Annotated in this window: 54 protein-coding genes and 1 tRNA gene (1 of these 55 only partly in view); 19 read left to right on the top strand and 36 right to left on the bottom strand. The window is 34.0% G+C overall.

Going from position 1 to position 57,671, the window contains the following annotated elements:
* The 8 genes from K1X16_RS10365 to K1X16_RS10330 form a co-directional block, all read right to left on the bottom strand.
* A protein-coding gene (locus K1X16_RS10365) for an ABC transporter ATP-binding protein (RefSeq protein WP_225036078.1) crosses the window boundary here: on the bottom strand, window positions 1–511 show its 5' portion. The gene continues 404 nt to the left of window position 1, outside the view; only the first 511 of its 915 coding nucleotides appear in the window; it begins with the start codon at window positions 509–511; its stop codon lies beyond the left edge, outside the window.
* 135 nt (window positions 512–646) lie between these two features.
* Entirely contained in the window at window positions 647–3,121 is a 2,475-nt protein-coding gene (locus K1X16_RS10360) for an FG-GAP-like repeat-containing protein (protein ID WP_225036076.1), read from the bottom strand.
* A gap of 11 nt (window positions 3,122–3,132) precedes the next feature.
* Window positions 3,133–4,494 carry an Ig-like domain-containing protein gene (locus K1X16_RS10355; protein WP_225036075.1) on the bottom strand — a complete coding sequence of 454 codons (1,362 nt, stop codon included), beginning with the start codon at window positions 4,492–4,494 and terminating at the stop codon, window positions 3,133–3,135.
* 171 nt (window positions 4,495–4,665) lie between these two features.
* On the bottom strand, window positions 4,666–6,831 hold the full coding sequence (locus K1X16_RS10350) for a prolyl oligopeptidase family serine peptidase (protein ID WP_225036074.1): 2,166 nt from the start codon (window positions 6,829–6,831) through the stop codon (window positions 4,666–4,668).
* A 195-nt stretch (window positions 6,832–7,026) separates the two neighbouring features.
* Window positions 7,027–8,016 (bottom strand): aspartate-semialdehyde dehydrogenase, encoded by a 990-nt coding sequence (locus K1X16_RS10345; protein ID WP_195870453.1) that lies wholly within the window; start codon window positions 8,014–8,016, stop codon window positions 7,027–7,029.
* A 182-nt stretch (window positions 8,017–8,198) separates the two neighbouring features.
* Window positions 8,199–8,600: a large conductance mechanosensitive channel protein MscL gene (gene mscL / locus K1X16_RS10340; RefSeq protein WP_195870452.1), complete on the bottom strand. Its 402-nt coding sequence runs from the start codon at window positions 8,598–8,600 to the stop codon at window positions 8,199–8,201.
* Between the two features lie 78 nt (window positions 8,601–8,678).
* Window positions 8,679–9,785 carry an alanine racemase gene (gene alr / locus K1X16_RS10335; protein ID WP_225036072.1) on the bottom strand — a complete coding sequence of 369 codons (1,107 nt, stop codon included), beginning with the start codon at window positions 9,783–9,785 and terminating at the stop codon, window positions 8,679–8,681.
* Window positions 9,778–10,425 carry a thymidine kinase gene (locus K1X16_RS10330; RefSeq protein WP_195870450.1) on the bottom strand — a complete coding sequence of 216 codons (648 nt, stop codon included), beginning with the start codon at window positions 10,423–10,425 and terminating at the stop codon, window positions 9,778–9,780. Before K1X16_RS10330 ends, alr begins: the two co-directional genes overlap by 8 nt.
* A 188-nt stretch (window positions 10,426–10,613) precedes the next feature.
* Here K1X16_RS10330 and K1X16_RS10325 point away from each other — a divergent pair, with 188 nt between their 5' ends.
* The 6 genes from K1X16_RS10325 to K1X16_RS10300 are packed head-to-tail and all read left to right on the top strand — an operon-like array spanning window position 10,614 to window position 14,834.
* Window positions 10,614–11,387: a hypothetical protein gene (locus K1X16_RS10325; RefSeq protein WP_195870449.1), complete on the top strand. Its 774-nt coding sequence runs from the start codon at window positions 10,614–10,616 to the stop codon at window positions 11,385–11,387.
* Complete coding sequence (locus K1X16_RS10320) at window positions 11,387–11,743, top strand: DoxX family protein (RefSeq protein ID WP_195870448.1); 357 nt, start codon at window positions 11,387–11,389, stop codon at window positions 11,741–11,743. Before K1X16_RS10325 ends, K1X16_RS10320 begins: the two co-directional genes overlap by 1 nt.
* Before the next feature lie 43 nt (window positions 11,744–11,786).
* Complete coding sequence (rsmI, locus tag K1X16_RS10315) at window positions 11,787–12,461, top strand: 16S rRNA (cytidine(1402)-2'-O)-methyltransferase (RefSeq protein WP_225036070.1); 675 nt, start codon at window positions 11,787–11,789, stop codon at window positions 12,459–12,461.
* Window positions 12,462–12,465: 4 nt separating this feature from the next.
* Window positions 12,466–12,813, top strand: coding sequence for a HopJ type III effector protein (locus K1X16_RS10310; RefSeq protein WP_225036069.1), 348 nt, complete (start codon window positions 12,466–12,468; stop codon window positions 12,811–12,813).
* Between the two features lie 32 nt (window positions 12,814–12,845).
* On the top strand, window positions 12,846–14,261 hold the full coding sequence (locus K1X16_RS10305; protein ID WP_225036130.1) for a dihydrolipoyl dehydrogenase family protein: 1,416 nt from the start codon (window positions 12,846–12,848) through the stop codon (window positions 14,259–14,261).
* Window positions 14,262–14,264: 3 nt separating this feature from the next.
* On the top strand, window positions 14,265–14,834 hold the full coding sequence (locus K1X16_RS10300; RefSeq protein ID WP_225036068.1) for a uracil-DNA glycosylase family protein: 570 nt from the start codon (window positions 14,265–14,267) through the stop codon (window positions 14,832–14,834).
* Between the two features lie 27 nt (window positions 14,835–14,861).
* On the opposite strand, the gene K1X16_RS10295 is transcribed toward K1X16_RS10300, so the two are convergent.
* Together K1X16_RS10295 and K1X16_RS10290 are read right to left on the bottom strand one after the other, a co-directional pair.
* A complete protein-coding gene (locus tag K1X16_RS10295) occupies window positions 14,862–15,632 on the bottom strand; it encodes a toxin-antitoxin system YwqK family antitoxin (RefSeq protein ID WP_225036067.1) in 771 nt (256 codons plus the stop codon).
* A gap of 18 nt (window positions 15,633–15,650) precedes the next feature.
* Window positions 15,651–16,253, bottom strand: coding sequence for a carboxymuconolactone decarboxylase family protein (locus K1X16_RS10290; RefSeq protein WP_225036066.1), 603 nt, complete (start codon window positions 16,251–16,253; stop codon window positions 15,651–15,653).
* A gap of 62 nt (window positions 16,254–16,315) precedes the next feature.
* Here K1X16_RS10290 and K1X16_RS10285 point away from each other — a divergent pair, with 62 nt between their 5' ends.
* From K1X16_RS10285 to nrtS, 5 genes are all read left to right on the top strand, one after another.
* Complete coding sequence (locus K1X16_RS10285) at window positions 16,316–16,738, top strand: OsmC family protein (protein WP_195870441.1); 423 nt, start codon at window positions 16,316–16,318, stop codon at window positions 16,736–16,738.
* Between the two features lie 87 nt (window positions 16,739–16,825).
* Window positions 16,826–18,517 carry a single-stranded-DNA-specific exonuclease RecJ gene (recJ, locus tag K1X16_RS10280; protein WP_225036065.1) on the top strand — a complete coding sequence of 564 codons (1,692 nt, stop codon included), beginning with the start codon at window positions 16,826–16,828 and terminating at the stop codon, window positions 18,515–18,517.
* Between the two features lie 79 nt (window positions 18,518–18,596).
* Window positions 18,597–19,700, top strand: a complete 1,104-nt coding sequence (locus tag K1X16_RS10275; protein ID WP_225036064.1) for an OmpA family protein — start codon at window positions 18,597–18,599, stop codon at window positions 19,698–19,700.
* 189 nt (window positions 19,701–19,889) lie between these two features.
* Entirely contained in the window at window positions 19,890–21,161 is a 1,272-nt protein-coding gene (locus K1X16_RS10270; RefSeq protein WP_225036063.1) for an MFS transporter, read from the top strand.
* Between the two features lie 66 nt (window positions 21,162–21,227).
* Window positions 21,228–21,452 (top strand): nitrate/nitrite transporter NrtS, encoded by a 225-nt coding sequence (gene nrtS, locus K1X16_RS10265; RefSeq protein ID WP_195870437.1) that lies wholly within the window; start codon window positions 21,228–21,230, stop codon window positions 21,450–21,452.
* On the opposite strand, the gene K1X16_RS10260 is transcribed toward nrtS, so the two are convergent.
* Window positions 21,449–22,201 (bottom strand): UDP-2,3-diacylglucosamine diphosphatase, encoded by a 753-nt coding sequence (locus K1X16_RS10260; protein ID WP_195870531.1) that lies wholly within the window; start codon window positions 22,199–22,201, stop codon window positions 21,449–21,451. The two genes, nrtS and K1X16_RS10260, sit on opposite strands and share 4 nt — an antisense overlap.
* 10 nt (window positions 22,202–22,211) lie before the next feature.
* Window positions 22,212–22,664: a 6-pyruvoyl trahydropterin synthase family protein gene (locus K1X16_RS10255; RefSeq protein ID WP_195870436.1), complete on the bottom strand. Its 453-nt coding sequence runs from the start codon at window positions 22,662–22,664 to the stop codon at window positions 22,212–22,214.
* A gap of 125 nt (window positions 22,665–22,789) precedes the next feature.
* Between K1X16_RS10255 and K1X16_RS10250 the strand changes: the two genes are divergently transcribed.
* On the top strand, window positions 22,790–23,332 hold the full coding sequence (locus K1X16_RS10250) for a 2OG-Fe(II) oxygenase (RefSeq protein ID WP_225036061.1): 543 nt from the start codon (window positions 22,790–22,792) through the stop codon (window positions 23,330–23,332).
* Between the two features lie 84 nt (window positions 23,333–23,416).
* On the opposite strand, the gene K1X16_RS10245 is transcribed toward K1X16_RS10250, so the two are convergent.
* The 3 genes from K1X16_RS10245 to K1X16_RS10235 are packed head-to-tail and all read right to left on the bottom strand — an operon-like array spanning window position 23,417 to window position 25,452.
* Entirely contained in the window at window positions 23,417–23,593 is a 177-nt protein-coding gene (locus K1X16_RS10245; protein ID WP_225036059.1) for a hypothetical protein, read from the bottom strand.
* A gap of 27 nt (window positions 23,594–23,620) precedes the next feature.
* On the bottom strand, window positions 23,621–24,955 hold the full coding sequence (locus tag K1X16_RS10240; RefSeq protein WP_225036057.1) for an MATE family efflux transporter: 1,335 nt from the start codon (window positions 24,953–24,955) through the stop codon (window positions 23,621–23,623).
* Window positions 24,952–25,452: a GNAT family N-acetyltransferase gene (locus K1X16_RS10235; protein ID WP_225036056.1), complete on the bottom strand. Its 501-nt coding sequence runs from the start codon at window positions 25,450–25,452 to the stop codon at window positions 24,952–24,954. Before K1X16_RS10235 ends, K1X16_RS10240 begins: the two co-directional genes overlap by 4 nt.
* Window positions 25,453–25,515: 63 nt before the next feature.
* Here K1X16_RS10235 and K1X16_RS10230 point away from each other — a divergent pair.
* Window positions 25,516–25,589: transfer RNA gene (locus K1X16_RS10230), tRNA-Ala, on the top strand.
* A 27-nt stretch (window positions 25,590–25,616) separates the two neighbouring features.
* Here the strand turns inward: K1X16_RS10230 and K1X16_RS10225 are convergent.
* The 5 genes from K1X16_RS10225 to K1X16_RS10205 form a co-directional block, all read right to left on the bottom strand.
* Window positions 25,617–26,456 (bottom strand): alpha/beta hydrolase family protein, encoded by an 840-nt coding sequence (locus tag K1X16_RS10225; RefSeq protein ID WP_225036055.1) that lies wholly within the window; start codon window positions 26,454–26,456, stop codon window positions 25,617–25,619.
* Complete coding sequence (locus K1X16_RS10220) at window positions 26,453–29,215, bottom strand: PD-(D/E)XK nuclease family protein (protein ID WP_225036054.1); 2,763 nt, start codon at window positions 29,213–29,215, stop codon at window positions 26,453–26,455. Before K1X16_RS10220 ends, K1X16_RS10225 begins: the two co-directional genes overlap by 4 nt.
* A 61-nt stretch (window positions 29,216–29,276) precedes the next feature.
* Window positions 29,277–30,674 (bottom strand): OmpA family protein, encoded by a 1,398-nt coding sequence (locus tag K1X16_RS10215; RefSeq protein ID WP_225036053.1) that lies wholly within the window; start codon window positions 30,672–30,674, stop codon window positions 29,277–29,279.
* A gap of 133 nt (window positions 30,675–30,807) precedes the next feature.
* Entirely contained in the window at window positions 30,808–32,001 is a 1,194-nt protein-coding gene (gene kbl, locus K1X16_RS10210) for a glycine C-acetyltransferase (RefSeq protein ID WP_225036052.1), read from the bottom strand.
* Between the two features lie 268 nt (window positions 32,002–32,269).
* Window positions 32,270–35,401, bottom strand: a complete 3,132-nt coding sequence (locus K1X16_RS10205; RefSeq protein WP_225036051.1) for a UvrD-helicase domain-containing protein — start codon at window positions 35,399–35,401, stop codon at window positions 32,270–32,272.
* Window positions 35,402–35,516: 115 nt separating this feature from the next.
* Here K1X16_RS10205 and K1X16_RS10200 point away from each other — a divergent pair, with 115 nt between their 5' ends.
* Window positions 35,517–36,125: a superoxide dismutase gene (locus K1X16_RS10200; RefSeq protein WP_195870426.1), complete on the top strand. Its 609-nt coding sequence runs from the start codon at window positions 35,517–35,519 to the stop codon at window positions 36,123–36,125.
* Window positions 36,126–36,203: 78 nt separating this feature from the next.
* Here K1X16_RS10200 and K1X16_RS10195 read toward each other — a convergent pair whose 3' ends face one another.
* From K1X16_RS10195 to pdxA, 10 genes are all read right to left on the bottom strand, one after another.
* Window positions 36,204–36,653, bottom strand: coding sequence for a 3-oxoacyl-ACP synthase (locus tag K1X16_RS10195; protein WP_225036050.1), 450 nt, complete (start codon window positions 36,651–36,653; stop codon window positions 36,204–36,206).
* Window positions 36,650–37,333: a monofunctional biosynthetic peptidoglycan transglycosylase gene (gene mtgA / locus K1X16_RS10190; protein WP_225036049.1), complete on the bottom strand. Its 684-nt coding sequence runs from the start codon at window positions 37,331–37,333 to the stop codon at window positions 36,650–36,652. The genes K1X16_RS10195 and mtgA overlap by 4 nt, the downstream gene beginning before the upstream one ends.
* Window positions 37,334–37,336: 3 nt before the next feature.
* Complete coding sequence (locus K1X16_RS10185; protein ID WP_225036047.1) at window positions 37,337–38,452, bottom strand: NAD(P)/FAD-dependent oxidoreductase; 1,116 nt, start codon at window positions 38,450–38,452, stop codon at window positions 37,337–37,339.
* 50 nt (window positions 38,453–38,502) lie between these two features.
* A complete protein-coding gene (locus K1X16_RS10180) occupies window positions 38,503–41,208 on the bottom strand; it encodes a reprolysin-like metallopeptidase (RefSeq protein ID WP_225036045.1) in 2,706 nt (901 codons plus the stop codon).
* Between the two features lie 128 nt (window positions 41,209–41,336).
* Entirely contained in the window at window positions 41,337–42,689 is a 1,353-nt protein-coding gene (gene accC, locus K1X16_RS10175; protein ID WP_225036044.1) for an acetyl-CoA carboxylase biotin carboxylase subunit, read from the bottom strand.
* A 76-nt stretch (window positions 42,690–42,765) separates the two neighbouring features.
* Entirely contained in the window at window positions 42,766–43,251 is a 486-nt protein-coding gene (gene accB, locus K1X16_RS10170; RefSeq protein ID WP_195870420.1) for an acetyl-CoA carboxylase biotin carboxyl carrier protein, read from the bottom strand.
* Between the two features lie 34 nt (window positions 43,252–43,285).
* Window positions 43,286–44,281 (bottom strand): beta-ketoacyl-ACP synthase III, encoded by a 996-nt coding sequence (locus tag K1X16_RS10165; RefSeq protein WP_195870419.1) that lies wholly within the window; start codon window positions 44,279–44,281, stop codon window positions 43,286–43,288.
* A gap of 179 nt (window positions 44,282–44,460) precedes the next feature.
* Complete coding sequence (rpmF, locus tag K1X16_RS10160) at window positions 44,461–44,664, bottom strand: 50S ribosomal protein L32 (RefSeq protein WP_115815437.1); 204 nt, start codon at window positions 44,662–44,664, stop codon at window positions 44,461–44,463.
* An 8-nt stretch (window positions 44,665–44,672) separates the two neighbouring features.
* On the bottom strand, window positions 44,673–45,212 hold the full coding sequence (locus K1X16_RS10155) for a YceD family protein (RefSeq protein WP_195870418.1): 540 nt from the start codon (window positions 45,210–45,212) through the stop codon (window positions 44,673–44,675).
* A gap of 79 nt (window positions 45,213–45,291) precedes the next feature.
* The gene (pdxA, locus tag K1X16_RS10150; RefSeq protein ID WP_225036042.1) at window positions 45,292–46,332 is read right to left on the bottom strand and encodes a 4-hydroxythreonine-4-phosphate dehydrogenase PdxA; all 1,041 of its coding nucleotides are present in this window, start codon (window positions 46,330–46,332) and stop codon (window positions 45,292–45,294) included.
* 51 nt (window positions 46,333–46,383) lie between these two features.
* Between pdxA and K1X16_RS10145 the strand changes: the two genes are divergently transcribed.
* Window positions 46,384–46,974, top strand: coding sequence for a riboflavin synthase (locus tag K1X16_RS10145; RefSeq protein ID WP_225036041.1), 591 nt, complete (start codon window positions 46,384–46,386; stop codon window positions 46,972–46,974).
* On the opposite strand, the gene K1X16_RS10140 is transcribed toward K1X16_RS10145, so the two are convergent.
* From K1X16_RS10140 to K1X16_RS10125, 4 genes are all read right to left on the bottom strand, one after another.
* Window positions 46,971–47,177 carry a hypothetical protein gene (locus K1X16_RS10140; RefSeq protein ID WP_225036040.1) on the bottom strand — a complete coding sequence of 69 codons (207 nt, stop codon included), beginning with the start codon at window positions 47,175–47,177 and terminating at the stop codon, window positions 46,971–46,973. The two genes, K1X16_RS10145 and K1X16_RS10140, sit on opposite strands and share 4 nt — an antisense overlap.
* Window positions 47,178–47,409: 232 nt before the next feature.
* The gene (locus K1X16_RS10135) at window positions 47,410–49,911 is read right to left on the bottom strand and encodes a carboxypeptidase-like regulatory domain-containing protein (protein WP_225036039.1); all 2,502 of its coding nucleotides are present in this window, start codon (window positions 49,909–49,911) and stop codon (window positions 47,410–47,412) included.
* Window positions 49,898–50,803 carry a FecR family protein gene (locus K1X16_RS10130; protein WP_225036038.1) on the bottom strand — a complete coding sequence of 302 codons (906 nt, stop codon included), beginning with the start codon at window positions 50,801–50,803 and terminating at the stop codon, window positions 49,898–49,900. Before K1X16_RS10130 ends, K1X16_RS10135 begins: the two co-directional genes overlap by 14 nt.
* Window positions 50,804–50,858: 55 nt before the next feature.
* The gene (locus K1X16_RS10125) at window positions 50,859–51,341 is read right to left on the bottom strand and encodes a sigma-70 family RNA polymerase sigma factor (protein ID WP_317190617.1); all 483 of its coding nucleotides are present in this window, start codon (window positions 51,339–51,341) and stop codon (window positions 50,859–50,861) included.
* Window positions 51,342–51,568: 227 nt separating this feature from the next.
* On the opposite strand from K1X16_RS10125, the gene K1X16_RS10120 reads away from it, so the two are divergent.
* The 3 genes from K1X16_RS10120 (at window position 51,569) to K1X16_RS10110 (ending at window position 53,485) form a co-directional block, all read left to right on the top strand.
* Window positions 51,569–51,805: a hypothetical protein gene (locus K1X16_RS10120; protein ID WP_195870412.1), complete on the top strand. Its 237-nt coding sequence runs from the start codon at window positions 51,569–51,571 to the stop codon at window positions 51,803–51,805.
* A gap of 104 nt (window positions 51,806–51,909) precedes the next feature.
* A complete protein-coding gene (locus K1X16_RS10115; protein ID WP_225036037.1) occupies window positions 51,910–52,986 on the top strand; it encodes a hypothetical protein in 1,077 nt (358 codons plus the stop codon).
* 25 nt (window positions 52,987–53,011) lie between these two features.
* A complete protein-coding gene (locus K1X16_RS10110) occupies window positions 53,012–53,485 on the top strand; it encodes a hypothetical protein (RefSeq protein WP_225036035.1) in 474 nt (157 codons plus the stop codon).
* A 114-nt stretch (window positions 53,486–53,599) separates the two neighbouring features.
* Here K1X16_RS10110 and K1X16_RS10105 read toward each other — a convergent pair whose 3' ends face one another.
* A complete protein-coding gene (locus tag K1X16_RS10105; protein WP_225036034.1) occupies window positions 53,600–54,454 on the bottom strand; it encodes an EcsC family protein in 855 nt (284 codons plus the stop codon).
* Between the two features lie 364 nt (window positions 54,455–54,818).
* Between K1X16_RS10105 and K1X16_RS10100 the strand changes: the two genes are divergently transcribed.
* On the top strand, window positions 54,819–55,310 hold the full coding sequence (locus tag K1X16_RS10100; protein ID WP_225036033.1) for a hypothetical protein: 492 nt from the start codon (window positions 54,819–54,821) through the stop codon (window positions 55,308–55,310).
* Window positions 55,311–55,425: 115 nt separating this feature from the next.
* On the opposite strand, the gene K1X16_RS18055 is transcribed toward K1X16_RS10100, so the two are convergent.
* Window positions 55,426–57,396, bottom strand: a complete 1,971-nt coding sequence (locus K1X16_RS18055; RefSeq protein ID WP_225036032.1) for a histidine kinase — start codon at window positions 57,394–57,396, stop codon at window positions 55,426–55,428.
* Window positions 57,397–57,671 lie beyond the last annotated feature (275 nt).

The raw sequence follows: 57,671 nt of genomic DNA, 5'->3' as shown, positions 1-57,671 counted from the left end.
ATTGTTTTTTAAAATTATCTATGTGACTAAAAGGCTCGTCTAATAATAAGATCTCGGGTTGTTTAGCTAAGGCTCTCGCAATGGCAACGCGTTGTTTTTGGCCTCCGCTTAATAGTTTTACTTTAGTGTTAGCAAAGGCTTCAAGTTCTACAACTTTAATGAGTTCGTCTGTTCGTCTTTGCTTTTCCTCAGGATAAAAACGCGACAAATGTTTACCTATGTTTTCTTCAACTGTAGTCACTGGCATTAAATCGAATTCTTGGGTGACGTATTTCATAAAATCATACCCAACCACTAAGTTGTATTTGGGTCCTAGGATTTCTTCGTCCTTCCAAAATATTTGCCCTTGTTTTAAATCGTATTCGCCATAGATTAATTTCAACAAAGTACTTTTACCAGAGCCACTTTCTCCAATAATAGCAAGATTTTCTCCAGCTTTGACTGTAAAATCAATTGCTTTTAAAACCTTAGTTTTTGAATATCCAAAAGTGACATTTTTTACCTGAAGCATAATGCAAATATAAATGTTTCAAAAAATTAACTAGCATAAAAAAACCGCTTGATTTCTCAAACGGTTTATAAGTAAATGATTCATCTTTTAAGGTAGTTCCATTTAGTTCTCGACTGCGCTCGAACGGACAGTCTATTATTTCTTAATAAACTTTCGCTTTATAATTTTTCCTTCAGATTCTAATCTTAAAAAGTAAACTCCACTTGTTAAATTTGAAACATCAACGGTATTCGATTTCAACTTTTGATTTAAAACACGCTTTCCATTCACATCAAAAACCGTAGCGATTTTATTAATAACATCTGCAGACGTTTTTATAGTAAGGTCTGCCTCAACCGGATTAGGATAAATAGTAAGATCTACTAACGTTTCATCAATAACACTCAATGCAGAACCTTCTACAATAGTATGCGATGTGTTTATTGCCGGATTCGCTATAAAATCTACAGTACCAGATGGCCAATAAATAGTTATGCTATTAATACTTGTTAACGTACCAATCCCAAAATGGGTGTTAAGTGTACTCATAAATTCAAATCCTTCGCCACTTCTAACATCTCTTATTTGCGTTCCGTTGTCTGTTTGTATTTCTACTCTAGCACCAATTCCATTTATATTACTATCGGTTCCTACGGTATTAATTTTAATCCAATTGTTCGCATTTGTATTATTTAAATAAATATTTCCGTTGCGAAACACATCTAAAAAACCATCGTTGTTTGTATCACCAATAGCTCCACTTGGCGGCATATTTATTGTGTACTTTGTAAATGTAAAATCTCCATTGTTAAATAATATATCTCCATTACTTAAAATGTCTACATAACCATCATTATCAAAATCTGCAGGTGCGTTTTCCCGACCTAAAGACGCATCTAAAACGCCAGATCCAGCCGTTACATCGGTAAAAGTACCATCTCCATTATTTCGCATTAATTTAGAATCCCCATCTACTGTACTACTTGCGCCTACAAAAACATCCATATCTCCATCGTTATCAAAGTCTGCCCAAGCTGAAGACCATGTTTGCACTAAATCACCCAAATTTGAAGAATTATCGTGACCAACACCTGGATAATTGGTGTTATGCCAACCATTACTGTCTGCAACATTTACAAACACACCATTTCCATCATTTCTCCATAACTCATTAATACTAATTGAAGAACCACCTCTACATTTTGCAATGAATAAATCCATATCTCTATCATTATCAAAATCTATCCAAACTGTACCGTAATTACCTCCACCAGGCACTACTCCTATGCCATTAGGCAATGCTGTACTTGGCCCTTGATAAAACGTTAATTCACCTGTTCCATCATTTATATAATACACATTAGCTTGTACATCGTGACAAACAAAAGCATCTAAATGACCATCATTATTAATATCAACAAAATTTGAACGTTGAGAAAACACATAATCTGAGCCTGAAATTTCTGTATAACCTGTACCTGTACTATTAGCTTGCATAAACGTAACACCACCAAAACCTCCATAGAGCAGATCGTTATAACCATTACCATCAAAATCACCCGCAGCCAAGCTCCAATCTGGTGTATTTTCTGCAGTTGGAGTTGCTATATTACTCATACTAAACCCACCAGAAGCTAATTGGTAATGAATATTTAAATTATTAGCACTAACTGAAACCACGTCGTCTAAAAAATCACCATTTAAATCCACTAACGCTAAGTCGTTAGAACCCGTTGTATTTATTGGGTTTGTTGTAAACGACACAGGATAAGCAGACGTATCTACTCCAGTCGTAAAACTCTGGCTTACCCAATGGCTATAACCTCCTTCATTACAATTTGCTCTTATATAAATTACATAATCAGTCTCTGAAGACAATCCATTAAAACTATAAGTATTGGTTGCTGTGGTATTACCTGAAGATGGAATACCTTCTGAAGCTAATACAATAGCAACTTCCCAAGATGTTTCTGACGCACCTGCAGCCCAATTAACAGTGGCACTTTCTGCATTAATGTTGTTTACGGCTACTGACACTACATTAGGACATTCAGGAGGTTCTGCTGAGCTAATAGAAGGAGAGTCAACACAAAAACCCCAACCATACGTCGAATTGTCATTAAAGTAAATACGGTATTTAAATCCTGTTAATTGTGTACTTGTAAAAGAAGCAATATTTAGGGCTTCACTTGTGAAATTTGTTGGTGTGCCATCACAAAAGTCATTAAAACTTTCGGAATTATCTTGCAATTCATTTCCCCAATTTACCCATTCATTAGAACCAGCATTCCAATACTGAAGGCTTAGAGATTGACCATCTTGCCATGTATTAAAAACATATGGAAATACAACTGTCAATTCAGTTTCATTGGCATTGTAAGCTGCACTAAGATTAATTATAGGAGATTCTGCCGCAACCGTATTGTCTGAAGAGCCACCAGGAAGATTATCATCAAAAGAAAACGATCCGCTTTCAGATGATGTTGGGTCTTCAAACAGATAAGTAGCATCATAAGAACCCGTAACTGTCCATTGATTATTTGGCCAATTAGCATTTTGGTTTAGTTGTTGCGCATAACTATGAGCGCAAAACAACATTACAAGCAATGTAATGAGTAATAGTTTTTTCATATCGGTTGTTTTTAATTACAGTTTAAATCTAATGAGTTTATCCACTCCTCAATAAGTTGAACACCCTCTGTATGCACAACAGTACGTGCTAACAAAGGCATCCTAACTGAAGGTTCTACAGCACTTAGCCTAAAATGCATTACAGAATTTCTTGCATCACCTGGTTCTATAATGTGGCCTAGTCCAAAACCAAGATCAGTATCTGCATCAACACAAACCCCTAAATTTGTTAGGTCTTCAGTAGATAAATAATCTAATCGCATTGGTCTATATGAACAATGTGTATGTTCTGAATGGCAATGTGCACAGTTAATATCTACATACGCTCGCACTCTTTCTTCCAAGGCAATACTGCTATCGGTATAATCTGGAATCGTTGAAATGGTTCCTGGCAGTGCATTTTCTAAATAACCAAGACTTACTAATTTCTCTAATTGATTTTCGACACCATCAATATACTCAAAATTTAAATTTAAGTTTCTAGGCTTAGGGCCTATTGGTTTTGCTATTTCTGACACTTTATGACAGGTATGGCACTCAGCTCCTGACGGAATTCTATATTGTACAGATTTTGTGGTTCCTTCTTGTTGCCACTGCAGATCTACATAACTTCCGTCCAAATCTAAACTAGCTTGAGACTGCTCTTCATTCCAAACATAATTTGCAAAAACCCAACCGTCTGGTTTTCTAATTATTAATCGTGTTTCTAAAATTTGGGTTGTGTTATCTGGTAAAACATTATCGTAATAAAAGTTCTTTATTAAAATGGTTCCAACAGGAAAATCTAAAAGTTCGTGATCACTTACAAACGACGCCTTACTGTTATTTGGCATCCAAATGAAACGTTTTTTCTTAGCATAATCACTAAACAATGTGGCATTTAATGTGTATGGAATGACACCATTTGTAGGCTGTAGGTTTTTAAGATCACCTTCAAAAAATTGATAATCTGATAATGATGAAAACGGCATGTTTTCTAAATCATAAAGCACACTAGAGTTTGTTGAAATAGTAATAGAAACTAGTTCTGTTTTACAATCGCCTGAAGCACTACAAATTGTGTATTCAAAAGTATCTATACCAACTTCATTTGGGTTGGTTGTATATTTTATATGATCGTCGCTCGGGTTATTTGGGGTATTATTAGGGTCTATTATTACAACATTACCTTTTACAGGTTGGCTTACCGATAATTCTCCAATAGACGGAATATTTAAATCGTTAAGAAATATAAAAATCTCAATTTCCGAATCCTGAACTATAGTTAAACTATCTGGATTTGTCTCTATAACTAATGGTGTTAATCCATCGTCATTGCTACAAGAAAACAGAAACAAAATTGAAAGAAAAAATATGTTGTAATTTTTTTTCATTTACAATACTTACGCACTATTAATAAGACAGTTTAGAATTTAAAAGTCCTACAAAAGTTAACAAAAAAGAAACTAGTTATCTGAAAAAAGAATATTTATACTCTTTTTTTTTGCAATTTTTGATGTAAGTAAAGCGACAAATTCACTGATTTAAGTGTTATTTCACTAACATTAGTCTTTTACTTTTTCTTCGGTTTTTGATGGTAATACTTCAAATCCCATGTTATAAAGCGTGAAACCAAAAACATCTGCATACTGCTCAATGGTTTTACTTACAGGTGTACCAGCTCCATGGCCTGCATCGGTTTCAATTCTAATCAATGTTGGGTTAGTACCTGCTTGCTTACTTTGTAATTCGGCAGCGAACTTAAAGCTATGTGCTGGCACCACGCGATCATCATGATCTCCTGTAGTTACCATTGTTGCCGGATACTCTACACCAGACTTCACATTGTGAACCGGAGAATATCCTTTTAAGTAATTAAACATCTCTTTACTATCTTCTGCAGTTCCGTAATCGTATGCCCAACCAGCTCCAGCTGTAAATGTATGGTATCGTAACATATCTAAAACACCAACACCAGGTAAAGCGACTTTCATTAAATTAGGACGTTGCGTCATTGTCGCACCAACTAATAAACCTCCGTTAGAACGACCACTAATTGCTAAGTAATCTGATGATGTATATTTTTCTGAAATTAGATATTCTGCCGCTGCAATAAAGTCGTCAAATACATTCTGCTTTTTGAGTTGAGTTCCTGCATTGTGCCATGCTTTTCCGTATTCACCTCCACCTCTTAGGTTTGGTACAGCATAAATTCCTCCCTGCTCTAGCCAAATTGTATTTGCTATACTAAAACTTGGTGTTAAGCTAATATTAAAGCCTCCATAACCATACAGCATTGTCGGATTTTTACCATTGAGTTTTAAACCTTTTTTATGTGTAATTATCATTGGCACTTTAGTACCATCTTTAGACGTATAAAATACTTGTTTACTTTCGTAGTCTTCTGTATTAAAATCTATAGATGGTTTTTTGTAGAGCTCAGACGTTCCGTTTTCAATGTCGTATTTATATATGCTTCCAGGAGTAACATAATTAGTAAATGAATAATAAAGCTCTTTTTCTTCTTTCTTTGCGCCAAAACCTGTAGCTGTACCAATGCCTGGCAACGCAACTTCTCTAATTAATTTCCCGTCGTAATCATATTGCAATACTTTTGACACTGCATCTACCATGTAATTTGCAAAAAAGTAACCACCTCCTGTTGATGGAGACAATACGTTTTTGGTTTCCGGAATAAAATCTACCCAATGTTCTGGTGTTGGATTTGCCGCATCAACGGTTACAATCTTTTGGTTTGGAGCTTCCAAATTTGTCATAATGTAGAGCTTTGTCCCTACATTTTCAATGATATTAGAATCACTATTTGTATGATCTAAAATAGCAATAAGATTACTATTTGGTTTCGATAAATCTTTTATGAAAAGTTTATTTCCAGAGGTTGAAACACTTGCTGTTATAACAAGATAATTATCATCTTCTGTCACTCCTCCTCCAATATATCTGTGCTTTTCTTCTGGAGTACCACCAAAAATTAATTGATCTTCGGATTGTTTTGTACCTAATTTATGATAATACAGTTTATGCTGATCTGTTTTTGCAGACAACTCACTTCCTTCTGGCTTATCGTAACTAGAATAGTAGAAGCCCTCGTTTTTATACCAAGACATACCACTGAATTTTATATCAATCAGAGTATCTTCAACGATTTCATTCGTCTCGGTATTCATCACAAGAATTTTTCTCCAATCGCTTCCTCCTTCAGAAATAGCATATGCTAAGGTTTTACCATCTTTAGAAAAACTCATGCCACCTAATGAAATAGTACCATCTTCTTTAAAGGTATTTGGATTTAAGAATACCTCAGCGGTTTCAGGATCTTCTCCTGTTTTAAATCTATAAATTACGGATTGGTTTTGTAAACCATCGTTTTTATAAAAGTAAGTGTAATCACCTTCTACAAATGGCGCACCTACTTTCTCATAATTCCAAAGCTTTGTCAGTCGATCCTTTAATTCTTCGCGATATGGGATGTGATCTAAATAGCCAAATGTAACTTCGTTTTGAGCTTTTACCCACGCTTCAGTTTCTTTGCTTCTATCATCCTCTAACCAACGGTAAGGATCCGCAACAGATTCATCAAAATAAGTGTCTACAGTATCTACTTTATTAGTTTCTGGGTATTCTACGGTAATCGATTTCACAGTTTCGTTTTCATTTTTACATGATACAAAAAATGTTAGCATTAAAGTAAGAAGGAGTAATTTTTTCATAACTAAGGGTTTTCGAAATAAAACAATATTACTTCAAATATAAGGTTTTAGTTTTGAGATAATATCAACCCCTTAAAAACTTACAGTAAATTTGGACTTATATATAAACTGTATTTCAACTAACCATCTAATTAATTAGTTGAAATACATGAATATATCCCTATTATAAAAAAATACAAAAACGAATGGATAGCGTTACGCTAAACCGTTTTTAATAAGGTATTCTGCTATTTGAACCGTATTTGTTGCAGCTCCTTTTCTTAAGTTATCACTTACAACCCAAAGGTTTAATGTGTTTGGTTGTGACCCATCGCGTCTAATACGACCAACAAAAACATCGTCTTTACCATGCGCGTACATTGGCATTGGGTATACGTTAACATCTAAGTTGTCCTGCAAGGTAACTCCGTCTGTTTCGTTAAGTAATTGTCTTACTTCACTAGGATCAAAATCATTTTCAAACTCTACATTAATAGCTTCACTATGTCCACCAGCTGTAGGGATTCTTACTGCAGTTGCAGTTACCGCAATTGTACGATCGTTTAGAATCTTCTGGGTTTCATTTACCAATTTCATTTCTTCTTTGGTATAACCATTCTCTTCAAAAACATCGCAATGAGGAATTGCATTTTTATGAATTGGGTAAGGATATGCCATATCGCCTTTTACACCAGCGATTTCATTTTCCATTTGTTCAACAGCTTTAACACCTGTACCAGATACAGACTGATAGGTTGAAACAACAATACGTTTAATTTTATATTTTTTATGAAGTGGAGCTAATGCCATTACCATCTGAATCGTAGAACAGTTAGGATTAGCGATAATTTTATCTGTTTTTTCTAACTCGCTTGCATTAATTTCTGGAACCACTAATTTTTTTGACAAATCCATTCTCCATGCTGAAGAATTATCAATCACTGTAGTACCAACCTCTGCAAATTTTGGAGCCCATTCTAACGATGTGTTTCCACCTGCTGAAAACAATGCAATATCTGGACGTTTTTCAATAGCAGAAGGAATACTAATCACTTCGATATCTTTGCCGTTGAATTTTAACGTATTACCTACAGAACGTTCTGAAGCTACTAATAATAATTCGTCTAAAGGAAAATTACGTTCCTCTAAAACTTTAAGCATTACGCTGCCTACCATGCCTGTTGCACCAACAATTGCTACTTTCATAATATATTTAATTTAATCTTCAAAATTATGATATTTCTTTAAGTAAACTGTTCAATTTACCCTTAAAAATGTGATAAAAATATAGGGTTATAATTATTGATTTACTAATTAAAAAAGAAACCCAGACTTTATCAGTCTGGGTTGAGTTAAAATAATAGTGTAGCGATGACGCTATACGTGTTTTATTTTTTTAAAGAATCTCTAATTTCTTTTAAGATATCAAGCTCAGATGGCCCAGCAGGTTCTGCAGGCGCAGGCTCTTCTTTCTTTTTCATATTATTAACTCCTTTTACTACAAGGAACATTACAAATGCTACAATGATAAAGTCAATAACGTTAGTTAAGAATGTGCCGTATTCTAAGAAAACTGCTCCTACCGTTTCACCAGCATCATTTAGAGTTCCCTCTTTTAATTGGTATCTCAATGCTTTAAAGTCTGAATCGAAAATCATACCAATTAACGGAGATACGATACCTCCAGTAAATGCAGTGACCACTTCCTTAAAAGCAGCACCCATTACAAAACCAACAGCAATGTCTATAAGGTTACCCTTCATTGCAAATTCTTTGAATTCTTTTAACATAATCTAGTGTTTTTTAGTTAGGTTATTAAATTAGACACCAAGTTACTAAAAAAGTCACAAGATGTTAAAATATTTTTTTTAAGGTAAAAAGTTACGCTTTATTCGCTTAGATAATGCGGTTAGAATTTCATAAGAAATTGAACCTGCTGATTCCGCAATTTCACTGGCTGTATGTACCTTATCAAAGATGATTACCTCATCACCTTCTTTACATTTGATATCTGTAACATCGACCATAATCATATCCATACAAACATTTCCAATGATGTAGGCTTTTTCACCATTGATAAAAACAAAGCCTTTTTTATTGCCATAAACCCGACTTAAACCATCTGCATGCCCTATGGGTATTGTTGCGACCCTTTCATTACGGCCAGAGATGTGAGCTCTGTTATAACCAACAGATTTTCCTTTGTCAATCTCATGAATCTGAGAAACAACCGATTTTAAACTTGCGATAGGTTTAAAGTTTTTATCTTCTTCTTCAGAATTTCCAAACCCATATAAACCAATTCCGCTTCGCACCATATTGAAATGCGCTTCAGGATAATTAAGAATCCCAGAAGTATTACATAAATGCAACCAAGGCGCTGTTCCTGATTGTGTTTTAAAAGTTTCAGCTATAGATTTAAAAGTTTCAATCTGTTGTTCAGTAAAATCTTTTTCATTGAGATCTTCACTAGCTGCTAAATGAGAGAATATAGATTTTACTTTTACTGCTGTTGTTGATCCTAATTTAGAAACCATAGTCTCTCTATCTTTTTGATCAAAACCTAATCGATTTAAACCTGTATTAAATTTTATATGAACTGGGTAGTTCTTTTGAGATAGGTCTTCAGCCGTTTTTATGAATTCATCTAAGACGTGAGCACTATATAAACTAGGCTCTAAACAGCGCTCTATAAGAGTTTTAAAATTTATAGACTGCGGATGTAGCACTAAAATTGGCGTTGTTATCCCAGCGTCTCTTAACGCCACACCTTCACGCACATAAGCTACAGCAAAATAATCGATTCCTATTTTCTGAAGGTGTTTCGCAATTTCTACTGCATCACTACCATAAGCAAAAGCTTTAACTACAGCCAAAAATTTTGTTTGCGGTTGTAATTTCGATTTTAAATAATTGAAATTATGCGTCAAAGCATTAAAATCAATTTCGAGAACAGTTTCTTTAGCTTTAGACATTCGGATTTTCATCTTTAGAATTTATTTCTTCCGCATCATTCACGTTCAATTGTCTAACTTTATCTCTTTGCATACTTTTAAAATACGCTGCTCTACTCAAGGGTTCATATTCGTCAACTTCTCCTAATAAAACCAAATCATCACTCAATGCTTTTCTATAACTGTATTGGGCTAAATTTCCGGTTTTTGTACAAACAGCATGTACTTTAGTAACGTATTCTGCTGTGGCCATAAGATATGGCATTGGCCCAAAGGGATTACCTTTAAAATCCATATCTAAACCAGCAACAATAACACGAATGCCTTTATTGGCCAAATCATTACAAACACGTACAATTTCATCATCAAAAAATTGAGCTTCATCAATACCAACCACATCACAACCATCTGCTAAAATTGGAATATTAGCCGCAGCAGGTACAGGCGTTGAACGAATTTCATTAGCATCGTGAGAAACAACCATGTCTTCATCGTAGCGCACATCTACAGCAGGTTTAAATATTTCTACCTTTTGTTTTGCAAATTGCGCACGTTTTAGTCGTCGGATTAATTCTTCTGTCTTGCCTGAGAACATGGATCCACAAATGACTTCAATCCACCCAAATTGTTCTTTCTGATTTACTGTATTTTCGAGAAACATTTTGTAATTTTAGCACTAAATCGGAGTTAGTCTCCGTTTTTATAAAGGTCACGCAAATTTATTAAAAATCAAAAGTAAAACTTACGAAAAGAAGATAAAGAAATTTTATTCCTTTTTAATTAGCATTAAATATTGATTTTATAATCTTGAAGCACTTTAAAACGCTTCAATATAAAACACTTAGAATTATGAAAAAGAAATTAGAATCAGAATTAGTTAGTATTGCGCATAGGATTCTGAAACTGACAGGTAGAGAAGATATTAATAAACTTCATGAAGAAGTCGCTGTACTCTATGAAAAACTAACTGTTTTAAAATTTGCACAAGAAAATTTTGAAGACAGAATTCCTAAAATCGGTCATGACTCATCATTTTTTGACATGTTAGACACGGCCTTCAATAACAAATATAGTGACAACATAGAGATTGAAGATAAAACCTACATTGATTTAGATGAAACTGAAGATGATGGCATCATGGAACCGGTAATGTCTAAAATTAAAGATTTAGTATCACATATGCCTGATGACGAAGTTGAAGAAAAACGGGTAATAGAGGAAACGCTTACCTCAGAAAAAATCTTACCAAAAGAAACCGAATTAAAACAATCTTCTATTGAATTTGAAGACATTACTTCTGGCTTTAATGAAATACCCGAATTCGAACCTATTGAAGTTGCACAAAAACGTGAGGTAGAAATTGCTAATAAATCTCTAAATGACAAATTAAAGGGACAAAATCTAAAAATAGGATTAAACGATAAATTAGCTTTTATTAAACATTTGTTTGAAGGCGAAAATGAAGATTATGATCGTGTTATTTCTCAAATTAACACCACAGGATCTTTACCTGAAGCTAAAACATTAATTTTAGAAATGGTAAAACCAGATTATAACAATTGGGTAGGAAAAGAAGAATATGAAGAACGCTTTCTTCAATTAATCGAAGGAAAATTTAATTAATGAAAGTCAAACAAATTATTTATTGGTTTTGTACCGTTGTGTTATGCCTAATTTTTCTGTATTCGGCACAAATGTATCTGTTAAATACCGAAATGGTAAAAGACTATTTTGAAAACCTTAATTACCCTAGCTATTTAGTACTACCGCTTGCTATTTTAAAGCTTCTTGGTATTGCCATTATTTTATGGCGAAAAAGCAAATGGTTAACAGAATGGGCTTATGCTGGTTTTTTCTTTGATTTAGTTTTAGCAACCGCAGCTCACCATTATGCTGGCCATGGTATTTTCGGCTTTTCATTCTACGGCTTATTAGTTCTTTTTCCGTCCTATTTTTTAGGTAAATATTTAAGAGACTAGATAATAATTTTAAAATATTCTCACTTTTTTTTGAGAAATAACTATGGGTAAACTCTACTTAGTACCAACACCAATTGGCAATTTAAAAGATATCACTTTTAGAGCTGTCGACGTTTTAAAAGAAGCCGATTTAATTTTGGCTGAAGACACTAGAACGTCAGGAAAATTATTAAAGCATTTTGAAATTACCACACAAATGCAAAGCCACCATATGCACAACGAGCATAAAACGGTTGATGGTTTAATTGAAAAATTAAAATCTGGATTAACCATTGCAGTCATTAGTGATGCGGGTACTCCAGCGATTTCAGACCCAGGATTTTTATTGGTAAGAGCTTGCGTAGAGAATAATATTGAAGTGGATTGTTTACCAGGAGCGACAGCATTTGTTCCTGCTCTAGTAAATAGCGGTTTACCAAACGACAAGTTTGTGTTTGAAGGCTTTTTACCTGTAAAAAAAGGACGACAAACCCGATTATTACTATTAGCCGAAGAAACCAGAACCATCATTTTCTATGAAAGTCCGCATAAACTTATAAAAACACTTGGTCATTTCTGTGAATATTTTGGTGAAAACAGATTAGTTTCTGTTTCACGAGAAATCACCAAACTCTACGAAGAAACCATTAGAGGCACAGCCAAAGAAGTTTTAGAGCACTACACCAACAAACCACCCAAAGGAGAAATTGTCATTGTGGTAGAAGGAAAACATAAATAGAATAATGACTCTAAACGAATTTTTAGCCAAACTAAAATCGAGCCCAAAGCAGATTGATTTTTCTGAAACCATAGCTGTAATAGATAGTAATTATTTATTTACACCAACGGCATTTACGAATGGACTTTTAAAAAATGCTGAAGACCAAAATTTAGGATCCTGTAAATTGTTAGCTTTTGCTGTAGATCAAGATTTTACCAAAGCGGAGACCTTAGCATGTTTTGGCACCTATTATTTTGAAGATGTTTTAATAAATCCTAATGGAACGGGCCATCAAAACATCCGGAATTTTATAAAAACAGGTTTCGAAGGTTTACATTTTGAAACCTTCCCATTACAGAAAAGACAATGAACGTTTCGTAATTGAGTTAACCTTTATAGCCACTGCATCAGTCAGTATCATTTAATTTCCATAATTTTCTAATTCAAACTAAAATTATGGGAACTAAACATTACGACGTATTTGTTATTGGAAGCGGTATTGCAGGTCAGACGGCAGCAAAAACCTGTAAGCAAGCAGGATTAACAGTCGCAATTTCTGATAAACGCGAATTTGGAGGCACTTGTGCCACCAGAGGTTGCGACCCTAAAAAAGTATTGATTCAATTTGCAGACTTAATGCAAAATACCAAACAACTTGAAGGTTTAGGGATTAAACAACCACCTAAAATTAAATGGAAAGCTGTTCAGAAATTTAAAAAATCATTCACTAAATCGATACCCTTAGATACCGAAAAAAATCTAAATGATTTAGGTATTGACTTATATCATCAATCACCACAATTTATAAGTAAAAACGAAATACTTGTAGAAGGAAAAACGGTGACGGCAGATAAATTTATAATTGCTACAGGTTATATCCCTAGAACTTTAGAGTTTGAAGGTGCTGAACTATTAAAAACAAGTGATGCTATTTTGAAATTGAAAAAAATTCCGAAATCAGCGATATTTATTGGCTCTGGATATGTGGGTATGGAATTCTGTTACATGCTTTCTACAATGGGTTGTAAAGTAACTATGGTTGAAGTTTCTGATAAAGCACTCAACCAATTTGATTCGTTTTTAGTTGAAAAATTAACCAAAGTTTTAGAAAAGAATGGAGTGAATTTCATGTTTAATACGAAGCCGATTGAGATAGAAAAGTTGAAGAAAAACTTGAAGCTGACGTACGAAAAAGATGGAAAAACAAAATCGATAAAAGCGCGAAAAATTTTCAATACGGCAGGTCGTGTGCCAGCAATTGAAAAGTTAGATATAGAAAACGCAAACATAAAAGCTGACGAAACAGGTGTTTTAGTCAACGATTTTATGCAAAGCACTAGTAATGAAAATGTGTATGCTTGTGGAGATGTGTCTAGCAAATCTTTGCCTTTGACACCACTTTCAGGTATACAAGGTTATATTGCAGGTCATAATATTGTGAATGGAAATAAGAAAGAATTCGAAAATCCATTAGTACCTTCCGTTGTATTCACGCAACCACAATTAGCAAGTGTTGGTTATTCTGAAGAAGAAGCGAAAAGCAGATACAAAAATGTACAGGTCTACAAAGGAGATACTTCAGATTGGTACAATGCAAAAAAAGAAAATGCTGAAGCTTATGCGTATAAAATAATAGTTAACGAACGTACTGATAAGATTGTTGGAGCACATTTATTGAGCTCACAAGCCAATGAAACTATTAATATATTTACAATGGCAATCAATGAAGGCTTGACCACTAACGAATTTAAAAAGCAGATATTTACATATCCATCTTACACCAATGATTTAAAGAGCATGTTGAAGGATGAGGATTAAATTATGGAAGACTTATTACACCATATTAGCCAATGTACGATTTGCAAAGCACATTTGCCTTTAGGACCAAGGCCAGTTGTCTCTGCAAACATAAAATCTAAAATTGTAATCATAGGACAAGCTCCAGGAACAAAAGTTCATGATTCTGGAATACCTTGGGACGACCAAAGTGGAAAACGCTTAAGAGAATGGCTTAATGTTACAACAGAACAATTTTACGATACTGAAAACTTCGCCATTATTCCCATGGGATTCTGTTATCCAGGAAAAGCAAAAACAGGAGATTTACCACCACGACCAGAATGTGCACCACAATGGCATGAGCAATTATTAGATAAAATGCCTAATGTAAAGTTGATTATTTTAATTGGCGCTTATGCCCAAAAATACTATTTAAAAGACAGCGCCAAACGAACGTTAACCGAAACGGTTGGAGATTATAAAGAATACTTACCCAAGTATTTCCCCATTCCGCATCCTTCGCCAACCAATCGGTTTTGGAGAAGTAAGAATCCTTGGTTTGAGGAATTGGTAGTGCCAGAGCTAAGGAAAAAAGTTGAAGAGATTTTGTAAAAATCTTTCGCAAATTCTATATCAATCTTAATTAAAATACTGAAAATATTTCATTGCAGCATCCGGATTAGCCTTAACGTCAACACGCACAATTTCATCTCCATTTTCATCGAGTTCTAGGATATAAAACGTTCCGTTTTCTTCTTCTTTTTGTAAGTATATCTTAGTGCTTCCATCTTCATTATAAAACTTTACGGTCTCATAACTATCATAATTAGACGATACCATTTCAGAATAAATCTTTCCTTCTACAATTTGCTGGGTAATCGTTCTACTATCTCTTATAAATTGTTGAGATACTATATTACCTAATAAATCAAAATTTTGAGTTTCTATAGCTTTTCCATCTTCAATTATAGACTCAGAACGAACTTTTCCATTTTGGAAATAGGAGTACTTACTGCCCACTAATACATCGTTTTTAAATGTTTGTTTAGAATTTAATACACCATCTTGATAGTACATTAACTCATCCCCATGCTTTTTTCCATTTGAGTATTGTCCGTGAGAAGATACCTCGCCATTAGGATGAAAAACAATATAATCGCCATGTAATAAACCATCTTTAAACTCAAACTCTTCCCATTTAGACATTTTATTTCCAACGACATAATAGCCATCCATAAACTTTTGAGTTTTGTTTAATTTATAGTACGCCAATCCGTTATAGCTATTAATAGTATACGCGTTTCTTTCGATAAAGGTGAAAGCATCATCACGCTTATCTTCTTCTGAAGATTTACATCCTAACACTATTAAAAAGCCAAAGATTAGATAGCTGAGTTTTAATAATTTCATTGTAAAAATATAGTTGAATTAATATTGCGATCCATCATGCTTACCAACTTCAAAACCATGTTTTCCAAGATATTGATTGCCACTTTCAACAGCACCTTCTTCCATATCGGTTCCCATAGAATCATTCCAGCGGTTTAAATAACCAAACAAAGATATCACACCTAACATTTCCACAATTTCACCTTCGTCCCAATATTCATATAGTCGTTTTTTAATGTCTGCATTGACAGCATTTGGTACTTGTGAAGCTGCCAAACTAAAATCTAAAGCAGCACGTTCTGCTTCAGAAAAAGCGGGATGTGTTCGGTATTCCCAAATATTATCTAACTGTTCTTGTTCTGCGCCGTAACGCTCTGCGGCTCTAATGGCGTGCGCCTGACAATAGCGACAACCTGTAGCATTACTACTCACCCAAGCAATCATACGTTTTAAAGCTGAGGTGACTCTGCCTTCATTGGCCATAACGGCTTTATTTAAATTAATAAACGCTTTACTAATTGCTGGTCTACGTTGCATGGTGAGAACCGAATTTGGACAAAATCCAAGGGTTTCATTAAAAAATTCTGCTAATTTCTTAGTTTCTAAATTGTGTTCTGCAGACAAAGGTGTTACTAATGCCATAGTTATTTTTTTAGTAGTATTTTTGAATGAACAAGATAGTACATAACTTTTAAACTTAAAAAATGAAAAATAAAATCACAACCCATTGGAAAGAAGGTTTAACCTTTGAATCTGATAACCCTAGCGGAAAAACCGTAATAATGGATACTAATATTGAAGGTACTGACCATAGAAACGGGCTGTCACCAAAGGCCATGATGTTATCTTCTTTAGCTGGCTGTTCTGGTCTAGATGTTATTTCTACTTTAGATAAAATGAAAGTAGAAATCGATGATTTTAAAATGGACGTTACAGGCGAATTAACGGATGAGCATCCTAAATATTACCACACTGTAGTTGTAGATTACCATTTCTATGGCTCAGACTTAAACGAAAAGAAATGCGAACGTGCTGTAAATTTATCCGTAGATAAATACTGTGGAGTCATGGAAATGTTCCGCCGTTTTGCTACTGTTGAAACTAATATTTATTTTCATAATAAGTAAGAGATAATTATGTCAGGTCGAGCGCAGTTGAGACCTCAAAATTCACATTAAAGCAACCTCTCGACTGCGCTCGAGAAGACATTCATTATGCGTTGGACACTTAAACCAAAACCAAAAGCCACTCAAGTGGCATTAATGAAAGAAGCTCTTCAAGTAGACGATATTGTTGCTACATTATTATTGCAACGCGGCATCGATACTTACGATGCTGCTAAAACATTTTTTAGACCTAGTTTTAAAGACCTTCATGATCCATACCTCATGAAAGATATGGATAAAGCAGTTGCTAGAATCGAAACAGCGATTGAACAAGGTGAAAATATTATGGTGTATGGCGATTATGATGTGGATGGTACAACCTCTGTCGCTTTAATGTCTTCGTATTTAAGAACAAGAACTGAATCTGTGGCGACTTACATTCCAGATCGTTATGATGAAGGTTATGGCGTGTCTTATAAAGGCATTGATTTTGCGCACGACAATGATATTTCCTTAATAATTGCATTAGATTGTGGTATAAAAGCCATAGATAAAGTGGCTTATGCTAAAGAAAAAGGGGTTGATTTTATAATTTGCGACCACCATAGACCAGGAACGGAAATTCCAGATGCGGTAGCTGTTTTAGATCCTAAGCGCGACGATTGCGATTACCCTTTTAAAGAACTCTGTGGCTGTGGAGTGGGCTTTAAATTAATTACGGCTTTAGCATTTAACCAAGGGCAAACGGTAGAGGATTTAACCGAGTATCTCGATTTGGTAGCGACTGCCATTGGTGCAGATATTGTACCCATTGTAGATGAAAATAGGGCTTTGGCGTATATGGGTTTAAACATTATAAATACCAACCCAAGACCAGGCATGAAAGCGATTATCGCTGAGGTTAAAAAGGACATACTTACCATAACAGATGTCGTTTTTATTATCGCACCACGAATTAATGCCGCAGGACGCATGAAACACGGTAATCACGCCGTAACGCTTTTAACGGAAACCGATTTCAATCTCGCAGCCAAATACGCCGTAGATATTGACGAGTTTAATACAGATCGTCGCGAAACCGATAAACGCATTACACAAGAGGCATTAGTTCAAATTGAAGCTCATAACGAGCAAGAGGGGTTTACCACAGTTGTTTATGACGAATCATGGCATAAAGGAGTGATTGGTATTGTGGCGTCACGTTTAATAGAAACCTACTACAGACCCACGTTAGTGTTTACCAAAAGTGGAGATAAATTAGCCGCATCGGCACGTTCTGTAAAAGGATTCGACGTGTATAATGCATTAGAAGCTTGTTCAGAACACATTGAACAATTTGGAGGTCATAAATATGCTGCAGGTTTAACGTTATTACCAGAAAACTATGATGCCTTTAAAGCCAAGTTTGAAAGCGTAGTTAAGGAAACTATTGACCCAAAACTATTAACACCAGAGCTTAAAATAGATTTAGAAATAGAACTCAGTGAAATCAATGATAAACTCATGCGCATCCTAAAACAATTTGCACCCTTTGGCCCTGGGAATATGTCACCAACCTTTATGTCGCAAAACCTAAAAGATACCGGTTGGGGAAAATGTGTGGGTGAAGATGATAAGCATATTCGGTTAACTGTAACCCAATCCTTCAATGATAAAATTGTCTGTATTGGTTTTGGCTTAGGCGATAAAATAGATATTATCAAAAGCAAAAGACCATTTAGTGCGGCTTATGTTATTGATGAAAATCATTGGAATGGCAACGTCAGTCTACAGTTAAAATTGAAGGATATTAAAGCATAATTTATGCTATCTAATCCTGCAAGGTTTCCAAAACCTTGTAGATATAAAATATAATTGATTAAGTTATCGTTGATATTACATGAAACCACCTGTCTTATTCTTATTCATTTTTTATAGTTTTATTTCAACGAGTCAGAATTTAGTTTTAAATCCAAGTTTTGAAGATCACTCAACATATAAATGTATTGTTAATTTAGGAGGATTCAATAATGGAGTTTTAGATTGGTCTATTCCGAATCATGGTTCCACGGATTTTTTTGACACATGTAGTGAAGACATGGGTGCAAACAATTACAATGGAATTCAAAATCCAAAAACCGGTTCATCATATGCAGGTATGTACTTTTATACGGATAAAAACTATAGAGAATATGTGCAAGGAGAACTCTCTAAAACATTAGTAGAAGGAAAGAAATACAAAATGACTTTTTATTTGAGTTTAGCAGATAAATCGTCTTATGCTTTAAAGGATATTGAAGTATTAATTACTGAAGAAAAACTAAAGCCTTGTTATGATTCTAACAGCTGCGAAAAAGTGATTAAGTCTTCAAAAGTCACAAAAAAGAAGTTTAAGCTATATTCCAATACTGAGGAAGTTTATTTTTCTAATAAGGAAATATGGACGGAATATTCCTTTGAATTTACAGCAGAAGGTTATGAAAATTATTTTTCAATCGGGAATTTTTATAGAAACCCAAAAACTAAAAAACAACAGGTCGTTTCTAATAGTCCATACTTCTTTTCATACTACTACATAGACGACGTATCCATAGAGTCTTTAGAACAAGAAAAAGTAGTGGAAACCACTAAAACAATTGAAGAACCAACCATTAAAACCAACGAGATTCACACTTTCAAAAATGTATTATTCGATTTTGATAAAGCGGACTTGTTAGAGGTTTCAAAAGAAGAACTCAATCAACTTTACAAACATTTAGAAGCTAACCTTACATTAAATATTGAAATCTATGGTCATACCGATGCCATTGGCTTAGAAACTAGAAATCAAGACTTATCAGAACAACGTGCCAAAGCAGTTTCAAATTATTTAATTACAAAAGGATTAGATGTTACACGCATTACATCCTTTGGTTTTGGAAGCACACAACCAATTGCAGATAACGACAGTGAAGAAGGACAACAATTAAATAGACGTGTTGCTTTTAAGTTGATTGAAAATTAAATATCTACTAGCTTATTATCCTGTAAGGTTTCAAAAACCTGACAGGTATAAATCCTAAAAAACAGGCTTATTTTAGAAATGAACCAAAAACTGAAATATGACCTAATCTTATTTTACTTTTGTACCCAATCAATTGACAGACCTGTCAGGTATCAAAAAACCTGACAGGTCTTGTAAACCCGAACTACATTGGCAAAAAACGATCCATATGCAGCATTAAGAATCAAAGAATTCAACATTTTTTTGATGGTGCGTTTTGCATTAATCTTTGGATGGTCTATGCAATTTATTGTTATAGAGTGGCAGGTGTATTCTTTAACTAATGATGAGCTTAGTTTAGGGATTATTGGGCTTTGTGAATTTTTACCTGCATTTTTATTCGCGCCATTTGCTGGTCATATTGTTGACCAAAAAGAAAAACGAAACCTATTCACACTATGTATTGCCTTATTCTCATTAATTAGTTTTGGGTTGTATTGGCTAACTTCAGAAATTATCGAAAACACTTGGGAGGCTAACTACATATTATACAGCATTTATGGTTTGGTGTTTTTTGGCGGTGTATTAAGAGCTTTTTTTGGTCCTACAATATTTTCTCTTATCGCACTCATTGTTCCTAAAAAAATATACCCAAATGCTGCTACATGGAGCAGTAGCACATGGAAAGGTGCCAATGTGTTTGGTGCACTTTGTGGCGGATTTTTAATAGCATGGATTGGTGTTCATCATACGCTTGGTATTATATTCGTATTAGTGATGCTATCATTTATATTCGTATTTGGAATAAAAAAGAAACCTATTCTAAATAAAAAAACAAATGAATCTGTGATGAACAGTCTTAAAGTTGGACTAAAATTTGTGTTTAGCGATAAGGTTGTTTTAGGAGCCTTAACATTAGATATGATTGCTGTTCTCTTTGGTGGTGCAGTTGCCATATTTGCCGTATTTGCAAAAGATGTATTAGACGCTGGACCAAGAGGTTTTGGGTATTTAAATGCTGCACTTTCTTCGGGAAGTATTATTACTATGGTAGCAACAACATACCTTCCGATTACAAAAAACACAGGAAAAAAGCTATTAGTCTCTGTTTTTGGCTTTGGAGTCTGTATGATAATTTTTGGAGCATCTCAACTTCTATGGCTGAGTATTATCGCTTTATTTTTATCTGGAGTCTTTGATGGAGTGTCGATGGTGATTCGTCAAACCATTCTTCAGCTTAAGACACCTGATGACATGAGAGGACGGGTTGGTGCTGTAAACTCTATGTTTGTTGGATCCTCTAATGAGCTTGGCGCGCTTGAAAGTGGAGTCGCTGCAAAACTATTTGGAGCACCATTGGCTGTAATACTTGGAGGTACCGTAACGCTTATTACGGTGACAACAATGCATTTTAAAAACACATCATTACGTGAACTAGATCTCACTAAAGATATTGAAGCACACGAAAAAGATGGAGTATAAAATCACTTTTAAGCCTTATCATTTTTATTACTTTTGCCTACAAAATATTTAAACATTTCATTTAGCATGATTCTAAAACTGCTTAAAATAGCTTTAGAAAAAGACATCGTCATCTCTTCGATTAAAGTCGCTATAGTAGTTGGTTGTATTTTAAATATTATCAACCAAGGAGACCTTTTATATCATTTGAATTTTGATAAGGTAAATTGGTTAAAGCTTAGCCTATGCTTTGTAGTGCCTTATTCTGTGTCTACTTACGCTTCTGTTAAAGTAAAAACAGGACGACATTAATAGGTTTTCAGTTCAAAATTTTCACCGTCAAAAACTCCGTAGGTATAATACTGAATCCAGTCGCCTAAATTAATGTACTTAGACGTTTCATTTAAGTCAATTTCTAAAGGCAAATGTCTATGACCAAATACAAAATAATCGCGATGTTTATCTTCGAGTTTACGTTTGCAATATGCCACTAACCACTCATTGTCTTCTCCTAAAAACTTTGCATCATCATCGCCTGAAATCATTTTGTTTTTTACAGACATATATTGTCCGATTTTAACTCCAATATCAGGATGCATCCATTTGAATAACCATTGAAAAAATGGACTCGTAAACACTTTTTTCATGCGTTTATAGCCTTTATCTCCAGGTCCTAAACCATCACCATGACCTATAAATACCGTGGTGTCGTTAAAAATAAATTCTTTCGGCTCGTGGTAAACAGGTATGCCCAATTCGGTTTTAAAATAATCCTTCATCCATAAATCATGATTACCTACAAAGAAGTAAATCGGTATTCCAGAATCTGCAATTTCGGCTAATTTTCCTAAGGTTCTTGTGAATCCTTTTGGGACAACGGTTTTATATTCAAACCAAAAGTCGAACAAATCGCCTAACAAAAAAATTGCAGCTGCATCGTGTTTTACCTCATCTAACCAGGCCACGAATTTCTTTTCGCGAGGTCGAGAATCTTCAGATGTTGGTGCACCTAAATGATTATCTGATGAAAAGTAGATTTTTTTTCCTTCGGCTATTTGTATGCGGTTCGTTTTAGTCATTATCACTAGCAAACCATTCTGCAAAAGAAGACGCTGTTTCCGAAAGTCTTAAGGAATGTAATTTTATATTATTTGGTAATCGTAGTTTAATTTTTTTAGCAAAATCAATCACCATCATTTCACTTGTTGGTTGGTAATCGACTAACAAAACGTTGTGGTCTCTGTCTTCTAATTCTTTCGCGAGTTCAACGTGAGGTGTATTCCTATTAAAAACAGTGGCATGATCAAAAACATCCACAATCTCTTCTTTCACGATTTTCTTTAAATCACCAAAATCAATGACCATTCCGTATTTCACATTTGTGGTATCTGCTATTGGTGTTCCAATAACAGTAACGTATAAATTATAACTATGACCATGTACGTTTTTACACTTACCGTCGTAGCCATAAAGTGCGTGACCTGTTTCAAAAGAAAACTGTTTTGTAATACGAATTTTGCTCATATGATTGTAAATTATAATGCAAAGATATTATAAATGTAAAAGGAAAGGCTTTTTAGATTAAATTTGCGCACTTTTTTTAAAATCTTGAACACCTATGAAAGAATTAAATCTTTACAAAAGCTACAGTGAGTAGTCTTTTTGAGAACATTCCGTTTATTGAAAACTCGCTTTATGAGCGTATTATTTCAGACATTTCATCTCAAAAATATAGTATTGTTGATGATTTTTTTTCGGAAGATGAAGTTATTGCCTTGCGGCATTCTCTGCTTTTAAAGTATGAAGAAGATGCTTTCAAAAAATCAGCCGAACAATTATTCTTTAATAAGATTAAGGATTTAAAGGATTATTTAAATCGAACCTGTTTCCTTGGCATCAATCAGAAGGAGTTTCATTATGCCATTTATCCAAAAGACACCTATTATAAACGCCACTTAGATACGTTTCATAATGATGATCGACGTAAATTATCCTTTGTTTGCTATTTAAACAGTGAAGATTGGCAACCTGAAAATGGTGGTGAACTCGTGTTGTATTTAAATGATGAGGACAAAGTCATTTATCCATTTCCTGGCAAAGTTGTTATTTTTGAAAGTCAGGAATTAGAGCACGAAGTAAAACCCGTAAATACACCGAGACTTAGTATTACAGTTTGGTTAAAAACACGATAGATGGTTTAACGTCTTTTATTTCGGTTGTAGAAATACACTACAATAATACCTATCGCTAATATTAAAAAAAGATAATTTCCCATTTTAATTGTCGTTCATTTTGTTTTTATTATACTTATAAATCGCATAGGCAATCCCAACTAAAACTACAAAAGGCAAAAGTGTGCCGATAACAACACCAATGCCATAGCTACTATCTGGTGCATTTTTTATTTTTTCGTCTATATTAACGTCTTGAAGTATTGCTATAATTAGGTTCATTAACTGCCATTCATTTATGAACCAAATTTACGTCTTTTGAGCAAGGGTTTTAAACGTTTTACGGAAATTTATGATTAAAGGTAAGCCACGAGCAACCATCCATAATGTAAACGCTATAAAAATGCCATAGAGTTTATAGTCTAAGTGATCTGTCCAAAATACAATAGGAACAAAAACAGCAAGCGTAGAAAACAATAGTACATTTCTGAGGTATTTCATTTTACCAAGACCTTTAAAAACACCATCGAAAATAAAAGCTAATGCGCAAAGTGGTTGCATGGCTAAAGTAATCCAGAAGATATTGTAAAATTCAGTTAATACGGCTTCATCATTACTAAAGATGCGTCCAATTGGAAAGTAAAAAACCGCTCCAATTAAAGCGATAATACCACCAGCAATAATACCATACTTTATCAGTTTGTTACTTAATTCAATAAGATTTTTATAATCCTTAGCACCAAATAATTTTCCTGATAAAATATTTCCTGCACTCGCATAGCCATCAATAAGAAAGGCTCCGAGAAACCATAAATTAATAGCAATAGTGTAAGCTGCAATGTAGTTAGCGCCATATTTTGTAGCAAAGCTAGTTCCAAAATATAGTGCAATATTTAAGGCCAGAGTTCGGATAAATAAATTGAGAATCATGACTGCAAACCGTTTCATCTCAGGATTAAATGGTAATGTAGCGAGCAATGGCACATCGGTTTTTTTGAGCAAATAAAACGCAGAGAGCGAGGCCATAATTAATTGCGCCAAAACACTGGCATAGGCTGCTCCTTCTATATGCATTGCAGGAATAAGGCCTTCTACACCATAAACAAAAATAAAGTCTAAGACAATATTTGCCGCAGCACCAGAAATGGCAATTAGCATGGGGAAATAAGTATTCTGAAGTCCTCTAAACGTTCCGAATACCGCTATTGTGAATAGGGTAAACGGAAAGCCAAACACGCGGATTCTGTAATAATCAACACTGTAATTTAAGATGGTTCCATCGGCATTATAAAGTTTGAAAATTTGTGAAGCTAACGGATAGGTTACAGCGATTATAATAAGGCTCAGTGTGGTGATCACAAGTATTGCTTGGGCAGGTAGGTTTTTAACAGCCTCAATATTTCCAGCCCCTAAATATTGCGAAATAATTGAAGAAATAGCACTTCGCGTTTGGCCTAAAACCCAAATTAACATGGATATAAAAGTGGTTACAATACCAACTGCCGCTAAAGACGTCGTAGCATTCTGTTCCATATTACCAATTATTGCCGCATCAGTTAAGGACAAAATAGGCTCTGACACACCAGCAATTAAAGCCGGAATGGCCAATTTATTAATTTGTTTTAAAGTTATTGATGTGCTCACAGTACCAATTCGTAACAATAAAAAGGGAATTCACTTTGCTTCGGAAAGTAAATATCGCCTAATCGTTTATAACCGCGAAGTTCGTAAAACTTTTGGTTTCTTTTGTTCTTTGAAAAGGTATCTAATCGAATAGAGGTATAATTATTTTCTATGGCGAATTGCTCTGCAAAATCCATAAGCTGTTGCGCATAACCTTTGCCTTGCATATTAGGATGAATGGCCAAGCGATGAATATACATGTTATTTTCATTTTTTGTCAACCATTGTACAGGTTTATATTCTGAATCCATAAGCGTAGAAACCACCACACAACCACAAATAATAGCGTCTATTTCTAAAACATATAGCTCGTTACGCTCAATATCCTTTTGAAACGCAGGCAGATTAGGATACTGTTCGTTCCATTGATAAATGCCTTGGGAAATCATAGAAATAGCACAGGCTTTGGTGATCTCTAAAATGGCTTGAATATCTTTTTCTTTTGCTAAGCGAATCATTTACAAAGTTTCAATTTTTCAATAAACCCATTTAAAATAAGTCTATATTTACATTACAATTTTGGGGATGTAGCTCAGTTGGCTAGAGCGCTTGACTGGCAGTCAAGAGGTCGTGGGTTCGAATCCCATCTTCTCCACAGAAAGCGTGTTTTTAGCACGCTTTTCTATTTTAAAAAATTAATACTATAATTTATAACCGTCTTTAATTCCTCAGAAAGTTCATTCTTTTCCCATGGATGCCTAGTATTGAAAACGTGATTTGCTCCTTCAACAATTTTAAGTTGACTATCCGGATTCCACTGGTGTAATCTTTTGGCTTCACTAATATCTACAGCTGAATCATTTGATCCATGAATTATTAACTGCGGCATAGGTAATTGTTTTGCTGCAGTTTCAATATGAAGTCTGTTTTCATTGGCTTTAAAATCTTCAAAAAACTGATAATAATGTGGCATTTGCTGTTTGGTTCTACCATTCACTATGTATTTAACACCTTTATTTTTCCATGCTTCTATTTCAGAATCAGAACCAAATCTAACACCAAAATCGCTTACACTTGCTAAACTTATAAGTTTAGTGACTCTTGTATGTTCCGCAGCTTTAAGTAATGTTATGCCTCCCCCTCGACTATGACCTATTAATGAAATTTCGTTGATGTTGATGTTAGGATTGTTCTTGAAATAGTTTTCAGTCCAGGTAATGATATCGTCTAAATCATCTAATTCTTTGGTGAAGTTATTGTTTCCAAAAGCTTCCAAGTCTGGAAAATCTATTGGGTTATCCATAGTGCCACCATTATGCGAAAAATTGAATTTTATAAAACAAAATCCAGCTTCTGCAAAAGCTTCTGCCATAAGGTGCCATGCTCCCCAATCTTTAAACCCTTTGTATCCATGACAAAAAATTACGATGGGTTGACGTTTATAAGACTCTGTATAAAATGCATCAATTAAGATCGGTTTTTTACCGTTTCGTTGTAAAATTATATTCTTATCAATTTTCATTTGTCTAATTCTTTTTCTACGAAATTCACTTTTGGATTACAGATTTCTACGATGAGTTTTTTAAGTTCTATTTCAAAATTATCTAAAGTTTCATTCGTAATTAATTGATCTCTAGTTCTAGCATGAGATGAAGGTTTTTTACCAAATTTCAAAAAGCCTTCACCTAAATTTTTAAATGAAATTATTCCTGCTTCAATGGGTAACTCAATCTTTTTATTTTGTCGCATCATATACGCATAACACAACACCTGAAATGATTTACTGTACTTATCGTAATCTGTGGTTAATTCTTCCCAGTCAACAATTTCTACTTTGCCTTTATCCACCTTTCCGGATTTGTAATCGACAACGCGCGTAACACCATTAAAACTATCGATTCTATCTACTTTTCCTTTTAATTTAATAGGAAAATCTAAACCTTCAATAGCGATGTCTATTATTTCATCTGCTTCAATAGAAAGGATTTTTATGTCATTACCGTCCTTAAGACTTTCTATTTCTAAATTTAAAAAGTTTGTAATGTAACGTTGTGCAATTTCAAAAATGATAAGGTTTTTTCCACTTGAAAAACCGCCTGTATTATATAACTCTTCAAAGTGTTTAGTTACCATAGCTTTAGTCTCACTTTTAAAGGCTTGTAAATGTTCTATTGTTAAAAAGTGACCAACTAATGGCTTGTAAAAATCTTCAAGAGAATTGTGAATAACTGAACCTAATGTATTGGCAGCAATATTTTCTTCAACGTCTTCAAACTCTTTTATACCAAGAATTTTTTCGTAATAAAAATCAATAGGATTTCTAATATAATTGGTTAAAGAGGAAGGTGAGTAGCCTTTAGCAGACAATTGTTTTACCTTTTCTATAACCAAAGGTGTTTTAATTATTTCAGTTAAATTTTGATCTATTATGGGAACATCTGGAGAAACAATACTTGTTTTTACTTTATGAATGTCTTCAACCTCCAATTGCGTTAAAAACCGACTTTTTTCACCTCCTTTTAAAGCATCGATTTCAGTATTGTACAATATGTAAACGTTTTTAGCACGTTGTAAAAGTCTATAAAAGTGATAAGTATAGACGGCATCCTTTTCTTTAAAGGTTGGTAAGTTGTTTTCAATTTTTACATCGAATGGAATATAGGAATTGTTTGTTTTTCCTGAAGGCAAAATACCTTCGTTTACCGAGCTTATAATAACGGTTTCAAAATCTAAGACACGCGATTCTAACATACCCATAATTTGAAGTCCTTCTAATGGTTCGCCCTTAAAATCCAAGGTTTCAGAACTCAGTAATTCTTTATAAATAGACTGCAATCCTACTATTGAATTTAGGTATTTATAACTAGTATTTAATTCCACTAATTGATTAAATAAGGTGTTAAATCGGTATAAATATTCTAATTCTAAACTGTGGTCTTGCTTGTTACTATCAAAATTCGACTTCATTCTTAAAATGAGCTCAGAACATAGTTTTAAAGCCACTTTAGGATTATTATTCCATGAGTTAAAAAGTAACTCTATAAGTTCTTTATGTGAACTGGTGCGTTGCTTAAGCTCATTAACATTGATATAAACCGTATTATTTTTTTGAATATGAGTAACAATATCGTTTGAAACATTACCATCATCGGTTTCAAACAAAGGGTAAACCGAAGGATGTGACAATACACCAATAATATCCTTGTAATAAAAGTGCTGAGGGTTGTTTTTGTGGATATTAAACAGCTGTTCAAAAAATGACGCCAAAGGCACAAACTGTAACGGTAAACCCATGGTTACATTGAGTTTTGTTATGTGCTTAGGAATAGAATTTAACACGGGAAGCAGCAACTGTTCTTCACCTAAAACAACTGCGATGTTAGACAAATTAGTGTCGTTCTCTGTTAACTCGTCTAGCAGTTGTCCAATATATTTGGCCTGGCCCACCAACTTAGGAATACCGATAGCCTCAATATGTTTTGGTTCGCTATAATGGTTAGAAACCCAATTGAAGGGTTCTGTTTTAAAGTAATTCCATTGTTTTCTATGTTGTCTTGTAAACCAACCTGCGTCATGTATGTTATCATCAATAAACGCCTTATCGATATCCCAATAAATATGTGCTAAATCATTTTTTAATAAGCCTTGAATAATTTGAGACTCAGCCGTATTTAGGGCATTAAAACCTAAAAATATATGCGTTTTTCCATTAGCATTTTCTATATAAGACTCTAAATTATCTACCGCCTCTCTATAAATTAAGCCTTGATACCCTTGCTTTGATTGTAGTAGATTTTCTGTAAAAGTTATGTAGTAATTTTTAAGCTGTTTCCAGAACTTTAAATGGTTTTTAACAAGATCGGTTTGCTTTGGTTCCAACGACCAATGATTAAGCTCTTTTATAGCATTTAGGTAATCGAAAATATGATCTTGCGATATGAGATAGCGATCAATCTCATTGAAGTCTTGTAATAAGATTTGAGCCCACTTAGAAAAAGAATCAAAAGACTCTTGTTCCTCTTTAGCTGTCAGTACCAAATACGATTCGTATAGCCTAAATAGTAAATCTGTATTAGGTAGGTTTTGTAAACCAGAAAGTTCTTCAACAAATTCTTCACTACTGAGTATTTGAGGCGTAAAAATAGGTTGTTCTATTAATGAAGAAAGGTGGTGTTTAAGAAAAACACCTGCACGCTTACTTGGTAGAATGAAATGAAGATCCTCTAATTTGAAGTCTTTCTTTTGAAGATCTATGAGAACCGATTTTATAAAACTTATCATTCTATAAAAATAAAAAACGCTCCGAGATTCGGAGCGTTTTTAATATATATTTTAGATGTGATTAGTTTTTCAACTTCACCTCTACACGTCTGTTTTCTTTCTTACCAGCTCTTGTACTGTTGCTAGCGATAGGATTCTCTTCACCGAAACCAGCAGCAGTTAATCTTTCAGAATCAATACCATTAGCGATTAAATAATCTCTAACTGCATTTGCTCTTCTTTCAGATAACGCTTGGTTCATAGATTTAGAACCATCACTATCAGTATGACCTTCTAATGAGAAGTTAGCTTGTGGGTATTCTTTAAAGATAGCTACCATTGACTGTAATACTTGGTCAGTTTGTTTTTGGAAAGTTGCCTTACCAGAGTTAAACAAGATAGATCTAGAATATTCGTTTAATGTATCCATTACTTCTTCAGTTGGCTTAACTTCAGGACAACCATTGTTTGCCACTGTACCAGCTTCGTTAGGACACTTATCGTCTTTGTCTAATACACCGTCACCATCAGTATCTGGCCAAGGACATCCACTGTTTGCAGCAGGACCTGCTTCGTTAGGACAGTTATCATCAGCATCAGCAACACCGTCACCATCAGCATCTGGACAACCAGCTAAACTTTTTAAACCAGCAACCTCAGGACAATTATCATCTTTATCCATTACACCGTCACCGTCAGAATCAGGACAACCGTTAAATTCAGCTAAACCAGCAGTATTTGGACAATCGTCTTTAGAATCTTGGATACCATCGTTATCAGAATCTGGACAACCATTAAAGATCTCTAAACCAGCTTCTTCAGGACAAGCATCATCTTGATCGTATACACCATCACCATCTGTATCAGTACCACCAAACTTAAACGTAAGACCTACTGAATGTTGGAAATGTTTTGGTAAATAATCTTCGAAAGAATGCTTATAAGTAGACTGAAGATCTAATCCCAGCTTTTCTGAGAACCAAAATTTAAAACCTAATGTTCCGTTTACAGTTCCAGCACCGATTTCATCAACCCAAGTGTAACCACCACCAACACCTAAATAAGGGTCAACAGTATTAGAGTTAATTACATCCATAAAGCTATAAGACACTCTACCATCTACACCATAGTACGTTAAATCATCAACGTTATTAGTTGATTCTTCACCTGTAATAGGATCAAAATTAGAACCAAATTTTTCAATTCTGTTTATAGAACCTTTGGCAGTAAATGTAAAGCCATCACTAAGGTATTTAGACACAGAAACTGTTGAAATTGAAGGAAGGAAATTCCAGTGATCAGATGCGTTGAAGTACTCGTCAAAATACTCTCCTTGAGGTGCGTCTTCTCCTACAGGGTAGAAGTCAACTGCGTTGGCTCCAAAAGTTATGGCCCATGGATTGTTCTTATCTTGAGCATTAGAGGTGCTAAAACTTGCGATAAGCACTGCGACAAAAAATAATCTGCTAAGATTTTTCATATTCTAATTAATTTAATTTTAAGTGTTAATTGTGGCAAAAATAGGATGTTAAATTATATTAACAAAGACAAATATATAAAATTATTGGGATATTGCTCTATAATACAGCGTTTGTGTTAAAATTTGAATCATTTCAGATAACATTTAATTCTTTTCCCACTTTTATGAAGGCTGATATTGCTTTATCAAGCTGTTCTTGGTTGTGAGCTGCCGAAAGTTGTACTCTTATTCTGGCTTTTTCTTTAGGTACTACAGGATAAAAGAAACCTATAACATAAATCCCTTCTTCTAATAACATATTGGCCATATTCTGAGATAATTTGGCATCATATAACATTACTGGTACAATGGCTGAATCTCCATCTACAATATCAAAACCTGCTTCTTTCATCCCTTTTTTGAAGTATTTTGTATTCCAATCTACTTTATCTCTAAGTGATGTATCGTTTTTAAGCATATCAAATACTTTAATTGATGCCCCAACAATTGCAGGTGCTAAAGAATTTGAAAACAAATATGGTCTTGAGCGTTGACGTAACAACTCAACAATTTCCTTTTTAGCTGTAGTATAACCTCCCATGGCTCCTCCCATAGCTTTTCCTAAGGTTCCGGTGATAATATCTATTCTTCCTAAAACACCTTTTTCTTCTAAGGTTCCAATACCAGTTTCACCAATAAATCCAGTCGCATGGCACTCATCAATCATAACCATAGCGTCATATTTATCTGCTAAATCACAAATCTTATCTAAAGGAGCTACCAAACCGTCCATAGAAAACACACCATCCGTTACAATAATTTTGAAACGTGCACCATTAGCATTGGCTTCAATTAATTGTGTTTCTAAATCTGCCATGTCGTTATTTTGGTAACGGTACCTTGCTGCTTTACATAATCTTACACCATCAATAATTGAAGCGTGATTTAAAGAATCTGAAATAATAGCATCTTCCTTAGTTAACAAAGGTTCAAAAACTCCTCCATTAGCATCAAAAGCGGCTGCATATAATATAGTATCTTCTGTACCGTAGAAATCTGCGATTTTTTGCTCTAGTTCTTTATGGATATCTTGAGTTCCACAAATGAAGCGTACTGAAGACATACCAAAACCATGCGTATCCATGGTGTCTTTGGCAGCTTGAATAACATCTGGATGCGCCGACAAACCTAGGTAATTATTAGCGCAGAAATTTAAAACTTTTTTACCAGTATTAAGTGTAATTTCAGCACCTTGAGGCGATGTTATAATACGCTCTTCTTTAAAAAGGCCTGCGTCTTTAATAGATTCTATTTCTTGTTGTAAATGTTGTTTTATGTCTCCGTACATGATTTGTTTTTTTATGAATTAAAATAGTGTTGTCTGATAATAGAGTTTAGACTGCTTCGCTGCTAGAAATAAGACGTTAGACTTAACTCTAACTAACTGATAAATATTAGTGTTTTTTTTTAAAACTATATTTAATTTCTCTCACAACAATTAACAAAAAAGCAAGGTCTTACTATTAAAAATGAGTAAAAACCTTCTGTTTATATAAAAGTTTAATCCTTATTTTTTAATCAGACTCTAATAATTAAAACAAAGATAATAGGAATAATTAGACTTCTAAGACTTCAACAGCGTCATTTATATAAACTAGTATTTTATGTATTACGTTTAAGTTCATTTCGTTTAAAACAGCTTCGTAATTATTAAGTTGTGAGGCGTGAGATTCTTTGGCATCTCCAGTTTTATAATCTATAAGTATGGCTTCATTTTTTGAATTGATATTTAAACGGTCTGGACGCATAATCTGACCAGAACTTGTAATAATATCTCGTTCATTATAAATTTTGAAACCCTCTTGAAAATATGTTGCTAGTTTAGGATGATTTAAAACCTCTAAAACCAAAGATTTTAAAACCTCACTTTGGTCTGTTGTAACGTCTCCTGACAATAACAGTTCATTAAAGGCAAAATCGACATCTTCAATCGTTTCAATTTTTGAAAGAATTAAATGCACCAAATTACCACGTTCTATTGCTGCTTCTTGTTCAGTATCCCAAAGTAATCCAGATTTAGTGACAATACTTAAACTATGTGCTTCCTTTGGTACCGAAATCAATTGTATAGGACTAGAAGTGTTGTCTTTTTCTGAAACGTTTTCATTAATTTTCAGTGTTCCGTAGCTGTAACTAAGCTGATTGTCGTTCCACTTGTTGTCATTCATCAAGAAATTAATAAATAAGCCTGCATAAGATTTCCTGTTGGCTTCGCCTTTAGCATTAATATCTTTTTTCGAAATAATATGTAATTGTTCTACGGCTCTTGTTAAAACCACGTATAATAAATTAATATTGTCTAATTCTAATTGCGATTGATGCGTACTATAAATTAAGCTTCCTGCTTGGCCAAAATGTTCGACATCTTTATTATAATTTAATAATAAGGTCCCAAACCCGTGGTTGTTTTCGGCCTCAACAGGAAACCACACCTTAGGTTCAATTTCTTTATATATATCGAGATCGGCATACGGGAAAATCACTATCGGAAACTCTAAGCCTTTAGATTTATGAATGGTCATAATCTGAACCGCTTCCATATTTTCTGGTGTAACGACACTTAATTTATCAGCTTTCTTTTCAAAATAAGTAACAAAAGCAGCAACATCTGCATTTTGTTTTTGCGTGAATTCTAAAACGACATCTAAAAAGAACTGAAGATAAGCATCGGAAGTTTGATTAAGATTGAATTGTCTAACAACATGCTCTACCAACTCGTAGAGCGGCAGTTGAAGACATTGGTTTTTATCAATATAGATATCCAGTTGATTTAATTCGGAAAACATGTCATCAAGATTTTTCTTGAGATAAGTGATAAAAAACTGATGTTTATCTTTAACCTGATGCTGCTCTGCAATATAAGAAAGCACCTCAACTTTTAAACTATCATTTGATGGCTGAACCAATAGTTTTAAAAACGAATTGATAAAATTAACCTTATCAGAATTTTTTAAAAGTAAGGTTTCGGAAGAGGTGATTTTAATACCTTTTTCATTGAGGTAATTAGCGATGGCAACACCTTCTTTTCGTTTTCTGACTAAAACACAAATATCATCTAATGGAAAACCATTGGCTTGACATTCTTGTATTGTTTCAAGTACTTGAGTGGCATACATCTCATGGATATCATCATCTTTCTGAACATCTAAAAAATTAAGATTGACGTAACCTTCGGATGAATTATGCGTATTTTGAGTCGCTTTTTTATAAAGATCGGCATAAGCAGATTCACTGAAAGCCGTTTCACTTAAATAATTAAAAAACAAATTATTAAACTCAATAACCGCTTTGGCACTTCTATAGTTGGTATCTAATGGCAAAACCTCAGCTTCTAGCTGAAAGGGATTATCAATCTCATTATAAAGTTTTATAAACTGCTCCGCTTCTCCTCCTCTCCATCTATAAATTGCCTGCTTAGCATCACCAACCAACATAGCAGAACCATCTGTTGTTGAAAGTGCATTTTCTAATAATGGCACTAAATTTTCCCATTGCATTTTAGACGTGTCTTGAAACTCATCTATAAAATAATGTTTAAACTTTTCACCTAAACGCTCATATATAAAAGGTGTTGGTTGATTCTTAATTTCTTTACCAATAATGGTATTAAATTCTGAAATCAACATTTTATTCTGGTCTGCTTTTAAAACCTCTAATTCGGTTTTAATAGCATTTAATACCGAAAGTGGTGTGATGTTTCTATAAAATCCTTTTTTAAGTTTTAAGTCAAAAATTAACCCTTTGGTTTTAAGAAAATCTTTTGCTAACTGTGATTGAATACTTTCTATAGTTGAAGCAACATCGTCCGTTACACGTTTAGGAAATAATGTGTTTCCGTCAACCAAATCATTTTGCCAAGCCGTATCAAAACTTACAGAAAATTGTTTGTTTTTTAATTTCTCAAAATGCTTAGGAAGTGACCCTCTGCTAAAATCATTGAATTGTAAACCCGATTCCTCTAATAAAGTCAAAGCTTTGTTTCCAATGGTTACAATCTGCTCTTCAAGTTGAAGAACCTCCTGAGCTAATTGTTGTTTTAGGTTTTTAAAATCGTCAAGTGTTTTAGTCTTTAAACTATTTATGGCAAAAAGATCATTTTCATTCACCAGCAATTTAGAAATCTTATTAAAATCAAAACTAATATCCCAACTCTTATCGTCGTCTGCTTTTTCTATCGCAAAATCCACAAGCACTTTAGTTAAGGATTTATCAGTTCCTGCTTTTGCAATCAAACTATCTACTGCTTCATTCAAAAGCCGTTCTTGATCTAGTTCTACTTCGAAATTTACAGGTAATTTTAAATCGTGAGCAAAAGTTCTAATTACTCTGTGTGTAAAACCATCTATAGTAGAAATATCAAAGGCTCCATAGTTGTGGATAATATATTTTAAGATGTGTTTTGATTTGTTGTGAAGCGTTTCGGGTTTAATGTCTAATTCGTCACAAATCGCCACAAACATAGGATGCGGATCTGTTAAGCTTTTTTCCGAAGAAAACGATTTTAACATGTCTATAATACGTTCCTTCATTTCACCAACAGCCTTGTTGGTAAACGTAATGGCTAAAATGGATTTAAACTGATCGTAGCGTTGAGACTGAACCAGTATTTTAAGATACGCTTTTGCCAGCGTGAAGGTTTTTCCACTGCCAGCAGAAGCATTGTATATTTTGAAAGCTGAATTTTGCAAGAGATAATTTTTATACCAAAATAGGGAATCTTAATAGTTTATTAAGAGAAAATCAGAGACAATATTGTAAATTTGAGTTCAAACAAAATTTTAACCAATTAAAAATAATATAATTATGGCTTTCGAATTACCGAAATTAAAATATGCTTACGATGCTTTAGAACCAAATATTGATGCTCGCACAATGGAGATTCACCATACTAAACATCACCAAGGCTACACAAATAAACTAAATGCTGCTATTGAAGGTACAGATTTAGAAGGAAAAACTATAGATAATATTCTTATTAACCTAGATATGGATAATAAAGCTGTTAGAAATAATGGTGGAGGTTTTTACAATCACTCATTGTTCTGGGAGGTTATGAATCCTGAAGGAAAAGGACGTTTATCTGGAGATTTAAAAGATGCTATTGAATCTAAATATGGTTCTTTTGAAGCATTTAAAGATGAATTCTCTAAAGCTGCTGCAACGCAATTTGGCTCTGGTTGGGCTTGGTTGTGTGTACATGAAGGAGGAAAAGTTGAAGTATGCTCAACTCCAAACCAAGACAACCCATTAATGCCTGGTGTTGGCTGTGAAGGTACTCCAATTTTAGGATTAGATGTTTGGGAGCACGCGTATTATTTAAATTACCAAAACAGAAGACCAGATTACATTGAAGCATTTTTTAATGTTATTAACTGGAATGAAGTTGAAAGACGTTACGCTGAAGGTAAGTAATTAAAAGCTTTATATATAAAAGAATCTAAGTCTTGTAAGAGGCTTAGATTTTTTGTTTTATAGATGGTTTTGGTATTTTTATATAACCGCAACAATCTTAAAAGTATTGTTTCTAAACACAATCTCGTCGCCTACCGTTTTAGATAGTAATAATTGCGCAATCGGTGTTGCGGCGGAAATGGCAAAATAAGTCATGTTGTCAATGGTAATTTCACCAGCGCTTATACTTATAAAGTAATTAGATTGCGTTGTTTTTACAACACTTCCTAAGGCGACTTTACCATGTTCTGACTCAAAATTTACTTTCCGAATAATTTGTTGTTGCTTTTCAATTTCAGATAATTGATGACCTGCTTTTTCGCGCTCTAATTGCAACATGGCTCTGCCTGTTTCGTGCTTATCTCCTGCACTACTTTTGGTTTCTGACTGTAATGAATTTTGAAGGTCTAAAATTGTATTATTAACCGTAGTTAATCGGTTATCAATAAAAGTTAAGCAAGCCTTATATAGTTCTTCTTTTACTGTCATTTTTGGGGTTTTAAATCAAACGGTCCGTAGAATTTCATCTGTCTTACAATCCATTCTTTTCGCTTTTGAATATAAGCAGAGGCAGGATTTGCACGATATTGCCGTGGATTAGGTAAAATTGAAACGATAGCAGCAGCTTGATAAGTCGATAAATTAGCACTCGATGTTTTAAACCAATATTGTGATGCGGCTTCAACTCCATAAATACCATTTCCCATTTCAATACTATTTAAATACACTTCTAAAATACGTTCTTTACTCCAAATGGTTTCAATTAAAAACGTGAAATAAGCCTCTAAGCCTTTTCGCAACCAACTTCGATCTGGCCATAGAAATACATTTTTAGCTGTTTGCTGACTTATAGTACTTCCACCTCTAATACGTTTTCCTTGTTTATTATATTCATAAGCTTTTTCTATAGCTTCAATATCAAAACCATTATGCGTTAAAAACTTTTGATCTTCACTACAAATAACAGCGAGCTGTATGTTTTTTGAAATGTCGTTTATAGGCACCCAATTGTGTTTCCATGTTTTGGTTTCATCAGTATTTTCAACATAGCGCATAACCATTAATGGGGTAAACGGAACTGGCACATACTTAAACACAACCACCAAACCGACAGAAAGCACAATAAACCACAGAAAGAGTTTAATAAAAAATCGAAGTATTCGTTTCATCAGTTACTCTATTAAATCTGCTAACTGTTTTCCAATAGTGCTGCCAATTGCAACACCCATTCCACCTAAACGTACACCACAAAACACATTATTACTTAGTTGTTTTACTATGGGTTGTTTTTGTTGACCAACTCCCATAATTCCAGACCAACTATGTTCTATTTCAAAATTGGTATTGGGTAAAATGGTTGTTTTCAAAAGGTCTTCTAACTTTTGTTGTATAATTTCTGTTTGTCCAAACTCCGTGGTTTCTTCGGTTTTAAAATCGAGGTTACGACCACCACCTAACAAAATTCGATTATCAATATTTCTGAAATAGTAATAGCCTTCATCTAAGTGAAATGTGCCTTTAATGTGCAAATCAGCAACGGGTTTTGTAATTAAAACTTGTGCTCTTGCTGGTCTAACTTTTGGAATATTTAATTGTTTTGCAAATCCGTTGGTAGCAATAAAAAGTTTCTTGGTTGATAATGAAAAATGGTTTGTTTTCAATTTCACAGCATCTGAATCTTCTGAAAATGATGCTACAGCACAATTGTTCAATATTTTTATACCTAAGGATTGGACTTTGTGTAACAGTGCATCCATCATTTTTCCGGTATCAATTTGACTTTCAAAAGGATTAAAACCGTATGTTGATTTTATGTTTTTGAAACCAAAATTATTCCGTTTAAACGAAAACACATCTGAATTAAATATTGCATGGAGTAATGTATTGATCTCTTTTTGCTTTTCAATACATAACTGATACAAGTGCTCATCAGAATCTAAAAATAATTCATAACCACCTAAATTTTGATAATCAATAGCGTCATCACCTAATGTTTCGCGAAGTAATTTAAGGCCAGCTAGGCGTTGTTTAACTAAGTCTAAAACTTCAGGTTCGGAATGGTGTTTTAAGTCATCCATTATTTCACTTAAACTTCCAAAGCATGCAAAACCTGCATTTTTTGTACTAGCTCCTTGCGGAAGAATCCCTTTTTCAAGAATTACAATCTTTGACTTAGGAAATCGCCGATGCAATTGAAGTGCGCAATTAAGACCTACAATTCCGCTACCAACAATAGTAAAATCAATGTTAGATAACCAGTTTTTTATTTCCCAATATGATAAATTCATAGTAAAAAAAGCTCCTAAATTAGGAGCTTTTAAAGTGATAAATTACGTGTTTAATCTACTATAATTTTCTTCGTTACTTTTTGCTCTCCATCTGTAATGGTTAGCAAATACACACCAGATTGTGCATTATTAAGCTGAACGGTTTCTTCGAATCTACTGATATTATTATAGTTTTTTGAATAGATAGATCGTCCTCTAATATCATGAACCACAACTGAAACATCTTCACCAGATCTTGGGTTAAACTGAATATTAAACTCACCTGTATTTGGGTTAGGATAAATGCTTAATTGATCTAATTCGTTTTCTTCAACTGATAAAACCGCTTCAAAAGAGTTTTTACATACTTCTATGGTCACAGAATTAATGGCGCTATTCGTATTATTTACTGTGCTGTCAAAAATATAAAACACCCAATTTCCTTCGGAGTTTGTACCATTTACAACGGATAATGCATCTTCTGGCGCCACAGTATTTCCATTACTTAGAGTTGAACAATTAATAGCACCACCTTCATCGTCAAAAACTAAATTTGGATTAGCACTACCTGAGCACTCTTGAGATGCTAATCTTATAAGAAATGAACCAGCATAAGCTGGATGTCTAAAGCCATAAAATAAATCACCACTGTTAGGATGTGTTATATCTACGGAAATATTTGCATCTGTCATTATAAAAGAAGCAGGCATTTCTAACGAAAAAGCACTGTAAGACGAAGCATTTTCTGGAACTGGTGCACCTCCAAAATTATATACATAACTTTCACATACCTCTACAGTTTCATAAGCATAATTACCAATTGCAAAAAAGGACGTATTTAGGTTATAAAATATATTTCCAGCACCTTCTACCATAATTCTACATTTAGGTGCGCTTACATTAGGTACAGTAATTGAATGCGAGCCATCATTTGGTACATTAGAAGCCAAAACAGTATCGTAAGTTAAGCCTTCGTCTGTTGAAAGTAATATGTTAACATTTGCGGTATTAACTCCGTTACCTGTTGTACCAGCCACATTCCAAGTTATGGTTTCTGTTTCACCTGGTGTCCAAACTATTTCATTTGTATTTTGTGATGTTACTGTAAATGGGCCAGCTGCTGAGACATTAGTAATAAGCATTTGGTCCGAATCTGTCTGACCTCCTCGAGCATCATTATCTCTTACAGTTAATACAAAATTAATAGCTCTATCAACACTTGCTAACTTTTCCCATGCTGTTGATGTGCCTCCATTAAATAAAACATCTGAAAGTCTTGGCACATATCTAACTGGGTTTTCGGTACCTTCAAAAGATCGTACTAACGGTCCTGAAAAATTAGTTTCACTTGGAGATCCTGCTGAACCTAAGTCATATTGTTCCCACGTGTAGGTTAATGTTTCCATACCATCCGCATCCGTAGAGTTATTACCATTTAATTTATAAGGTGTTCCTTGAGGTATGGTATAATTAGCTCCTGCATTTGCATCTGGTTCTGTATTTCCAGTAGTTGTTCTGCTTACAGGACACGCACCTGTACTTGTCACATGATTCCAAATTCTATTTATACTATTCTGATGAAAATAAGCATCACTACCAACTTGAATATTATCAGAACCACAGATACCTGCATAAGCCATAATTGTAGAACCACTTCCAGGCTCATAAGCATTTGAAGCAGATCTATTTCCTTGTCCACAATTGCCCACTATTCCATTAAAAGTATGTGGTGCACCGAATTGATGCCCCAATTCATGTGCAACAAAATCTATATCAAAAGCATCACCGATTGGTTGTGCCACTCCCGTAACTCCTCGTGCTTTAAAATTAGTATTACAAGTTACACCTGGAGACGCTAATCCACCTGCTCCTGTACTAAAGGTATGACCAACATCATAGTTACTAGATCCAATAACTGAATTGATAATACTCTGACTTTGACTTATCAGTATAGATTCATTATTATTATCAAAAGGATCATCATCTTCATCTGTATATATGATACTCGCGTTATTTGCCACTAAAGTTAAGGTAATTGATAAATCGCGCTCGTAAACACTATTAACTCTATTTATCGTTACAACTATTGCAGCCATTGCATCAGCAACAGTTCCTCCATGAAATTGAGCATATTCTCCTGTACAAGCTACTGCAAGACGGTAATCTCTTAAGGTGCCATCATTTGCATTTCTTGCCAGAGGTGCTTCAAAATTAGTGGTTTCTAATAAGGGATCATCTATTACACCACATTCAAAGTCAAAATCTCGATCAACTAAATTTCTTTTAGAATAAACCGCATAGATGTTACCTTCCTTAGAAAACGGATCAATAAATTGAGTACCATAAGATGATCCTAAAGTCATGCCATGAAATCCTTTTGGTGTAATACTGAACCTAATTATTTCATTAGGGTTATCGATTCCTTGGCCTGCATATGTTTTCATATTTGGAAACTGAGCTTGAAGCTCTGACTCCATCATTGCCACTTCAAACACCTTAAAATCATTTAGTTTTCCTTCTGAATTTGGAAAAGAAATAATAGTATGACCTGGGTTTTCTCTATTCCCAACACTTTGAACTTTAACTTTTAATCGTTCAAGATTTAGTTGAAAGAATTTTTCGGATTTAAGGTTTACTTTTCTTAAAACTTGTTCGGACTGTTTTGCCTTTGATTCGCTAATACTTGTCCACAACTCACTTGAGGATTGTGAAGTCGCTGAAATAGAAAAGCATACCATTATTATGGCAATACTTTTTACTACGTAATTTTGATACATAATTCTTCTTTTTTTATAATCCTTAAAGTTAAGCTAATTATTTTATTAATAATAAATCATGTGGAGTAGAATACTTGGAGAAACGTCATTAAATAAAAAAAACCCAAACTTACATTTGGGTTTTTTTTCTATTCTTCGATCTCTTTTTCTAATTTAAAATCTTCCATAAATTTAGTGGTATAATTACCGGCTAAATAGTCTGGATGATCCATTAATTGTCTATGAAAAGGAATTGTCGTTTTAATACCTTCAATGACGAATTCGTCTAAGGCACGTTTCATTTTATTAATCGCTTCTTCTCTGGTTTGCGCAGTAGTAATTAACTTAGCAATCATAGAGTCGTAGTTTGGAGGAATAATATAACCAGCATAAACATGCGTATCTAAACGCACTCCGTGTCCACCTGGAGCATGAAGTGTTGTAATTCTACCTGGTGACGGTCTAAAATCATTGAACGGATCTTCTGCATTAATTCTACACTCTATAGAATGTAAATTTGGTGTATAGTTTTTACCAGAAATTGGTACTCCTGCAGCGACTAGTATTTGCTCACGAATTAAATCGAAATCAATAACTTGTTCTGTGATTGGGTGCTCTACTTGAATACGTGTATTCATTTCCATAAAGTAGAAGTTTCTGTGCTTATCCACTAAAAACTCAACCGTTCCAGCTCCTTCATACTTAATAAACTCTGCAGCTTTTACTGCAGCTTTACCCATTTTAGTTCTCAGTTTATCAGTCATAAACGGAGAAGGCACTTCTTCTGTTAACTTTTGATGACGTCTCTGTATAGAGCAGTCGCGTTCTGATAAATGACAAGCTTTTCCACGAGAGTCACCAACGATTTGTATTTCAATATGGCGTGGCTCTTCAATAAGCTTTTCCATATACATATCATCATTTCCAAAAGCCGCTTTAGATTCTGAACGTGCAGATTCCCATGCATTTTGAAGGTCTTCTGCTTTCCAAACGGCACGCATCCCTTTTCCACCTCCACCTGCAGAAGCTTTAAGCATTACAGGGTAACCTGTTTCTTTAGCTACTTTTTTACAGTCTTCAAACGTTTCAATGACACCTTCGCTTCCTGGTACACAAGGTACTCCTGCTGCTTTCATGGTCGCTTTAGCATTTGCCTTATCTCCCATTCTATTAATCATATCTTCAGACGCACCTATAAACTTAATGCCATGCTCTTCACATATTTTTGAAAATTTTGCGTTTTCTGACAAGAAACCGTAGCCAGGATGAATGGCATCTGCATTTGTAATTTCTGCAGCAGCAATAATATTTGATATTTTTAAGTACGATTCGCTACTTGGAGGAGGTCCTATACAAACAGCTTCATCTGCAAACTTTACATGTAGACTTTCTGCATCTACTGTAGAGTATACAGCTACCGTTCGTATGCCCATTTCTTTACAGGTTCTAATAACTCTAAGCGCTATTTCACCTCTATTGGCAATTAGTATTTTTTTAAACATAACTTTTAGGTATTTAAAATTTCAAATTCCAAATTTCTATGTATTCAGAAATTATACTTTGGAATTTTAAATTGGGTTATGATGGATCTACCAAGAATAATGGCTGATCGAACTCTACTGGAGACGCATCGTCAACTAGTACTTTTACAATTTTACCAGAAACCTCTGACTCAATTTCGTTAAATAACTTCATCGCTTCGATAACACAAAGCACATCACCTTCTTTAATATCTGTACCTACTTCTACAAAAACTGGTTTGTCTGGAGCAGGCTTGCGATAAAATGTACCAATTATTGGTGACTTTATGGTGATATATTTAGAATCTTCTGCGGCAGGTGTTGGTGTAGCTGCAGCTTCTGGCGCTGGTGCTGCAGCTTGTGCTACTGGCGCTGGTTGTTGCATTACAGGAGCCGCTTGCATTGGTACTTGTTGTACAATTGTAGTCTCGCTTTCTGAACCGGTTCTAATGGTGATTTTAATATCATCCATTTCTAACTTAACTTCGCTTGCTCCAGATTTGGCTACAAATTTAATTAAGTTCTGAATTTCTTTGATATCCATAATTTTAGATATTTTTTGATTAGTTAGTTTTTAATTAGGAATTGTAAGCCCACTTAAGATAAATTGAGCCCCAAGTAAATCCGCCACCAAAGGCAGCAAATATAATTTTATCACCTTTTTTAAGTTGTGATTCGTAATCAAACAATAGTAATGGTAAGGTAGCGGAAGTCGTATTTCCATACCTCTGAATATTTATCATTACTTTATCTTCTTCTAATTCAATTCTATTAGCTGTAGCATCAATAATACGTTTATTGGCTTGGTGCGCTGCTAACCATGCAATATCATCGTTTGTTAGATTATTTCTTTTCATAATCCTTTCTGATACATCTGCCATATTAAAAACAGCATTTTTGAATACTGTTTTTCCGTCTTGAAAGACATAATGTTTTCCTTCGTTAAAAGTATCTTTGGTTATAGGATAAGACGACCCTCCGTAAGTGGCTTGTAAAAACTCTCTTCCTTCACCATTACTTCGAAGTAATTCATCTTGCAAACCTAAACCTTCTTCATTAGGTTCAAAAAGTACAGCACCTGCACCATCTCCAAAGATAATACACGTTGCTCTGTCTTTATAGTTTATAAATGATGAATTTTTATCGGCTCCTATTAAAAGAATTTTTTTATAGCGACCGGCTTCTATATAAGCTGTTGCCGTAGACATTCCGAAAAGAAAACTAGAACATGCTGCTTCCAAATCGTATGAAAATGCATTCACGGCTCCAATTTCTGTTGCTGTATACGCTGCGGTTGATGCGGCTTTCATATCTGGTGATGCCGTACAAACAATAACTAGGTCAATTTCTTTAGGGTCTAATCCCTTTTTTTGGATTAAATCCTCTGCCGCTTTAATGGCTAAAAACGAGGTACCTTTTCCTTCCTCTTTAAGAATTCGACGTTCTTTTATACCTGTTCTTGAGGTGATCCACTCGTCATTGGTTTCAACCATTGTTTCGAGGATTTTGTTCGTTAAAACATATTCAGGAACATAGCCTCCGACAGCTGTAATTGCCGCTGTGATTTTACTCATTATTAGCTTTTAGATTAATTAAAAGTATGAAAAATAGATAGAAAAACAGTGTGTTTTATTCAATTTTCCGCGTTTTTTGGCAAATAGTAACGCAAAGTAAGTGGTTTTTGCTCTATTCAAAAAATAATAACAAAAAAAACGCTCACATAGGAGCGTTTTCTTGTATGCATGCATAATACTTATGCTGCGTTTTCTTCTTCAACAGAGTTGTCAATAAGCACTTGACCTCTATAATATAATTTACCTTCGTGCCAATGAGCTCTATGGTATAAGTGTGGCTCACCAGTTGTTGGGCAAGTTGCTATTTGAGGTACAGAAGCTTTGTAATGTGTTCTTCTTTTATCTCTTCTTGTTTTCGATATTTTACGCTTTGGATGTGCCATTTTAAATGTTATTTATCCGTTAATAGTTTTTTTAAATTATTCCAACGAGGATCAATATCCTCAGATGATTTTTCTTTATCGTCCTGTTGTGGACTTAATTCTTCTAATTTTGAAAGTATATCCGATTGCAACGTGCCATCTTCAATACCAGGATGAACTCTTTTAATAGGAACTGCTAAAATAATAAGTTCATATATATATTGTGCCACATTAATTTCGTATTCGCCATGTGGGATAATTAATATATCTTCATTATCATCATTAAACTCATTTCCAAATTTAACTACGAGTTTAAACTCGTCTTTAATGTCCTGGTTATAAGGTTCGTTTGATATATCACAGTTTACATTTACACACCCTTCTGCAGAAAATAGCAACTCTAAAAGGGTTGTTTTTTTCTCTAATTTCAGGTCGATTTTAACATCAACTGCATTGAATTCATCGTATTCAAAATGCTCAAAGAACGTATTATCTATTTGATAATCAAAATGATGATCTCCTACCTTTAAACCTACAAAAGGGATAGTATAAGATTTTAATGCCTTCATTATCACATTCATTTTGAGCGTGCAAATATATAACTTTTTCCTAATTTAATGCGTAGATATCAACAAATTTTGTTTATAACTAACGAGATGCTTTTTTTAAAGGGTTTTTACTATAGTAATTATGCTCTTCTCTATGCCTAAAAATTTCGATTGCTGTAACAATGGCTTGTTTCATTGAGCTTTCATCTGCAATACCTTTTCCTGCTATTTCATAGGCTGTTCCATGATCTGGAGATGTTCTCACTTTGTCTAAACCTGCTGTATAATTGACACCTTTTCCAAAGGCAATAGTTTTAAAGGGAATTAAGCCTTGGTCGTGATAAGAAGCAATTATAGCGTCAAAGTTTTTATATGTACTTGAACCAAAAAAGCTATCTGCAGAATATGGTCCGTAAACTAAAGTGCCTTCAGATTTTATTTTTTCTAAGGTGGGTTTTAAAACTGTATCATCTTCATTGCCTATAACTCCATTATCACCTGCATGTGGATTAATGGCTAAAACAGCAATTTTTGGTTTTCTAATTCCAAAGTCATGTTTTAAAGATTTAGTAACCGTTGCTATCTTCTCTTTAATAAGGGCTTTTGTAATGGTATTACTCGCATCCTTAAGCGGCACATGGTCTGTTAAAAGCCCTACACGCAAATCATCTGAGACCATAAACATTAAACTTTTTCCATTTAAAGCTTTGGCTAAATAATCTGTATGACCTGGGAAGTTAAACTTCTCAGACTGAATATTATGTTTGTTAATTGGTGCTGTTACCAAAACATCAATGGCTCCTTCTTTTAAAGCTTTGGTAGCCGCCTCGAGAGATTTAATAGCATATTCACCTATTTTTTTATCTTCTGAACCAAAATCAATTTTAACAGCTTCATCCCATACATTAACTACATTAACTTTTCCATGAACCACTTTATCGGGTGAATCAATGCTAAAAAAATTAATTTTACTGTTAAAGTGATTCTTAAAGAATTGCATTGTTTTAGCCGAAGCAAAAATTACAGGAGTATTTAACTCTAAAGATCTTGGGTCTTCATAAGATTTAATGACTATTTCTGCGCCAATACCATTTAAGTCTCCTATAGAAATCCCTACAATTATCTTTTCGTCTTTTTTCATTTTTTGTCTTTAACTTTGTAACTGCAAATTTAACTAAATAAAGTACAAATTATGTTCACAGGCATTATAGAAGATCTCGGCACCATTAAAAAATTAAATAGAGACGGAGGAAACCTTCACATAACAGTGCATACCTCTATAACTAATGAACTAAAAATAGATCAAAGTGTTGCTCATAATGGTGTGTGTTTAACTGTGGTTAGAATAAAGGGAGATTCATATACGGTTACAGCCATACAAGAAACTCTAGACAAAACTAATTTAGGACTGCTTAAAGAAAACCAACTCGTAAATATTGAACGTGCTATGAAACTTGGTGATCGCTTAGATGGCCATATTGTGCAAGGTCATGTAGATCAGGTTGCAAACTGCGTTAACATTGAAGAAGAAGACGGTAGTTGGATATTTACTTTTGAATATGACAAAGGTCTTAACAACATTACTATTGAAAAAGGGTCCATTACCGTAAATGGAGTGAGTTTAACGGTTGTAAATTCTGAATTGAATTGTTTTTCAGTCGCTATTATACCATATACCTATAATCACACTACTTTTAAAACTATAAAAGTTGGTGATACTATAAATTTAGAGTTTGATGTTATCGGGAAATATGTAAAACGCCTTAATGAACTAAGACATTAAGCTTTTTTTTGAGACAATTTATACGATTTATAAACACCATAGCCTAATGCTAGTATAAACAAAGCAATTAGTCCATTATCAATCGGAAAACCTGGTGGCCCTGGTGGTGCTGGTGGTGGTGGCGCTCCAGTAGCACTCTGAGCCATAGATGCAAAGCCAACGAAAAAAACTAAGATAGAGGCAAACATATTCTTCTTGTGCATTCTATTGATTATGGTGTAAAAGTATAAAAAAAAACGAGTTAACAAAATTAAATTCACTAAAAAACATCTTCAAACGGTAAATATTATCGACAAAATGCACAAAATAAGGTTAAATTAGGGAAGTTACCTACATTTCTAATTAAATATGTATGCAAATATAATATTAAAATTAAATAACCACCATAATGAACGCGCTCAAATCACAAAATAAGCGTTTAACTACCAACAGTTTCTAAAAATAAACTCGCAAAACAGCATTAGTTGTAATACCTAATGAATATCTGGTGAATTTTACCGCATGATTTTCTGCATCGATTCTATAATAATTATTTATTGGGTTTTCAGCATCGGAAATGTTCCATGCCGAAATACCTACTTCTGATCGTAACCCTTTACTGATTTTAAATTTATACAGTGCAGAAGCGTCTATTCTTAAATAATCTTGTAATCTTTCGTTATTTGCACTATCGAAATTGATGGTATTTTCTACAACTTCATTTCCCTGTATTGGTATGGAGGTTGGTTTACCCAAACGGTAATTAAGTCCTGCAGATATTTTCCATGAGTCATCACTATAGGTGGTTCCTAACGTAAAGGCATGAGTAATATCAAAATTACTGGGAAACTCTACTTCTTCGAGCGTATGAAAGGTATAATCGTTTTTGATGTAGGCATAACTTAACCAAGTGTTTAGATTGTTAAAGTTCTTTCGGACTAAAATTTCAGCACCGAAAACATCATAACTGCCTTTTTCTTTTTCAAATTCATACTTAGTGGTAAAACTTTGACTTTGCGTTGTAATACCATCTACGGTTTTATAGTATGCTTTGGCATCCAACAACCATCCTTTATTTCTATAAAGCAACCCAATAGACCCTTGTTTACTTTTAAGAATAGGAATACTGTCGTTATCTGAAAGTTGCCATCGTCGCTTTTCAACTCCTAAAAAATCATTTTGAAAGTTGACTATTTGCGAGGTGTTTTGATGTTTAAATTCCCCCAAAGCTTCCAATTCAAAATGGTTTCCTAAGGTTTTTCTAATACTTAATCGTGGTTCTATAATTAGTTCATCAAACTTCTCGATATAATTAATTCTTGCACCTAAGTTTACATTGACATCTTTATTTTCATTTTGAAACTGAGTTTGTGCAAATACAGCCTGTTCTCTTACAATTTCTTCATCTCGTCTTACAAATCTTGGCACATCAATATCGTTTAAGTTTGTAACCTTAGATTCAGTAAAATTATAACCTAAATTAAACTGCCATTGGTTTTGGGTATAAAAGCCTTCTAGTTTTACTGAAGTTTCAGACACTATATTTTCTTGTAAAAACCGTTGCTCTGCCATAATATTCGCATTTACGGCTTGTAACTTATAATCTGTGTTATATACATTAAGAACTGTACTCCATTTATCATTCCACTGGCGTCGGTAATTGAAACCAGCAGATAAACTGTTTTGGGAAATACTGCTTTCTCGTGATTCTTGTATTCCATTATAAAATGCAGACTCATCAAAAGTTAAATCGTTATGAACTAGTAGAAAGTTTAAGCGAATAAAATCCTTATCAGTCGGGTTGTAAAGCCATCGTATGGAGGTGTCATAAAAATCAAAAGATTGGTTGGAGTTATTGACATTAGATACGTTTTCTTGTACTTCTGTGTGCTGTGTTACGCGTTCAAAATAGGTGTCGTAGGTTGGTGTGCGCACTAACTCATCAATAGATTTCCGTCCTGCAAGTTGAACTGAAGACTTTTTTCCCACTGGAACATTTAAAAACACATCAGCATTTAAAAGATTGAGACCGAAAGAGCCTTTAAAATTAGTTTCAATCGTTGTATTTGAATGCATATCAATAGTTCCAGACACACCGTCTGTGAAGGACGCATCTGTTCCATTATTAATGACCGTTGCGGTTTGCGTCATTTGCGGATTAAAACTTGAAATCAGTCCGAAAAAATGACTAGATTGATACATTTTAATCCCATCCCAAAGTAATAGATTTTGATCGTTAGAACCGCCTCGTATATTAATATTAGAAACTGTTTCGTCAACACTTTGTACACTTGGCAATGCTTGAACCGTGTGGAGCACATCAGACTCAATAAGCCCTGGTAACAGTGTGAACTTACTATAATCTATGGCGATGCTTCCATTTTGGCGTTTATCGATACCTTTAATAATATAAGCGTTGAGTAATACAGAACTAAAGACTTCTGTTTCTTCAAGTAATAGTATAGGTTCGCAACTATTTAAGTTAAAATACTTGGCTTGGCGTTCTATGGTTTTAAAACCGATAAACCGAATCGTTAAAACAGCATCAGAAGATGGAACTTCAATTTCAAAATAACCATCCTCATTGGTAACTGCATAGTCACCTTTTGTATAGATTGTTGCACCATAAAGCGGGTTTTCTAATGAGTCTTGTATATAACCACAAATGCTTAAGGGCTTAGATATGGTAATTACGACATCGCTAATTCTTGTAAATACAAAATCCGTTTGTTGCTCTAAATTTTTAATTTTAGCATTAACACTGAGATTCTCGGTAACAGGAACTACATAAACACCTTTAAGAAGGTCACTTTTGTAATTAAACGTAATATTATGCGCTTTAGAAATCTCATTTAGCGCCTGAAGCATTAACACTTTTTCGTTATGAGTTTGTGCGCCAATACTAGAAAAGCCACATAGGAAACTTATAAAAAAAATTATATAATTAATTTTTGGCATTCTGTATGGTGACCTCTTTATTATTTATAATCTCATAGGTCAAATCTAATGGCTGTGTTATGGATTTTAAAGCATTGTTAAGGTTATTATGCTCAAACGCACCTGTAAATCTTAAGTTCTTTGTACTAATAGAATCTGAAATGGTGATACTGTACTGAAGTTCAAGTTCTGTAAGAACCGCTTTTATTGGCGTGTTTTTAAATACACTCATGTCTTTCAACCAATGAGGTTCCGCTATAACAATGTTAGACTTTTGAGCATTTCCTGAATCTAAACTAAATTCTGAACCTGCTGGAAGTTCAATGACCTCATCATTATAACGCACTTGCACCAAACCTTCGTAACAAGTGACTTTAAAAAGATCACCTTTAGAGAGGACATTAAATTCAGTCCCCAAGACACTTACTTTTCCGAGTTTAGTGGTCACATCAAAGCGTTTTCCTTTTTCGACATCAAAGAATGCTTCCCCTTTTAAACTTAGGGTTCTTTCTTCGTTCCAGTTAGAAACATTATAATCCAATAACGATAATTCATTAAGTTCTACTATAGAATTATCTGGAAGTGTAATGGTTTCCTTTTGTGCTATTTCGGTTGAAACTGTAGTAGTAACATCTCTATTCCAATATAAAAACACGGTTAATGCAATAACAATAACAGCTGAGATACGCGCCGCAATACGCATCCAGTTAAATGATGCCACATTCTTTTCCTTTAATTTATTATTTATGGTTTCAAACGTTGGCACTTTTGCTTGGTGATTGCCACTAAAGCGATGTGCCTCTTCTGCTATTTCTTCATACAGCTTGGCATCATCTAAAGCCTTAAAGGCTTCCGCCTCTGCTTCAGACAAGTCGTTTTCCAACCATTTTTTTAGTACATATTCTTTGTCCATAACTTGATGCTATACTTATAAAACAACTTAACTTTCAATTGTCCCGAAAATATTTTCAGTTAAGCTCTTCTAATTGGTCTTTCAATTTATTTAAAGCGGCATAAATTCTATGTTCAGCAACTTTTTTGGTCACATTTAATAGCTCTGCAATTTCTTTGTGAGTTTTTCCATCGACCTTACATAAAAGAAAAGCCGCACGTTCTTCTTCCTTTAATGTAGACAAGGCGGTTTCATAGCGTTTTAAAAATTCCTTTTTACGCATCATGAATTCTGGCGTCTCGTTGGTATAATCTTGTGGCTTTACTTCCTGATGTTTAAAAACTACCTTTTGGTGCTTCACTTCATTTAACATCATATTATTAGCAACTGTATATAAGTAAGATTTTGCGGCTTCAGGTGCTACTTTTGCACAATTTTCCCATAATTTAATAAAAGCATCTTGTACTTTATCTGATGGATTTAATAAGTCACCATATTTGTAATACAAAATGTTACTCATACTCTGTGCATACTTTTCATAGAGTTTAGAAAAGCGCAATTTATTACAGACATCTTTATGAAGCGACTTAGGCAATTAAAAAGTGAGGTTTGAAATTGAATCTTCAAAAGTATACTTTTTTTTTAAAAACCATAAAAAAGTAAATGTTACTAAATCATCAAGTTCAAATTTTAGGTTAGAAATGACAATTACCATAATATAATTTGGGAGATTCTATTATTTAGTTGTTTTAAAACTATAACCCAAATTTAAAACCTCAAAAAGATATGAATCCATCTATTGAAAGTAAAAAAACTAGCCGTTTACTTGCTACTATAGCAATCATCAAAAAAAGGGAGTTACGAGATTATAATCACAAGGTTTTAGAATTAGAAAAACAAATTGAAACAAACGCAAACCATAAACTTAACTCCTATAAATATCAACTTATTCAATCTCGTCTTATGAAACTAAAAACCACAATAAAAAGCCTAAAACAACTCGAGTTACAATTGCATAAATAAAAAAAATAAGAATTTCTTGGGACATTTAATTACTGAGTTGTTCTAAGTATAAAGGCAGTAATTAAAAAGCCTTTTAAATTAAAAACTTAACCATAAAAATCAAAATGAAAACAATTAAACCTTTACTTTTTGCCTTAGTTGGATTATTCCTAACCATGACGTCTTGTAGAACTGAAGACGATTTAAGTATTGATCCACCAACAGAATCTACCTTACAAGCCAATTCGGTTTTAGCAAGCCAAATTCAACAAGTCACTATGAACGATGGCTCTATAGATAATATCGTTTATAATGCCAACTGTTTTACGATTCAACTTCCTATCTCAGTAACGATTAATGGAGTAGAATTAACCATTACCAATATTGATGATTATGACGATCTTGAAGACATTTTAGATGAATTCGATGACGATGATGATACTATAGATATTGAATTTCCTATCACCATCATTTTTGCAGACTATACAGAAACGCAAGTCAATAGTTTAGACCAACTAGAAGATTATGCAGACGATTGTAATGATGAAAATGAGTTTGATGATGATATAGAATGTTTAGATTTTGTATATCCTATTTCAGCTTCAGTTTTTAACACCAATAATGAAGTTATTGAGACACTAACCTTTACTAACGATTATGACCTTTACGAATTTATAGACGATATAGATGAAGATGATTTAATAGGTTTTGAATTCCCTATAAGTATTGTCATTGCTGATGGCACCGAAATTGTAATTAACAATTTTAATGAGCTAGATGATGCTATTGATGAGTTTGATGATGATTGCGATGAAGATGATGATTTCGATTATGGTGATGACGATTGTAATAATTGTACACCAAGCCAATTACAGTCTGTATTAACGGCATGTTCTGATTGGCACATTGACGAGCTAGAACGCAATGATAATGATTTGGAAAACAACTATAATGGCTACCTTTTTAACTTCTTCGCAGATGAAACCGTAACAGTGGCTTGGAGTGGTAACAGCGCAAGCGGTACTTGGGTTATTAACGGAACAGGCAACGACATCACAGTAACATTTGATATTCCAGGATTTGATGATATCAATACAACTTGGCATCTCGATGAAATCGATAATGATAATGATGACGTAGAAATTGATTTTGCAATTGGAGACGATGACGAGCTAGAATTTCAAAACGATAATTGTAATTAAAAAATAAACTTAAAATATAAATATTATGAAAAAAGGAATGTATTTCGGCTTATTGCTAATGTTAGGTTTCTCACTGATGTCTGCTACTTGTTCTAGTGACGACGATGACATTGATTTTGATGATGATTGCGGTAATTGTTCAATAGAACGTTTAGAAACTGTTTTGTCAGCGTGTTCAGATTGGTATATTGACGACTTAGAACGCAATAACAACAACTTAGATAACAACTATATCGGTTACCGGTTTAATTTCTCTATAGACAATGGAGTTACAGTTACTTGGGGAAACAATACAGAGACTGGCACGTGGTCTGTTGAGGAATCAGGCAATAGCATTTATGTCACTTTCGATATTCCAGGATTTGATGACATAAACGACACTTGGAGATTAGATGACATCGATAATGACGATGACGACGATGATGATGATGCGTTTGAAGTGGACTTTGAAATTGGTGATGATGATTTAGAGTTTGAAAACGAAAATTGTGACTTTTAAATTTGAGTTATCCCTAAGTAAATCACCTATCTTACTTGATTAATAGCTGAACCAACCATGAAGACATTTATGGTTGGTTTTTTTGTATGAAATTAGTTGTCACACCATAGATCACTACCTTTTAATGTTTGTTTTTATAGCCTCATAAGCCAATTTAACCGCTGCTTCGCCATACTTTCGTTCTAGTCGTCTAATTGTAAAATGTGCCGTTGCCATGTTCTGAAAATGATCTACAAATACATAGTTTAAGCCACCTCCTCCAATCGCTCCTGCAACAGGTACGGCTTGTGCTAGAAATTTTTCACTAATTAAAAGACTTAATCTAGCTGCAATTTTAGATAAGAAATTACTAACCGCATTAGAACCTAAAACACTTGCTCCTTTAACTAGGCTTTCTAATCCCATCTTTATCCCAGCTGATGATACATTATTTAATGCTGAATTTAGAGCCATCCTTGTAGTGTAGTAACTCATTTCCATACCATCATCATCTACTGAATCTCCACCAAGCGCAAAAACTTGCAAGCATGCCATTTGGCCTTCCAAAGAATAGATATCCTCACCTTCACTGCGTGCAATATCCATTATGGTTCGCATAATGAATTTAGTTGTAATTGTGACTTCAGACGCAAAAATAGCCGTTCCCAAACCTGTTGAGGCTCCAAAAAAACCACTTAACGCTCCGGTGCCAGTCACAATGCTTTTATAGGTGTTTTTTGAAGGCTTCTTAAACGACTGATTCTTTTTAATCGTTAATAAATTAGCCTTTATAATTTTTAATAATACAGATTCTGTAATCTTCTGTACTTTAACTAAGACTTTTTCTGGGACATAACTCACACCTGTTTCTACCGTACTTCCAATTTTATTGACATTACGAATAGCCCAACCTAAATTATGCATGCTATATTTAGCTTGCTTTAAGGCTTCTTTATCATCTGATGTTATGGTGTTTGTTGTGATATTCAATAGTGTTGTTTATTAAGATGTGTCGTGAAAATTTAATAATTGTTACAAAATTTAGAAACACTTGAGATGAATCCCAAATGTTTAGTGCGAAAAACTTAATGGTTTAAACCCTGTGTTTCAAAACAAGTTCTATGTTTAAAAAACTGAATTTGAATTTAATTTTTTCACAATCAGACCTTCACTCAAATAAAATACCATTCACCCATTAAAAAACCCTAACAAAACATTGACATCTACTGATTATAAAATAGTTCTTGTTTATGTAGTGATATTTCAGTCAATTTATCCTTTTAAGGGCTAATTAATAGCGAACAGTTCTGATAGCTATAGGAATGACAATTAAAAAAACAATAAATCTAAACACATGAAAAGCTTCAAAATAAAGAATGCCATTTTATTATTACTTGTTTGTACTATGCTGATGAGTTGTGCCTCGTTTCAACAGCCACTCCCTAAAAGTCTTTGGGGAAGCTGGGCTTTTGAACAAACTGGAACAATAATTAATGGTTCTAACCAACGTCTTTATGACTATATCAATGTTTGTAGTAGTCAAAGTGATCGATTGCGCTTTTCCTCAGATCATAAAATGAATTTACGTTGGTATGATGAAGCCTGTACTATAAACGAATATCTAATTGGAAGATACCACGTGGAGCAAAATACCTTAAAGATTAAATTGGAAGATAGTCACCCTTATCAAGATAGTCCGTTTCCACTTATCACGGAATACCGAATTATTCAAATTAATGCCACTACTTTAAAGTTAGAAGAAATTCCTAATGCCGATTGGCGCAATAAGGATAATACAAAATCTGGTTATGAAGCGTTGGTTTATATTTTTAAGAAGCTTGAATGATTTAATTTCGGTAATAGGGTCTATTGCATTTTAAATTGTAAGATGGTTGGTCAATTAAAAATCTTTAATTCCTGTCGTTATTTTTGACAACATATCTATAGGGAGTTTGTTTCTTTTAATGTTTATCTCTCAATAAATTTATAATCACTTTTGTTCCTGCTGGCTGCCCGTCTTTATCTGTTTTATCAACAATTTCAATATTTATTTTATCCGAGGAACTTTGGTTATACAGTTCTACCCGCTCTTGTATAATCTGCATCCCCATGCTTTTATGAGGTTTTTTTACACTCTTTTTTACGTTATTATTTCTTCCCACCCCATTGTCTTCAATAATTATTTGTAAATTTTCTGAATCGGGAACTATCTCTATAAGAAGTAGTTTATTATCTGAGGTACTAGGCAGTAAACCATGCCAAATCGCATTTTCTATAAAAGGTTGCAACAATAAGGGAGGTATCACCGCATCTTGAACCTCTAGGCAGTCGTCACCTTTTATTTCATACATAAACCCTTCTTCAAAACGGTTTTCTTCCAACATTAAGTAATAGCTAGATAATTTAAGTTCTTCTTGTAGCGAAATAACATGTTGTGTAGAGGTTTCTAACACCATCCGTGTGTAACGGCTAAAGATCTTGAGGTATTTTATGGCACTCAGGTTTTGTTTACTCTGAATGAGGTACATAATGGCATTAAGACTATTAAATAAAAAATGAGGGTTGACTTGCAATCGTGTTACCAAAATTTCCGCTTGGGCCAAATTACGCTCGTAAATAGCATTCATTATTTCCTTTTCGGTTTTTTGAATTTGTGCAGTCGTTTTTTTCTTGGTACGATAATTTCGATATTGCAGTAAAAAAACAATAAGCAACATTACAAAGGCAACTATCAATAATAACAACGTTACCTTTCGCCGTTCTGATAATTGTTTTTGATTTTCCATTGCCGTTATTCGCAGCGCTTTATCCTTCTCCAGTAATTGGATTTGGTTTTCTTTCTTCTCTAGGTTGTATTGTCTTGTAAGCGCTTCAATCTTAATATTTTGATCAGTAATCTTAATACTATCTTCGAAGGCTTTAGATTGTTTGTAGTAATACAGCGATTTTTTGTAATTGTTCCTGTTTTCAAAAATTTGAGATAGACTCATAGAGTTGGCACTAGCAAGGTCATTCTGTCCAAGTTCTTTGGCCAGTGCTAGTGATTCTAAAAAATAACCTTCTGCTTGCTTAGTATTGTTTAATTTTAGCTCAATGTTTGCTAGATTTAGCAAGATATCTGATTGCCTATGCCTGTCATTTAAGATTTTAAAACGACCAAGAGCATTATTAAAATAAGATTTTGATTTCCCTAAATCTTTACATTCTTTTAGGTACGCTAACCCCATTGATTGATAGGTAAGGGCCAAACCAAAATCATTCCCGCTTTTTTTATTGAGCACGACTAATTTATCTAAGTAATTACGAGCCGTATTGTATTTTTCCTTGCTAATGTAGTAATCACTTATGGAAAGGTAATTAATTGCCATTCCCAAAGAATTATCCCGTGTTTTTTCAGTCTCCAGGGCACGTTCAAAATAAAGTAAGGCTTCATCTTCACGGCCAGAAATATTGATTAACGCATTCCCTATGCCATTACAAGAAATCGAAATATTCCTAAGGTCGTTCTCCTTATCCGCAATCTTTAGAGCCTTCATAAAATACAAAACAGACATCGCATACTTTTGAAGGTATCTAGCAGCCACTCCTGCATTATTTGAAAACCTCATTTTATAATAAGGTTTTACATTTTTATTTTTTATAAGATCAAAAGCTTTAATGTGCAAACCCAATCCCTCTTCATAATGTTGATGAAACCGATAAAGAAGCCCATGATTATCTAAAGCTCTGGCATATAAAAGCGTGTCTTTATATTGGAGTGCGCGTTCAACAGCACTTTCAGCATAAGCATATTCTTGCTCTTCGTCATGCTGGTTTTTATGGAGTGCTCTTGAGAGTTCAATTTCGAGGGTTATTTTTAGCGAATCATTAGTTGTTTCATTGTACAATGATTTAATACTATCGAGTTTCGATATTGATTGTGCTGTACTCACAGTAGATGTTAGTAGCAATAAACCTACCAGAGTACTTAACATAAGTTCTAACTGTTTACGCTCATCAAGATGTAGAAAAGAGGAAAGGTTCAAAATTAATTCGGAAATTAAATGGTTTTAGGTTTAGGACGCATAAAGAAATAATTGATACTTCGTTTTATCTCTTATAAATAAAGGCAGAACATTTAATCGCTTATGTTTTTATAGTTAAATTGAAAGTGCCTAATTCTCAATTTAGCCAAATTATCTTTAAAATTAACGCTTCTTTAGGAAAG

It is taken from the genome of Winogradskyella sp. SM1960 (assembly GCF_020179375.1).
Classification (GTDB): domain Bacteria; phylum Bacteroidota; class Bacteroidia; order Flavobacteriales; family Flavobacteriaceae; genus Winogradskyella; species Winogradskyella marina.
The sequence above is the reverse complement of the archived record's forward strand: the minus strand, read 5'-3'. Positions and strand labels throughout refer to the sequence as shown.

What these genes read in the sequence shown, in the direction of transcription:
- K1X16_RS10360 (WP_225036076.1), bottom strand. Translation starts at nt 3,121, where the DNA reads ATGAAAAAACTATTACTCATTACATTGCTTGTAATGTTGTTTTGCGCT.
- K1X16_RS10355 (WP_225036075.1), bottom strand. Translation starts at nt 4,494, where the DNA reads ATGAAAAAAAATTACAACATATTTTTTCTTTCAATTTTGTTTCTGTTT.
- K1X16_RS10350 (WP_225036074.1), bottom strand. Translation starts at nt 6,831, where the DNA reads ATGAAAAAATTACTCCTTCTTACTTTAATGCTAACATTTTTTGTATCA.
- K1X16_RS10345 (WP_195870453.1), bottom strand. Translation starts at nt 8,016, where the DNA reads ATGAAAGTAGCAATTGTTGGTGCAACAGGCATGGTAGGCAGCGTAATG.
- mscL (WP_195870452.1), bottom strand. Translation starts at nt 8,600, where the DNA reads ATGTTAAAAGAATTCAAAGAATTTGCAATGAAGGGTAACCTTATAGAC.
- alr (WP_225036072.1), bottom strand. Translation starts at nt 9,785, where the DNA reads ATGTCTAAAGCTAAAGAAACTGTTCTCGAAATTGATTTTAATGCTTTG.
- K1X16_RS10330 (WP_195870450.1), bottom strand. Translation starts at nt 10,425, where the DNA reads ATGTTTCTCGAAAATACAGTAAATCAGAAAGAACAATTTGGGTGGATT.
- K1X16_RS10325 (WP_195870449.1), top strand. Translation starts at nt 10,614, where the DNA reads ATGAAAAAGAAATTAGAATCAGAATTAGTTAGTATTGCGCATAGGATT.
- K1X16_RS10320 (WP_195870448.1), top strand. Translation starts at nt 11,387, where the DNA reads ATGAAAGTCAAACAAATTATTTATTGGTTTTGTACCGTTGTGTTATGC.
- rsmI (WP_225036070.1), top strand. Translation starts at nt 11,787, where the DNA reads ATGGGTAAACTCTACTTAGTACCAACACCAATTGGCAATTTAAAAGAT.
- K1X16_RS10310 (WP_225036069.1), top strand. Translation starts at nt 12,466, where the DNA reads ATGACTCTAAACGAATTTTTAGCCAAACTAAAATCGAGCCCAAAGCAG.
- K1X16_RS10300 (WP_225036068.1), top strand. Translation starts at nt 14,265, where the DNA reads ATGGAAGACTTATTACACCATATTAGCCAATGTACGATTTGCAAAGCA.
- K1X16_RS10295 (WP_225036067.1), bottom strand. Translation starts at nt 15,632, where the DNA reads ATGAAATTATTAAAACTCAGCTATCTAATCTTTGGCTTTTTAATAGTG.
- K1X16_RS10290 (WP_225036066.1), bottom strand. Translation starts at nt 16,253, where the DNA reads ATGGCATTAGTAACACCTTTGTCTGCAGAACACAATTTAGAAACTAAG.
- K1X16_RS10285 (WP_195870441.1), top strand. Translation starts at nt 16,316, where the DNA reads ATGAAAAATAAAATCACAACCCATTGGAAAGAAGGTTTAACCTTTGAA.
- recJ (WP_225036065.1), top strand. Translation starts at nt 16,826, where the DNA reads ATGCGTTGGACACTTAAACCAAAACCAAAAGCCACTCAAGTGGCATTA.
- K1X16_RS10275 (WP_225036064.1), top strand. Translation starts at nt 18,597, where the DNA reads ATGAAACCACCTGTCTTATTCTTATTCATTTTTTATAGTTTTATTTCA.
- nrtS (WP_195870437.1), top strand. Translation starts at nt 21,228, where the DNA reads ATGATTCTAAAACTGCTTAAAATAGCTTTAGAAAAAGACATCGTCATC.
- K1X16_RS10255 (WP_195870436.1), bottom strand. Translation starts at nt 22,664, where the DNA reads ATGAGCAAAATTCGTATTACAAAACAGTTTTCTTTTGAAACAGGTCAC.
- K1X16_RS10245 (WP_225036059.1), bottom strand. Translation starts at nt 23,593, where the DNA reads ATGAACCTAATTATAGCAATACTTCAAGACGTTAATATAGACGAAAAA.
- K1X16_RS10235 (WP_225036056.1), bottom strand. Translation starts at nt 25,452, where the DNA reads ATGATTCGCTTAGCAAAAGAAAAAGATATTCAAGCCATTTTAGAGATC.
- K1X16_RS10225 (WP_225036055.1), bottom strand. Translation starts at nt 26,456, where the DNA reads ATGAAAATTGATAAGAATATAATTTTACAACGAAACGGTAAAAAACCG.
- K1X16_RS10220 (WP_225036054.1), bottom strand. Translation starts at nt 29,215, where the DNA reads ATGATAAGTTTTATAAAATCGGTTCTCATAGATCTTCAAAAGAAAGAC.
- K1X16_RS10215 (WP_225036053.1), bottom strand. Translation starts at nt 30,674, where the DNA reads ATGAAAAATCTTAGCAGATTATTTTTTGTCGCAGTGCTTATCGCAAGT.
- kbl (WP_225036052.1), bottom strand. Translation starts at nt 32,001, where the DNA reads ATGTACGGAGACATAAAACAACATTTACAACAAGAAATAGAATCTATT.
- K1X16_RS10200 (WP_195870426.1), top strand. Translation starts at nt 35,517, where the DNA reads ATGGCTTTCGAATTACCGAAATTAAAATATGCTTACGATGCTTTAGAA.
- K1X16_RS10195 (WP_225036050.1), bottom strand. Translation starts at nt 36,653, where the DNA reads ATGACAGTAAAAGAAGAACTATATAAGGCTTGCTTAACTTTTATTGAT.
- mtgA (WP_225036049.1), bottom strand. Translation starts at nt 37,333, where the DNA reads ATGAAACGAATACTTCGATTTTTTATTAAACTCTTTCTGTGGTTTATT.
- K1X16_RS10185 (WP_225036047.1), bottom strand. Translation starts at nt 38,452, where the DNA reads ATGAATTTATCATATTGGGAAATAAAAAACTGGTTATCTAACATTGAT.
- K1X16_RS10180 (WP_225036045.1), bottom strand. Translation starts at nt 41,208, where the DNA reads ATGTATCAAAATTACGTAGTAAAAAGTATTGCCATAATAATGGTATGC.
- accC (WP_225036044.1), bottom strand. Translation starts at nt 42,689, where the DNA reads ATGTTTAAAAAAATACTAATTGCCAATAGAGGTGAAATAGCGCTTAGA.
- accB (WP_195870420.1), bottom strand. Translation starts at nt 43,251, where the DNA reads ATGGATATCAAAGAAATTCAGAACTTAATTAAATTTGTAGCCAAATCT.
- K1X16_RS10165 (WP_195870419.1), bottom strand. Translation starts at nt 44,281, where the DNA reads ATGAGTAAAATCACAGCGGCAATTACAGCTGTCGGAGGCTATGTTCCT.
- rpmF (WP_115815437.1), bottom strand. Translation starts at nt 44,664, where the DNA reads ATGGCACATCCAAAGCGTAAAATATCGAAAACAAGAAGAGATAAAAGA.
- K1X16_RS10155 (WP_195870418.1), bottom strand. Translation starts at nt 45,212, where the DNA reads ATGAAGGCATTAAAATCTTATACTATCCCTTTTGTAGGTTTAAAGGTA.
- pdxA (WP_225036042.1), bottom strand. Translation starts at nt 46,332, where the DNA reads ATGAAAAAAGACGAAAAGATAATTGTAGGGATTTCTATAGGAGACTTA.
- K1X16_RS10145 (WP_225036041.1), top strand. Translation starts at nt 46,384, where the DNA reads ATGTTCACAGGCATTATAGAAGATCTCGGCACCATTAAAAAATTAAAT.
- K1X16_RS10140 (WP_225036040.1), bottom strand. Translation starts at nt 47,177, where the DNA reads ATGCACAAGAAGAATATGTTTGCCTCTATCTTAGTTTTTTTCGTTGGC.
- K1X16_RS10135 (WP_225036039.1), bottom strand. Translation starts at nt 49,911, where the DNA reads ATGCCAAAAATTAATTATATAATTTTTTTTATAAGTTTCCTATGTGGC.
- K1X16_RS10130 (WP_225036038.1), bottom strand. Translation starts at nt 50,803, where the DNA reads ATGGACAAAGAATATGTACTAAAAAAATGGTTGGAAAACGACTTGTCT.
- K1X16_RS10120 (WP_195870412.1), top strand. Translation starts at nt 51,569, where the DNA reads ATGAATCCATCTATTGAAAGTAAAAAAACTAGCCGTTTACTTGCTACT.
- K1X16_RS10115 (WP_225036037.1), top strand. Translation starts at nt 51,910, where the DNA reads ATGAAAACAATTAAACCTTTACTTTTTGCCTTAGTTGGATTATTCCTA.
- K1X16_RS10110 (WP_225036035.1), top strand. Translation starts at nt 53,012, where the DNA reads ATGAAAAAAGGAATGTATTTCGGCTTATTGCTAATGTTAGGTTTCTCA.
- K1X16_RS10100 (WP_225036033.1), top strand. Translation starts at nt 54,819, where the DNA reads ATGAAAAGCTTCAAAATAAAGAATGCCATTTTATTATTACTTGTTTGT.